This window comes from Paenibacillus selenitireducens, from assembly GCF_002021565.1.
GTDB classification, from domain to species: Bacteria; Bacillota; Bacilli; order Paenibacillales; family Paenibacillaceae; genus Paenibacillus_K; species Paenibacillus_K selenitireducens.
Genome location: NZ_MSZX01000016.1, coordinates 57,672 through 100,987 on the forward strand (window position 1 = coordinate 57,672; position 43,316 = coordinate 100,987).

A 43,316-nucleotide genomic window follows, 5' to 3' on the forward strand; every position below is an offset into this window, starting at 1 on the left:
TCGCATGAGAATGACGAAAAACTTCTGTCCAGCTTCAGAGTTAGGTCCGATTTTCGCGATAAACTCTTCTCCTGCCTTATTTAATGGGCGGTTATGATGATCCACGAAATAATCGGCATAGGCATACAACTTGGCTGTAGCTGAGGTAAGGGATGAGGAGCATTCCAACCAATGATCCCAGGATTTCGTGAAAGCATCTTCGGCAAGGGCGAGAAATAACTGTTCTTTACTCTTGAAATGGTAGTACATACTGCCTTTGCTGCTTCCGGATTGTTGACAGATATCATCAATCGACGTATCTGCATATCCTTTGGCAGCAAATAACTTCATGGCCGTTTCCATAATGTTTATTTTCGTTTGATGTGCATCATAATTTCGTTTCGTCATATAAAATAGCCCCTTCTAATTAAACCGACTATCCGGTTTAATTTATTGTATATCAAGAAGGGTTGTATTTCAATAATTTTCCAATAAAAAATAGGAGAGGCATGGATTTGTGGTGAAAAACAGCGGTTAGGTAGAAAATCGAACTGCGTATGGAGTTATTAAGGCTACAGATTAATCTTGCCGTAGAGCTCATGTCACGATATGCTAGGTATATCTTATGACTACAAATATTAGGGATTGATGACTCGTGACAATCGGTTTTTTTGATTCGGGCATTGGCGGGCTTACAGTACTCGCGGAATCGCTTCGGCGGCTTCCTGCTGAGAACTATCTCTTTATGGCTGATACGCTCCATGTCCCTTATGGAACCAAATCGAAGGAAGATGTGAGGTCGTACATCCTTGAGAGTGTAGAGATGATGATGAAAGAAGGCATCGATGCACTGGTGGTCGCCTGCAACACAGCAACCAGTATTGCGATTCAAGAGCTTAGGTCGATGTATTCCTTGCCGATCATCGGTATGGAGCCTGCGGTGAAACCAGCCGTGGAAATGAATCACGCAACAGGGAAGCGGGTATTGGTATTCGCTACGCCTTTGACCTTGCAACAGCCTAAGTACTATGCGCTCGTATCGCGTGTGGATGAAGAGGGGATTGTAGATTCTCTGCCGCTGCCTGAGCTTGTGAAATATTGTGAATCTCTGCAGTTTGATCGACGGATTCTGGGAGAATATTTCCGTGCGAAGCTGGCAGATTATCATTTGAATGATTATGGTATTGTCGTGCTTGGTTGTACACATTATCCGTATTATAAGGATATTCTCCGTGAGATCTTGCCACCGCATATCCAAATCGTTGACGGCAATGCTGGAACGGTAAGACGGCTTGCTGCTTTGCTGAGCCGGTACGGTATCCCTGTCGGCAAAGGAAGCGGGGATGTACGCTTTATGTGTTCTGGAGGCGATCCTGCCTATCTCGACAAAATGCAGACGGCGCTTGCGCTTCTGCGAGGTATGGATGTGCAAGCAGAAGAGACGCTCAGATCGTGATTACATGAAATCAAAAACATAGGAAAGGCCGAAGCCATTCTCTTCTGCAGAGAGGCTTCGGCCTTTGTTTGGTCTGGCCTTTTTTTACACCTTATTTAATAATCGGTAGACTTTTAGTGCTAATTGAATTTGCAGCAGTTCTTCAGCGTTCTTGAAGTCGGTATTTAGAATCTCTTTGATCTTTTCAACCCGATAGATGAACGTGTTCCGATGAATGAACATCGCCTTCGCTGCTTCACTGACATTATGGTTGTACATGAAATAATTTTCGAGCGTAATCATCAGACTCGTTCCATGGGTATTGTCATGATCGTAAATTTTCCCCAGGCATTTCAGGAAAAAGTCCTCCAGCTCCATCGTCTTAATGTTGGAATCCAGGAAGTGGTACACCGAATAATCCTCAAAATGCGACACTTCTCCTTTTCCGTCAAATTTCTGCATCAACCGAATGGCCTCGTGCGCTTCGGAAAAACTCTTGTGCAAGGAACTGATGTGTTTATACTGTCTTCCGATACCGATATAGAAGGTGGTTTTTTTCAGAGCCGCCGTAAGCTTGTCATGAAGAGCATTCCCGTATGTCTTCGCCTCGCTTACGGAAATCATCGGTTTATATTCATTCTGTCCCACAAGAATGATGACCCTATTGTTCCGATAGAAACAGGTGACTTCTCCGCTGGATTTCCCCGCATATTCATAGACCAAATCCACACATTTCTTCGCCATATTATCTAATTCGTATTTCCGTACGACGATGTCCTCATAGTTCTCTAACTCGATCTGCTCAATGTTAATGACCATACAGTAATACATATAATGCGAGTTCAACCCATGCAAATCACATAAGGTTTGAAGCGTGTCGCTCGATGTAATTTTACCCGTCAGCAAATCATCGAAGAAATCCTGTCGAATCTTCAGTTTGACTTCCTCAATTTCCTTCGCCTTAATACGTTCCAGCGCCATAATGGTCGATGCCTGCTCCAGGACGATGTAGTCGAACTCTGTCAATTCACGGACCGTCTGCCAAACGACGATATAGCCATAAATATAATTCGCTACGGCGACGGGGAGGATTCGACACTTAATTTCGAGCCCTTTCGTATGGAAGATACGCTTGATTGATTTCTTCATTTGACTGATATTTTGCGGCACGCTTTCAATAAATTCTCTCGTAAAAACGGGACGGTTGCGTACTAAATTAAGACAGGATTCGAGCGGAATTTCGTTATTGTCCAGATCTGTATAGTACAGCAAATTCCAGTCTCGATCGAGGAAAACAATAGGATTGTGGATCGTCTCGGACAGTTCCGAAGAAATCCGTTCGATTCCTCCTCCTTCTAAGGCAATTCGGAATAAAATATTGTGCATATCCAGCGTTCTTCGGTTCAACAAATCATAACGTCCTGCCGCTTTTTCATTGATGATCGAGATCACTTTCGACAACGGATAACCGAAGGGGAGCTCTAATAACGGCAGCCCGTATTTATTGGCGTGATCGATCATATTTTGCGGAATTTTATCGAAATAACGTTTCATCTTGATACATAAACCGGAGCAATTGATCTCCGACAGTTCTTTAATAATGTTGTTCTGAAGTGCTGCATTATCTTTGAAAATATAACCCGTCGATAACAGTAATTCGTTAGAGGTAAGCCAGTCGAATGAGTCCGGATTTTCCATAATATTGACGATGGATATGACATTATCCAGCCCTTGCTCGCCCGCCACGACTTTGATGCCATCGATGGATTTCAATTGGAGTAGATCTCTAATGGTTAACATTGTTCGCACTCCTTCGACATAAACTGCAAAAAACGATTATTGTGCAACCTGCACAATGCAGGAGGCTTCTTTTTAGTTCTGGTAACCAATGACCATTCCTGTATTCAGGTCTACAATTAGGCTGTAAACAAAAGCTTGTTAAATATTTCACTTCCTAATTTCTGGTAAGGGGGGTAGCTCGTTGATTCACCGTCAATATAACACAACCCTCAAGGCGTGTATTTATTGATTGTAACAATTTCATGAAACTTATCAAATGTCTGATGGTTTCAAAGCAGGTGTCATGGGACTGCGCTACTAAAACTATGGAGGTAACAACATGTCGGAATTGAACTTCGTTCAACAATTTTTGGAAGCAGCGGGTAAAGGTGAGATCGACACGCTGAAGAAGTGCCTAGAGCAAGGTGTGGACATTAACGCACGCAACAAACAGAAGAGAACAGCTATTTTAGTGGCTGCCATGAACGATCAATTGGATGCGGTTGAATTCCTTGTGCAAGCTGGGGCCAATGTTGATTTGCAGGATGAGACGTGCTTCAATCCGTTCTTGTTCGGTTGTATTAATGGCAAATTAGAGCTTGTCAAAATGATGATAAAAGCGAATGCCAACGTTGAACTGTTGACTCGTTTTGGCGGCGTAGGCATTACCCCGGCAAGTGAAAAGGGACATGTCGAAGTGGTTCGTGAGCTCCTAACGACAACAGATATCAACGTTAACCATACGAATATTTGCGGCTGGACTCCACTTATCGAAGCTATTATTTTGAATGACGGCGGGGAGAAGCAGCAAACGATTATTAAATTGTTAATCGAGCATGGTGCGAACGTTCACATGGTTGATAAATATGGCGTGCCGCCGATTGAGCTGGCAAGAAGCAAAGGATTTACGGAAATCGAGAACATTCTTCTAGCAGCGGGTGCCTAATCATTCGTTCAACATAAACGAAGGTGAAACTGATGATTCAAGCCATTTCTGGTGAGTTGGGTATGATCGAGCGATTGCAGCGTTCGGAGTTCAGCGGGTATGTGCATAGCGTTTTTGATAAGACCATCAACGTGATGTGTCTGGAAAATGGAGAGCTCTATACGTTGGCCTGTCATCGCGTGGATAATGCACCCAACACATTGGTTATTGATGTGAATAGTTTTGGCGAATTGGGAATTAACATGAACGATTCTGTGCAAGTTGCCCATAATCGGATAAATATTGGTTCCAAATTAGTGATTGCGATGGATCATGCGAAGCTGTGGGAAAGCATCGTACCGAGCTATCCCACAGATGTCGAATTATTGAAAAAAAATGTTGCTAAAATGAATAGGCACATGGACATGCATGGCACACGCGGCGGTATGAAAAAGCCGTTGCCATCCCATCGGATGTTTGAAGAGGCAGTATCCAGCATGCTCCTTGAACGATCGGAAATGCTCCTTACAGCATTACTACGACATGAGATGTCCACAGCATTCGACATGGCTGTTCGACTTGTAGGTTTGGGTCCGGGCTTAACGCCATCGGGTGATGATTTTTTAGTGGGTTTATTTACAATTTTCAACATGCCAAACAGTCCTTGCAGCGAATGGACCGATTTCTCGGCACGCGTCGTGCAGGAGGCTCAAGGCTTAACGAATGAAATTAGCTACATGGCCATGAAGAAAGCATCCCTTGGCCGCGTAAGAGAGTCGATTCTCGGATTGCTTCACGCTCTTATAGCGGGGAGCCAAGAGGAATTGCTGCTCGCATTGGATCGTGTATTGAATATCGGATCTTCATCCGGCACAGATATTGCAACAGGTCTTGTGCGGGGATTGGAGATCAATATACATCGTGGAGGTAAGATATGTCTACCAAAGTTGTCATCAAACAAAGCACGTATTTTGATTCCGTATCGTTGATGTCTTTGTCAACCAAAGCCAACCAGATCGAAGGCGTTGAACAAGCCGTTGTCGCGATGGGCACGGAAATGAATAAAGAAGTTTTGCGTAACGTTGGACTGATTACACCAGAGCTTGAAGAAGCCAAAACAAGTGATTTGATGATCGTCGTCAAGGCTGCTACAGACGAGCTCTGTGAAAGCGCATTCGTAGCGATCGAAGAATTGTTCAAGAAGAAAAGCGCTCCTGCAGGAAGCAGCGAAATCAAGTATGCAACGATCGACTCGGCTGCCAAAAGTATTCCTGAAGCGAACTTGGCTGTCATTTCGGTCAACGGCGCATATGCGGCTCGTGAAGCAAGAAAAGCACTTGAAAATGATCTGCATGTCATGCTATTCAGCGATAATGTAAGCATTGAAGATGAAATTGCATTGAAGCAATTTGCACATGAAAAAGGCCTTCTCCTTATGGGTCCGGATTGCGGTACAGCCATTCTTGGCAATGTTGCCCTATGCTTCGGTAATGCCGTAAGAAAAGGCAGTATCGGTATCGTCGGCGCTTCCGGCACAGGTAGTCAAGAAGTTAGCGTACGTATCCATGACTTCGGCGGCGGTATTACGCAATTGATTGGAACGGGCGGACGCGATTTGAGCGAACAAGTCGGCGGGATCATGATGCTCGACGGAATGAAAGCGCTTGATGAAGACGATGCGACAAAAGTGATCGTATTGATTTCCAAGCCACCGGCAACAAGCGTGGAGAAAAAGGTGCTTGCTCAAATTAAACAATGCAAAAAACCCGTGGTGGTCTACTTCATCGGCGGAACGGAAGAATCCGTGGTTGCAGCAGGCGGACATTTCGCCAAAACATCCAAGGAAGCTGCTCTGAAAGCCGTTGTTCTAGCTGGCGCGGATGAGAGCACGATTAACAAACGCGCATTGAACATTCCGCTCGTGGAAGAAGTTCGTGCCAAATTAACTCCGGAACAAAAGTACATTCGCGGTTTATTCTGCGGCGGTACACTCTGTGATGAAGCGATGTATATCGCCATGGAGAAGTTCGATAACGTATACAGCAACATTCAGAAGAACGCGGACTATCAACTGAAAGACCTTCATGTCAGCCAAGAGCACACATTCCTTGATCTAGGCGATGATGATTTCACGAATGGAAAGCCGCATCCGATGATTGATCCTTCGACTCGTATCGTAAGATTCTTGCAAGAAGCGAAAGATCCATCGGTCGGCGTTATCGTCATGGACTTCATTCTCGGATTTGGATCTCATGAAGATCCGGTAGGCGTGATGCTTCCTGCGATTATCGAAGCGAAGCAATGGGCTGAGAAAGAAGGAAGACATCTAGAAATCTTGGGTTATGTACTCGGAACCGATCTAGACAATCCAAAAATGGAAGACCAAGTCAACAAATTGATGGATGCAGGTGTTACGATCGCAAGCAGCAGTACCAACGCAGGGTTGCTATCCAGAGAATTCGTCGTGAAAGGGGCCTAACCATGAGTAAAATTAATGAACTTTTTAATAGCAAAATCTCAGCGATAAACGTAGGTATCGAGTTCTTCAAAGACGATATCTTGAAGCAGAACGCTACTGCGGCACACTTGGAGTGGAAACCGCCAGGCGGGGGAAAGCCAGAATTGATTGCAGCTCTAGATAAGCTTGAGAATGCTGAGCTTTTGGAGAAAATCGAAGCAGCGAACAAATTAGCTGTAGAGCGTATCGTGAACTCCCAGCCTATTCTTATCGGCTTTGATCAAGCAATCAATTGCGTGCCAGGGATGACGAAGACAACCATCCTTCACTCGGGTCCTCCGATTACTTGGGATCGCATGAATGGTGCCATGAAAGGCGCGGTTACAGGCGCGATTGTATTTGAAGGCTTAGCGAAAGACTTGGAAGAAGCTGCAGCAGTTGCCGCATCGGGTCAAATCACATTTGCTCCGTGTCACGAGCACAACTGCGTAGGCTCCATGGCGGGCGTTACATCCGCTTCGATGTTCATGCACATTGTAGAGAACAAAACGTACGGCAATATCGCTTACACGAACTTAAGTGAGCAAATGTCCAAAATCTTGCGTATGGGTGCAAATGACGAGACGGTTATTGCGCGTCTGAACTGGATGAGAGACGTATTGGGTCCCATGCTTCGCGATGCCATGAAATTGTCGAACGGTATCGATTTGCGCTTAATGCTTGCGCAAGCCCTTCACATGGGGGATGAGTGCCATAACCGTAACAATGCGGGTACAAGCTTGTTAATCCAAGCGTTGACACCATTCATTCTGGAGACGAACTTCACTACGGAACAAAAACGAGAAGTATTCGATTTTGTCGCAAGCAGTGACTACTTCTCCGGCCCAACATGGATGGCTTTGTGTAAATGTGCATTAGATGCAGCGCACGGCATTGAGAACAGTACGATTGTAACAACGATGGCTCGTAACGGTGTGGAGTTCGGTATTCGTGTCAGCGGTATGGCTGGCAACACATGGTTCACAGGCCCTGCGCAAAAGGTTGTAGGACCGATGTTCGCAGGCTACAAACCAGAGGATTCCGGCTTGGATATTGGCGATAGTGCGATTACAGAAACGTATGGTATCGGTGGATTCGCGATGGCAGCCGCTCCGGCGATCGTAGCACTTGTCGGCGGTACCGTGGATGAAGCATTAGGCTTCTCGACCAAAATGAAAGAAATCACAACGACAGAAAACCCAAATGTAACGATTCCATTGTTGAACTTCAGCGGGATCGCGACCGGAATTGATGCAAGAAATGTCATTCAAACGGGAATTCTTCCGGTGATCAATACAGCGATTGCCCACAAAGATGCAGGGATCGGGATGATTGGTGCGGGGATCACGTATCCTCCGATGGAAGCCTTTGAGAAAGCTTTACTTGCTTTAAGTGAAAAGATGAATTAATACCTGCTTGGCAATGCACTCAATTTTTCATCTTAAAGGGAGATAGGTGAATAGATATGGAACAGGTCAACAATCGTAGTATCGAAGAATTCAAGTCGTATGGATATGCAGAGGATATTTTGCCAAAATCCCCTGACAAAAGAGACTGGGGTATCTTCAACTACATTACAGTTTGGATGGGCGCTGTGCATAACCTGATGTCGTATATGACAGTAGCCGGATTTTTTGTATTAGGCTTATCCGTTCCACAAGTATTATGGGCGGTTATGACGGCAGCTATCATCGTATCGATCGGTTATGTGTTGAACGGTTACGCGGGAACGAAATATGGAATCGGCTATTCCATGTTGCTTCGGAGCTCCTTTGGGGTCAAAGGCTCCGTGCTTCCTGCCATATGCCGAGGGCTAATAGCCGGGGTTGTATTCTTCGGAACCAAGACGATTATTGGTGCACAATCCTTTAACGTTATTTTCACGAAGATCTTCCCGAGCTACATGGACATGGTTCCTGGATTTAACTTTATCGGTTTAGATTTTCCGACGATGATCTCCTATATTTTCTTATGGGTGCTTACCGTAGGATTGTTCTTAGGCGGTATGGAAATCCTTAGCTTGTTTAGTAAATGGTCTTCACCGATCATTTATATCTTCATCGTTGGCGCAGCCATTTGGGCGATTAGTGTAGCAGGCGGATTCGGTCCAATCTTTGATTATGTGCCTGCAGAACCGACATCCAGTCCTTTAGTATTTATTGCTTGTGTTAGTGCATTAGTATCGAACTGGGGCGGTCCGGTCGTGAATATTGCGGACCTTACGCAACGTGCGAAAACGGATAAAGCTCCAGCGATTGGTCTACCGATCGGCATGCTCGCATCGTATATTCTATTCGGTATTACAAGTGTAGGGTTGCTCGTAGGTACGCAAATTGCCTTTGGCGTCGAAGGATTTAATATCGTAGCGGCAATTGACCAAATCGGTAACCCATTCATCGTCATTGTGTTGCTCTTAACGTTAAATATTGCGTCAACAAGCTATGTTGTATTCGGCAACTTATTACCATCCGGCTTACAAATGACAGCCTTGTTCCCTAAATTGTTTAATGTCAAAACAGCAGCGATTCTTACAGCAATCATCGGAACAATGATCTTGCCTTGGAAGCTCGTCAACGGTACGCAAGCCTTGTATATGTTCTACAGCTTCATTGGCTCCATGTATGGACCGATTACAGGCATTATGCTAGCAAGCTTCTTCTTAGAGCGTAAGAGAAAGCTGGATTTATCTACGATCTATTTGAAAAAAGGCGATAATGGCGAGTATAAGAGCGGTTATAACGTGGTTGCCTGCGCAGTACTCGTGATCAGCTTCTTCATTACTTTATCCGGCGCGATCTTCAAGGATGTGGCTGTGTTAGCAGCCATCAGCAAATCAGCATTTCTAAGCGGTCTTATTATTTCAGGCGTGCTCTATGCACTCACCTACAGATTGAACAAACAAACCATCGTCCACACGGACGAACCTATTACAACGGTCTAGTTGTAAGGCGTATACCCGTGGATATGCTCACTTCGCGTGGGCGTATCCATACGATTTCATCCTTCTTAGATGTCAAAATAACACATAAAATATCTTATTCATTATGTTAGGTATCTTAGCTTCGAAAATCGGTGCTATATCGGCGATTCCGCCTGCAGCACTTCATCTTAATAGGGTAATAACTTCATACACAAGGTCTAAAAATCACAGGAGGTATTTCATGAGTAAATTAGTTATTGTTGCCATCGGAGGCAACTCGTTGGTTCGAGATAACGGTCGCGATACGATTCAAGATCAATATGAAGCCGTACGCGAGACGGTCGTGAATATTGCGGATATGGTTCAAGAAGGCTATAAAGTCGTCGTAACGCATGGTAACGGCCCACAAGTAGGGTTCGCAATGCAACGTGTTGAGATTGCTAATGAAGTGAGAGGGATGCCCACGATTCCGCTCGTAAATTGTGTTGCAGATACCCAAGGCGGAATCGGCTATCAAATTCAGCAAGCTCTAACGAATGAGTTTGCAAAGCGCGGCATTAAGAAAAAGGTTGCAAGTGTGATCACACAGGTCGAAGTCAGTAAAGATGATCCTAATTTCTTGAATCCTACCAAGCCGGTCGGTTCCTTCTTTACCGTGGAACAAGCGGAAGTGATGAAAACCGAGCATCCAGATTGGATCATGATCGAGGATTCAGGTCGTGGTTACCGCAGAGTCGTTCCTTCCCCAAAACCGATTGATATCGTGGAGAAGGATGCGATTAAATCGTTAATTGATGCGGATTATGTGGTCATTGCTGTTGGCGGCGGCGGTATTCCTGTCGTGAAGACGGGAGATAACACGTATGATGGCATTGATGCCGTGATCGATAAAGACTTCGCAACCAGCTTATTAGCGGAGCAAGTTCAAGCGGAGACATTGATCATTACAACGGGCGTATCCCGCGTATGTATCAACTTCGGCAAGCCGGATCAGAAGGCGCTGGAGAAAATTACTGTCGAAGAAACGAAGCAATACATCGCAGAAAATCATTTTGCACCAGGAAGTATGCTGCCTAAAATCGAAGCGAGTCTGAATTTCCTCGATAACAATGGCTCCCGGGTCATTATTACGAATCCAGAAAGCTTGAAAGATGCCATGAACGAAAAGGCAGGTACGCATATTATCAAGGCTTAATTTACTCATTTTCTTCACCTCAACAGGAGTTGAGGCAGTGTCTAACATTTTCCTTCCTTCACAACAACAAAATCATGGATGCCGGCGAGATCGTTCTTGCCGGTCTTTTTTCATGTCAAGATGTATGGTGAGCCGCTCCTCCTCAAAAAAAGCCCTGAGATCATGACGATCTCAGGGCTTACCTGTTGTGAAGTTCTTATACCACGCCTTGTGCGATCATCGCATCAGCAACGCGGATAAATCCAGCGATATTCGCGCCTACCACCAAGTTACCGGAGTAGCCGTACTCCTCAGCTGCTTTGACACTGTTCTCATAGATGTTCTGCATGATGCTGTGTAATTTCGCATCCACTTCGTCGAATGTCCAAGACAAACGCATACCATTCTGAGCCATTTCTAAGGCTGATACGGCCACGCCGCCTGCGTTAGCTGCTTTGGCTGGTCCGAACAAGACGTTGTTGTTCAAGAACACATCAATGGCTTCTAATGTCGAAGGCATATTCGCACCTTCACTAATCGCTTTTACGCCATTAGCTACCAATGTTTTAGCGGATTCTTCATCGATTTCATTTTGTGTTGCACAAGGTAATGCGATGTCGCAAGGAATCGTCCAGATGCCGTTGCAGCCTTCTGTATATACAGCTTCAGGATGCTCTGTAACGTATTCTTTGATCCGTTTGCGTTCTACCTCTTTCAAGCGTTTCACTGTATCTAAATCAATGCCGTTAGGGTCGTAGATATATCCGTTCGAATCACTGCAAGCTACGACTTTTGCGCCTAATTGATGAGCTTTTTCGATCGCATAGATGGATACATTACCAGAACCAGATACAACCACGGTACTGTCTTTGAAGCTTAAGCCTTTAAAGTTCAACATTTCGTTCGCGAAATACACGCAACCGTATCCTGTTGCTTCTGTTCTTGCTAAGCTGCCGCCGTAGATAATGCCTTTTCCTGTAAGTACGCCTGCTTCATAGCCGCCGCGAATTTTTTTGTATTGTCCGAACATGTAACCAATTTCGCGTGCGCCTACGCCGATATCACCAGCTGGAACGTCTGTATCCGGTCCGATGTATTTAGACAATTCCGTCATGAAGCTTTGTGTAAAGCGCATGATTTCGTTGTCAGATTTGCCTTTAGGGTCAAAGTCCGATCCGCCTTTACCGCCGCCAATAGGTTGTCCAGTTAAGGAGTTCTTGAGGATTTGCTCAAATCCTAGGAACTTGATGATGCTGGCATTTACAGACGGGTGGAAGCGAAGTCCGCCTTTGTAAGGTCCAATCGCGCTATTGAATTGCACGCGGAATCCGCGGTTCACTTGTACTTTACCTTGATCGTCTACCCAAGGCACGCGGAAGGAAACCATGCGTTCCGGTTCGACAAGGCGTTCTAGAATACCGTGTTCTGCGTATTTAGGGTGCTTAGCAAACACAGGAATAAGAGAGTCTAGAATTTCTTTGACGGCTTGATGAAATTCACTTTCATAAGGGTTGCGTTTAATAACTGTTTCGTATACCGATTGTACGTATGCTTTTGCTGCAACTTGGTTTTGTTCTGCGATGACTGTGCTCACTTTGGATAACACTCCTTTTCGAAATTCTTTTCATTTTATGCCTTATTATTTGCACTTTATACTATACAAAGTAAGGCAATTACGCCAATAGAAATTATTTTATGTTCCGATTAATTTACTCTATCTTTTTAAAGCGATAAATAAAAAACCTGATCATCGCGGAGATGATCAGGCCCTATTATGATTTAAAGTAATTCGCGGCGAAGTTCTTCAGCCGATTTCGGTGAAAGATATCCAAGTGGAATATCGAACACGGTTTTCGCACCTGAAATGCCTTCTTTGCTTAGGCGGTAAGCAGCTCTTGCATAGGCTACAAGCACACTTGCTGTGAATTCAGGATTGCTCTCTAAGTTCAGGCCGAATTCGATAATTTGCTTCGTGCCTTCACCTGTTACTCCACTGCGGATAACAAACCCGCCATGCGGCATGCCTTGGTGCTCGGATTGCAGTTGTTCTTCAGAGATGAAGGTAACCGTTGTATCGTAGTCAGCGAAGTAGTTCGGCATCGACACGATCGTCTCGCGGATTTGCTCTTGATCTGCGCCTTCTTCAGCTACAACGTAGCATTCTCTTAAGTGTTTCTCGCGAGTTGTCAATTCTGGTGTTTCACCCGCACGGATTCGGTTAATAACATCTTGCACAGGTACCGTGTATTGTACGCCAGCTTTGACGCCTGGAACGCGACGGATGGCATCAGAATGACCTTGGCTTACGCCTTTGCCCCAGAATGTGTAGTCTTTGCCTTCGGGAAGGATAGACTCTGCGAGAAGTCGATTTAAGGAGAATAAACCCGGATCCCAGCCTGTCGAAATAACGCTTAATGTGCCAGCTTGTTTTGCGGCAGCATCTACCGTATTGAAGAACTCGGGAATTTTCGCATGGGTGTCGAAACTGTCGATCGTATTGAACATGCTTGCGATGACTGGAGTTTGCTCCGGAAGATCCGTTGCGGAACCGCCACAAAGGATCATGACATCGATAATACCTTTGAATTGTTCTGCAGTGGAAATATGTTCGAACCGCACACCGTCCACGTTGGATGCCAATTGATCCGGTTGTCTTCTTGTAAAGATTGCGACCAACTCGATGTCGGGGTTTTGAGCGATTGCTTTTTGAACGCCTTTACCTAGGTTTCCATAACCAACAATACCTACTTTAATCAAGAAAAGTCCTCCTTTGTGCATGTGAAAATCTAGAATACGTATGTCTATATCAAGTATATAGAAATATCACATAAAATGTAAACTCTCTATCGACAAAAAGAACCCCCGGCAGTCACCCATAGGGTTCCCGGGAGTTCATGTGTTATTCTACGTCGTCATGGTCTTCATTGGAACCGTTGTTCGATTTAGAATCATCGAATACATCGGAGTTAGTAACTCTTGTAGCACCAACATAGCGTTTGGAATAGTAACTTTCGCCTAAGCTAGAGATTGTAATACCTTTACTGCTGGATGCATGAGCAAATTTATTCTCGCCTACATACACGCCGACATGTGAAATGCCTTTGCCGTTTGTATTAAAGAATACAAGGTCTCCCGTCTGAAGATCTGCTTTAGCAACTTTGGTACCCATTTCGTACTGAGATCCGGATTGATGCGGTAATTTGATGTCGAATTGCTTGAATATGTACATTGTAAAACCGGAGCAATCGAACCCGCTCGTGGATGTCCCACCACTTTGGTATCTTGTGCCAAGCACATCATTGACTTCTTTGTCGAGTTTTGAATCTGAGGCGAAAGCGCTACCAACAGAAACAGCTAATGTGAGCGCAAGCCCGACAATCGTGGAGCTGATTAATTTTTTCAAGCAGTAGTACTCCTTCCAATGCCTACGAGGTTAGCTGAGGGTTCGGTTGAAGGTTCCCTATGATCCCTTACTTGCGAGATCAATTCACCCAAAGATGGTTCCCCCGTTTCCTGGTGCCCAGGAATTCGGCTTCATAAGATTTGTGTGCACCTTATAATGAATTAAATCATTACAAAACTGATTACAAAGTTATTACAAAATCTTAACGATTTTTATTTTATCAGACAATTCTATCTTTGACAAACCTTTTTTAGTTTTTTTCGTCTATTTTCCGCAAAAAAAAGAATAGACCTGAGTTCGACGGGCGAATTCAGGTCTATTCTATGGGCTAAATTAGGGTTACCGCAATTACGATTTCCGTTGCCACAGCTGGTGTTGTGCAGCAATTCCCCATACTTTTGCGGTCGAGCGGACGAGATGGTAAGTCTGGTGAAGAATAATAGCAAAAAGCCCCGTCCAAATCCAAGCAATCGTCGTAAATATGAGACTAATGATAAGTAACAGGCTGAGTAGTACGAGCGTAATGCCCAAGATGATCGGTAAATAACGTACGGAAAGTAACAATCCTGCGAAAATTCCTTTTTTGCTAATATGACCGAATTGCATATAGATGAAAAATTGATGAATGATCCATGAAAAGATGAGCCAGCCACATAAGTAAGGAAGAACAGTGAACAGTAGTTGTTCAGGATTCGATATGCTCCATAGATCATAGAAGTGAGGCAGCAACCAATAGGCAGGAGCGAAGATAATGATCGTCTCTAACCAATAGAAGAGGAACATAGGCTTCCAAGCGTATTTGATCCCTTTGAAGAACATGATTCCCTTATCATCTTGATGATGCATGGAGTAGAATAACCCGGCATTAATGAAAGGGGAGATCACCATTCGAATGAGGAACAATCCGCCTAGCATCCAGAGATAATAGTTGATCAGATCTGTCTTCATGATCTGGAATTGCCCTTCAATCAAGAACATTTGGAGACTCGTCTCGGTGGGGGTGGGGTCTGGGTAACGTTCTAGAATAGGAATCACGATGGAGTTGATAAACCGATAAAGGAAGAAGCCCCAGATCAATTGATATAAGAATAGAATAATAACGATATAGAAATGCTGTTTGACGACACTCCAACTTTTCTTAATATATTGCATCAACGAATCACCTCACCATCCGAGCGTGTTGAGCATGCTCTCGATCAATTTAGCCATGCTGAAATTTATCCGTGTTTTTACGGCTTCATCAATGTGAGCCTTCATATAATTATTAATGCGTTTATTCTCTAGCACCATCGTGTTATTCGGATCGATCATGACCCATTCGAGTGGTGTCTTGTGGGTTAATGTATACTGGATGGTCGTAGATGCCCCGTCCCATATTCGTTTGACCGTTGTGCCGTCTTTAAATTGGAATACGACCGGTACCTCAGGGTAGTCGCCGCCCTTTTTACGAAGAATGACAACCGATTCATAGGTTTTATTCCCTTCTTGTTGAACGGCTTTCGTCGATATATTCTCCACGGCATAATCCGTCATGAACCCGTTATAGACATATTGATTGAAGAAATCCGTCCAATTCTTCTTCGTAACCTGCTCGACGACGCGCTGGAAATCAGAGGTTGTCGGATGTTTGAAGGACCATTTGCTTGCATAGGTTTTGAGAATTTTCGCCATGGTCTTCGCACCAACTTGTTTCTCCATAGCGATGAGTACCAGCTTGCCACGCGTGTACACATTTTCGGCATATTGCGCAGAGTTCTTATATTTCCACGAAAAGAGGGAGAGCGGTGCCGGGTCCGTCATATAACTGGATTCAATCAGCAGATTCGGCATGACACCATATTCGGCTTCCATGACTTTATCCTCGGCATAGGAGGTGAAGCCTTCATCGAGCCAAGCCTCTTCGAACTCATTGTTCGCGACCATGCCATAGAAATATTGGTGGCCGATCTCATGGACCACGGTGCGTTCTAGGTCATACCCTGGATTGTCATCTTCGGCGCCAAAGGCGGTGACAAGCGTTGGGTACTCCATACCGCCTGCTCCATTGCCGCCTTTTGGCGGTACGACAATAGATAGCGTAGAATAAGGATAGTTGCCAAACCATTCACTATAGTGAGCCAGGGCAACCTTTGCAGCGTGGAAATAACGTTCTTGCAAATCTTTATGCGCCGGATCCAGGTACAACTTAATTTTGACGCCGGGTACGTTCGGTGCGGAGAACGGTTGCTCGGCGTAGATGAAGTCTGGAGAAGCAGACCAGGCGAAATCATGCACATCTTCAGCGTAATATTGATAAGTCTTGTAGCCTTCCTGCTTCGTCATGGCTTTTGTCGGAAAGCCTGTAGCGGCCACCATATACGATTCAGGAACTTGAATGCGCACACTGTAGATCCCAAAGTCGGAATAGAACTCGGAGTTGCCATGGTATTGGTGTAAATTCCAGCCTTCGCTTGTGCGGCCGCGTGTACCGCTGGGTTCATAGACGGAGAGCTTCGGGAACCACTGACCCGCCATGACGAAGTTCCCTGAGACACCCATACGAGCGAATACATCCGGCAAGTTCACGTTGAATTTCATATTTAATGTCACGGACTGGCCGGGCTTGACCGGCTGTGTAAGACGAACCTTCATGAGCGTATGATCATTCGGGTTGCTATCATCAGGCTGTACGTATTGCATGCGTTTGATGAGGGACATTCCCTCGGTCGTTTTTAGTTCCGTGATCTGCATGGATCCGAAGCTGCCGTCGGTCATCACGTCGGAGCGCAGCTTACCGCCGGACTCTTTAATAAATGTAGACTGCTTGGACTCAAAAGCATTGGGGTACAGATGGAAATAGAGCTCGCTCACGATGTTCTTCCCGGGGTTCGTCCATGTCACGGACTGTTCCCCTTGCAACGTCTTCTTGGCGTTCATTTCATCAAGCTTGACGTTAATATGGTACTCGACTACCCGTTTGCTGAGTACTACCGAATCAGGTTTCTCAATGGTCTGCGGTTCTGTGGGCTCGCTAGCGGCTGTAGGGGTGCTCGGGAGTTTCGACATGGTGGAAGAATTGGCGGACTGGCTTAGGTTGTACCATATGGCATACCCGAGCAGACACACGATGAGTGAGATCGTTAGAATACGTTTTGTATAGCGTGGGGTCATACACGTTTACCTCCCGTTGACAAGCATCTACAGCATGTATATGTTTGCAATTTCAATAATATTAGCTAAAATAAAATTAAATCGTTTGGAGGTATGTGACGAATGAGCAATGAAGAGACAACAGGCAAGAAGAAGCTTGCACTTAACGTCGTTAGCAGTAAAAAAGAACATAAAGGCTTTGGAGCAGGCTCCATTGATTTGAATAATGTGTCCCCCGTGATTATCGATCAAGGGGAGGCGTATATTGATATTGGTGCGATGCACGCGAAAAGTAAGGTAGAGAAGGGCATTAAGTTCCTGACCAACAAGGATGAAGTTCCTGAAGGCGGGCGTAAATGCTGGATCGTATGGGTGGCGGTTGACCGCAATGAACAAGGTCCCTTCTATGGCGGCTTGACGGCATGTGAAATGCTCGTGAATCCAGAAGCTCGTCGTGGATGGAAGATTCTTGCGGATCATGTGAACAAGCTAGACTATGCATTGAAACGCCGCATTATGCTAGAAGGTTTAGATGATGCGGAGAAAACGGCACTACGTGAGCTGCTTATGCAGCATAATGCAGAGTGGTGGGAGCGTACAGATGCAAGCGTGAAAGAAGCTTTAGCCTAAAAGATATAAATAAAGAGAGACAGCATTCCGCAGACCCCTATGGGGATCAAGAAGGCTGTCTCTTTTTATTTACGAGGGAATCGTCGCCCACCGCGGTAACCCTGCACGCGCAGCCATATCTGCTGCATCCCCGAACAGGACAACGATTGTGGTTGTGATATGATCGTCCAACGCTTTGGCTGACTGCCACCGCTGTAAGTCAAATGGCACCTCATGGATCATCCCATGCTTATGCAGGAAGGATTCTGACCAACGGAATGGAGCCCACTGCGGAACGATATTCTGCGGATTCTCGGCGACGCGTTTGAATACATCGTTGACTTCAGCTTTGGGAACCGTCTCCCACCAGGTAGACCGGGGCTTATGTCGATGCTGCAGCATATAATCGAATCGGCTCATACCATACAGCACCTGCAAATAGGGAGCATTCATTTCTGTTAAGAACTGTTCTAAGCGAATGAATAGATCTGCTAGCTGATGGCCGATGCGCGACCAGCCTTGCTCGGCCCAGTATCGACCAAAGGCTTGGAAGAAGTCCCACGGCGTTTCGAATAGGAGAGACATACACATTCCCAACGTCTCATCGGCACGGTGTGCATTCCAATATTTTTCGAGGATATCCTCTGTTTGCTTGATACGAATGACATCTTCGAAGGAAAGTACATCATTGCTTAACATTTCATAGGGGGCATGTTCCATATAGGCGTACCCATGCTGCTCCGCGTCGCGCCGTAGACCCGTCCCCCGCAGCAGCTTCAAGAATCCCAGCTGCAGCTCCTCAGGTCGTAACTCGAACACATCATTAAATGTCTTCCGGAAGGAATTGTAGTCCTCTCCAGGGAGCCCTGCGATCAAATCCAAGTGTTGATCAATACAACCCCCTTGCTTCACCAGCTCGACCGTGCGCCGAAGCTTGTTCCAATTCTGTCTTCGCTGCACGATTCGGTTGGTCTCTTCATTCGTGGATTGAACCCCGATTTCGAAGCGGAAGATCCCCTTGGGTGCGTGCTCGTTCAAAAATTCCAGCACCTCGGGGCGCATAATATCGGCTGTAATCTCAAACTGAAAGACGCATCCGTTATGGTGATCGATGAGAAACCGGAAGATATCCAACGCGTATTCCCGGTAAATATTGAATGTGCGGTCCAAGAACTTAATGGTTCGTGCCCCATGATCAATCAGATACTTCAAATCTGCTTTGACCTGCTCCATGTCAAAATAACGAACCCCTACCTCCGTGCTGGAGAGGCAGAACTGACAGTTGAACGGACAGCCACGGCTCGTTTCGAAATACACAATGCGTTGACTTAGCGAGGGCAAATCTTCCTCGAACCGGTAGGGTGAAGGCAGACAGGTTAATTCCGCTTTCGTCGCGGAAGCGGGTTGGATGTTCAGTACATCGGGTTGGCTCCGATTACGCCATGCTATGCCATCGATATCATGAAGCGTGTCATGCCGCTGGAATCGTTCCAGAAGCGTGCGAAATGCAGTCTCACCTTCCCCCATCACAATGACGTCGATACTCCGCTCCCGCCTCATGAAATGTTCGGGGTCAAAGGAGACTTCGGGCCCCCCAAGAATGATATGCACTTGCGGCATGACCTTGCGTAATAAGGATACCGTCTGCAGAGTCTCTTCAATATTCCAGATGTAACAGGAGAAGCCGACAACATCGGGTTTTCTCGCGAATAGGTCTGTGACGATGTGAAGAATAGGATCTTTGACCGTATATTCCGCCATTTCCACAGGAAAGGCATCTTGTGCAGCCGCTTTGAGCAAGCGGAGCGAGAGGGCCGTATGAATAAATTTGGCATTAATTGCAGCAACAACAGTTTTCATGGAAGACTTCCTTTATCGTATGGTTTCGTGCTCTATACCGTATCTGAATTGCATGGATAGGCGCAATAGAGGAAATCACACTGGGAAGCTTCCACCAGAAAACCGCCCGCGTTCTTACGCGAGCGGAGTTTAAGGAAGGATTTATTTACTTATACACATGTGGATAAGCTCTGCTGATTTTGAGTTGTCCACATGGGGATGACGGTTTCGAATTAACCGCCCCACCACCGTTTTACGTCCTCCCACCAAGAGCGGCGCTGCGTCGGATTTTCATTGGTTTCATTTTTGGTCTCTTCCCCTTGATGAACCGTACAAGACACCGTTGGTTCAGTTCCTTTCACAAAGGCCTCTAGACGCTTGTCAGGACAAGCGGTTGTAGCCAATTGCCCCGTATCCGGGTCAATATACACATTCACGACGCCTTCAGGAATGGGGAAGATCTTCGGAGGCACACTGCTTAGTGCCTGCTCGGTATATTGTGCGAATATCGGTGCGGCCTTATGGGCATCTACAGGCGTGATCATCTTTCCTTTGTCGTAGCCTACCCATACAGCGGTTGAAAGTTCAGGCGTGAAGCCGACGAGCCAAGCGTCGGAATCCGTTGTACCCGTCTTCCCTGCCACGGGACGCTTCATCAATGAAGATACGCGATTTCCGGTACCTCCGGTTTCGAACACGCTCTCCATCAAATTCGTGAGCACGTACGTATGTGCAGCATCCGATACTTGCGTGCGCTGAGGGGTAGGCGCATGATACAGCGTATTTCCGTTCGCATCTTTAATTTGGAGGACGGCAGTAGGTTCTACCCGTTCTCCTTGATTACTAATGACGCCATAGGCCGAAGCCATCTCGAACGGACTGACGGGATACGTCCCCAGGGCGAGCGACGGAAGCGGCTGTAAAGGACTGTCGATCCCCATTTTTCGCGCCATTTCGACAACATTCATCGGATCAATTTTCATGATGGTATTGACGGCATAGATATTGTCGGAAGCGGCAATCGCTTTGCGCAGATCAATTTCGCCAAAATATTTGCCTCCGTAATTGCTGGGTTGATACGTCTTCCGGCCATCATCATAATGAAAGAGCGTCGGTTCACTCTTGAAATGGGAGACACTCGTCATCTCATTGGTGGCCAGGGCTGTTAAATACATAATAGGTTTAAAAGCAGAGCCGGGCTGGCGTGTCTTGGCAAATACGCGATTGAATTGATTGGTTCTGTAATTGGTTCCTCCGACCATCGCTTTGACGTAGCCATTGCGCGGGTCTATGGAGATGAGTGCCGTCTGCAGATCGGATTTCGTTGGAATTTGGCTGGCAACGGCTTTCTCCGCTGCTTGCTGAGCGTGCAAGTCCAATGTGGTGTATACCGTAATCCCGCCTTCTGCGAGCAAGGAATCCTCAAAACCTAATTGGTCGACCACTACATTCCGTACATAATCACGGAAGTAGGGAGCAACTTCATGCTCCTGAGGCGCCTCTAACGGTTTGAATTGCAGTAACTGATGGTAGGCAGTATTGGCCTCTGATTGCGTTATATCGCCGCATTCGACCATGTCCTGAAGTACTTTCTTCTGGCGGTCCTTCGCGTTCTTCATATCCCGATAGGGCGAATAGTACTTGGGTCCTTTCGGGACGCCAGCGAGCATCGAGCTTTCCGCTAAGGATAAGTCCTTGGCGTGTTTGCCATAATAGAGTTGTGCAGCAGGCTCGATCCCATAAGCACCGTGGCCGTAATAAATATTATTCAAATAGAGATTGAGGATCTCATCCTTACTGTACTTCATCTCTAATTGGATCGTGTACATGGCTTCTTTGGCTTTACGTGCCCAAGTACGTTCATGTGAAAGGTACAAGTTACGGGCTAACTGCTGCGTTAATGTACTGGCACCTTGTTTCATTTCCATATGCTCGATATTCACAAGTGTGGCCCGCGCCATGCCCTTAATATCGAATCCAATATGGTTATAGAAGTTGCGGTCTTCCACGGCTAATGTTGCGTGAATGAGATCCGCTGAGATGTCGGAAAGTGTAACGCGCTGCCGCTGTATGCCGGATTGAGGCTGGAAATACCCGATGATTCTGCCTTCCATATCGACGAGTTTGGAGGATTGTCCCATCGTGGATACAGGGAGCGATTGGGTGTGCAAATAAAAGAGGAAGCCTCCCGTACCGCATAGAAAGAGCAGGAATAGCAAGCCTATAGCCGAAGCGATTCGCTTCTTTCTAGAGGGCTTCTCAGATTGATTCGATTCAGCAGTGGTCGCTCTTAACTTAGATCTGCTTGCTTGATGTCGCGCCATACCGCTTCATCCTTTCTCGTTCCATTCTGGGTGAAATACACCATATCATTTAGTATGGAAAAAGTTAGAAGTACGTATTCATAGCTGGCGCGAAATATTAAATTTTTGATTATCCTCTTTATTATGTTGCTTTTTTGGTAAGTTTTATTATAATACAACTTGTTAAAAAAACTTGGGAAAGAGCGTGATACGTAATCGTCCCTACACGATTATCTTACAAAAGAAAGAAGGCTAACTACGATGGAATTGTGGTACACGGAGAAGCAAACGGAATCTTATGGCATTACAGCAAAAGTTAAAGAGACGTTTGTAACAGAAAAAACAGATTTTCAAGATTTAGCGATGATTGATACGGAAGAATTCGGACGTATGCTCGTCTTGGACGGCATGGTTATGACAACGATTAAAGATGAGTTCGTCTATCATGAAATGGTAGCGCATCCCGCGTTGTACACCCACCCCAATCCGAAGCATGTACTTGTTGTAGGCGGCGGCGACGGCGGCGTTATTCGTGAAGTATTGAAACATCCGCAAGTGGAGAAAGCTGTTTTGGTTGAGATTGACGGTAAAGTAATTGAGTACTCGAAGAAATATTTGCCGGAGATCGCCGGAGAACTGGACAATCCACGTGTTGAAGTGATCGTTGGTGACGGATTCATGCACATTCACGAGGCAAAAGACAAATATGATGTTGTTATGGTGGACTCGACAGAGCCGGTTGGACCTGCAGCACCATTGTTCGAACGCGGTTTTTATCAAGGGATCTTTGAAGCATTAAAAGAAGACGGTATCTTCGTTGCACAGACAGACAACCCTTGGTTCAAAGCGGATTTGATCCAAAAAGTAAATAAAGACGTCAAAGAAATTTTCCCGATCGTTCGTGTATTTGCAGCGAATGTACCTACGTACCCAAGCGGATTGTGGACATTTACGATGGGCAGCAAGAAGCATGACCCACTCGAAGTAGACGAGACTCAAATTCCGGAAATCAATACAAAATACTACAGCCCACGTCTGCACAAAGCGGCATTTGTATTGCCTAAATTTGTAGAAGACTTGGTGAAATAGGAGGAAGCGAATCCATGCGTTTAGACCAAGCTTACTCCGGGAATGTATTTATTTGCAGTTCGGATGATTATGAGAATTCCAAGGCTGTCATTTACGGCATGCCGATGGACTTCACGGTTAGCTTCCGCCCAGGATCGCGTTTTGGTCCGGCCCGTATCCGTGAGGTGTCGATCGGTCTTGAAGAATACAGCCCTTATTTAGATAAAGATATTACAGACATGACGTATTTCGATGCGGGCGATTTGTTATTGCCTTTCGGTAACCCGGCACGCAGCTTGGACATTATCGGCGAATTCGTAGGCAAGTTGTTAGCTGACGATAAATTCCCGATTGGACTTGGCGGAGAGCATCTTGTATCCTGGCCTATCTTCCAAGAGGTGTTCAAGAAGTACCCAGATTTAGCCATTATTCATTTCGATGCACATGCTGACTTGCGTGAATCGTATGAAGGCGAGCCGTTATCGCACTCCACGCCGCTTCGCAAAGCTGCGGGCCTGATCGGCGGAAAGAATATTTATCAATTCGGTATTCGTTCCGGATCGCGTGAAGAATTCCAATATGCGCGGGAGAACATTAACTTCCATCCGTTCGAAGTATTGGAACCTTTGAAGAAAGTATTGCCAGAACTTGCAGGACGCCCTGTGTACGTTACGATTGATATCGACGTGCTTGATCCATCCGCTGCGCCTGGAACAGGAACTGCGGAAGCAGGCGGAATTACATCCAAGGAATTGCTTGCCGCTGTGCACGCGATTGCAGGATCTGACGTAAATGTCGTAGGCTGCGACTTGGTTGAAGTAGCGCCTGCGTATGATCCGACAGAACAGACGCAGATTGTTGCTGCGAAAGTGATTCGCGAAATGCTGCTTGGATTCGTTAAATAATTCGACAAGGTCAGGAAGTCGTTGGTTGCCAACGATTACCTGACCTTTATTTTTTACACCCTCCTTAAGCATGCTGTATACTAATGTTTGCATCTTAGAGGAGGTTTCATCTTGTTTTTAGCGTTATATACGAATATCGAATCCATGAAAAGGTTTATGCTAACCAATTCAGCGAGCATCGTACTTAACTTCATTTCGCTATTAGCGATTTATGTATTTATATATGGATTTTACTTTCGAAAGTTGTCCCCGTTTTTTCGCAAAGAATATCGATACATTTCACATCTTCAATTTGGCGCAATCGGCGGGATATTAGGAAGTATCACGGTCGTGCTTACAGCCGGCTACACGTTTGGCCATTTTTACAATTTAGAGGCTGTCGCCATGGAATTAAGGACCTATTTTGTGTTTATCGCCTTATGCGGCGGCGGCTGGATTTCGGGTCTTGTCACCTGGGTGTGTATAGCGGCCATGCGTTGGATCGTGGATGGGAGCATCATCTACTTTTTGCAAGTCAATTCCATCGATATGATTGTTATTGTTTTTACCCTAATTGTTCTTCGTATGGATCTTTCCAGAACGTTGAAATGGGTGATTATGACGCTCGGAGCAGCCGTGCTGCAGTCGGGGTTATTTATTTTTAGGGGCATGGCGATCCGCGAAGCAATGATTTATTTTCTTGCGACGATGGTGGTATCTTTTGTCGTGTTTTGCTTCCTATTCTACGTGATACAAGCAGCTCAGATGTTTATTTATTTTAAGGAAAACGCCATGCAGGATTACTTGACCAAGTTGGATAATGTTCGTGCTTTACATGCAAAAATCGTTCATTTGGTCAAGCGGTTGCGGTATCAGGAGGATAAGCAGTACGTTGTCGTGCTGGCGGATATCGATCATTTTAAGCGGGTGAACGATACGTTTGGCCATGCCGCAGGTGACGAGGTTCTGAAGCAATTTGCCGGTCTGCTTGCTCATTATTGTCCGAAAGATGATATTGTCGCGCGAATGGGCGGTGAAGAATTCTGTATGATTCTTTCTGCGAATCTTGCTGAAGGAGAGCGATTAGCGGAAAGATTGCGTGCGGATGTGGAGCACAACCCTTTCATTTTGCCGAGCGGCAGTTCCGTTCAAGTGACGGTATCGTTCGGGTTATCGATAGGTGATCGTGGCAGCGTGCAGAAGGTGAATGATATGTATAACGTGATCGACGAAGCGGATAAGGCGCTGTATATGTCGAAGGCCAAAGGAAGAAATAAGGTGACGGTATACCGGAAGGATGAGACGATGGATGATTAATCTATTTATTTTTTTCACCTGAAGGATACGGAAATCGAGCCGTTATAGGGGGCAACCTTTATGACGGTTTTTTTGGCGAAGTTATCAGGAACTGTTTGAATTCAGAGGACGAACTGGGTATAGTAGTGAAATAGAATGAATGTGACAGGAGCGCTTACGTAATGTCGAAGAAACATCCCGTGCGGGTGCGCCTTGTGAGTCATCAAGATCAAGGGCAGACCGTGCAAGAGTACAGCGGGGAACGTATCGATAAAGGGAGCAGTATCTATATTCGGTATGAAGAGTCTGGAGAAGGCTTACCCCAAGGGACAGACAAGGACAAGACCATAACGACGGTGAAGATCGAACGTGAGATCATCAAGATTATTCGTCATGGTACCGTGCAATCCGAGCAATCTTTTCAATTAGGGCGTCGGTTGCCCGGGTTCTATCGATCCCCTTATGTGAATACGCAATTATCGCAAGAGACGACCCACATGCACATGGATATGCAGGAAGTCGAGGGCATTGTCGAGTGGAGCTACGAGCTATTCGCTTATGACGAGAGCACAGGACAATTCAAGATTAGTTTAACCATACAGGAGGAACAGGAAAATGAGTCAGAATGAGGGTACATTAGATCAATTATACACCGCAGTGAAGGAAGCGATCGGGGATGCGGTAGTTGTTGCAGGATTGGTGACTAGAGAAGAACTTCCTGCATTTGTTATCGAGGTGCCGAAGGATAAGGCGCATGGCGACTTGGCAACGAATGCAGCGATGCAGCTGACGAAGATTGCGAAGAAGAACCCGCGACTAATCGCAGAAGCGATTATTGCAAATTTAGACAAGAGTAAAGCGTCGATTGAAAGTGCAGAAATTGCCGGACCGGGCTTTATTAACTTTCGCCTGAACAAAAGCTACTTGTACAACGTCATTGAGGAAGTCGCGGCCAAAGGAGCGGACTATGGACGTGTGCCGGCCAGATTAGGCCAGAAGGTTCAAGTCGAGTTCGTGAGTGCAAACCCAACAGGCAGCTTGCATCTTGGACATGCGCGTGGTGCGGCGGTGGGTGATGCCTTATGTAACGTGCTTGATTTCGCGGGTTACGACGTGACACGTGAGTATTATATTAATGATGCAGGGAACCAAGTGGTGAACCTATGCAAATCCATCGAAGTGCGTTATAAGCAAGAACTAGGTGTCGATGCGGAGATGCCTGAAGATGGATACTTCGGGGAAGATATTCGCGGATTCGCGAAAGAATTGGTTGCCGAGAAAGGCAACAGCTTGCTTTCCCTATCCGATGAGGAGCGTACGAAGTTCTTCCGTACGTATGGGCTTGAGAAAGAATTGGACAAAATTAAGCGCGATCTAGGACGCTTTAACGTGAAATTTGACGAATGGTTTAGTGAGACATCCCTCTACGAAACGGGTGCTGTTGTCGAATCGTTGGACGAACTTAAAGCAAGAGGCCAAGTATTCGAAGATGGCGGAGCAACTTGGCTGCGTACAACACCATATGGCGATGACAAGGATCGCGTATTGGTGAAGAACGACGGCACGTACACCTATTTAACGCCGGATATTGCGTATCACCGTAACAAATATGCGCGTGGCTATGACCAAATGATTAACATTTGGGGAGCGGATCACCACGGGTATATTCCACGGATGAAGGCAGCGATGGAAGCGTTAGGGAATGATCCGGCGAAGTTAACGGTGCTCATCGCACAGATGGTTAGCTTGTTCCAGAACGGTGAGAAAGTGAAAATGTCCAAACGTACGGGTAAAGCCGTAACGATGGAAGATCTAATGGACGAAGTGGGCGTGGATGCGATTCGTTATTTCTTCACGATGCGTTCGATGGACTCGCATCTTGATTTTGATATGGATTTAGCGATTTCCACATCCAATGAGAATCCTGTGTTCTATGTGCAATATGCGCATGCGCGTATTTGCAGTATTTTCCGTCAAGCGGAGGAACAGAACGTAGAGGTGCTTCCGTTATCACAAGTCGATTTAAGCAAGCTGACCACGGAGCATGAATACGATTTGCTGCGCAAGATCGGGGAGCTTCCTGAAGAAATTGCTGTTGCGGCACAAGGATATGCACCGCACCGCTTGATTCGATATGTCTATGAAATTGCTTCGCTTTTCCATAGCTATTACAGAGCAGAGCGCGTCATTGTTGACGACGCGCAAGTGACGCAAGCGCGACTCGCCTTGCTCGGCGCGCTGCGCACGACCATCGCCAACGTGCTGCGCCTCGTTGGCGTGTCCGCGCCAGATCGCATGTAGCCACATGCGATCCATGGCGCGGGCTTCGCGCACGGCCTCGTAGGCCGCGTGCGCGCACAGCCACAGAACAGCCCCACCGCGAGCCTTTGGCATGCGGTGGGGCTGTTCTAGTCTACGCTTTCGCCTCGCGCAGCAGGCGCAGCGCATCGACCTCGCCGGGCGCCTTGCTGTGCAGACGGCGCCCGCGGATGGTCGAGGCGGATCGTCGCAGCAGCGACTTTATCTCGCCAGGCGTTAAGGTGGGGTTCTGCGCAAGCAGCAAGGCGATCGCGCCACTGACATGGGATGTCGCCATTGAAGTACCGCTCATCTCGTTGTAATTGCCGCGGAGCCACGAGGAGACGATTTTATCGCCAGGCGCATAGATATCAATAAAGCTCCCGCGGTTGCTGAATTTTGCGACACGGCGCTGCCGATTGGTTGCGCCAACCGAAATCGTCTGCGGGTACCGCGCAGGGTAATCAATCGATTTTCGCTTCGCATCATTGCCAGAAGAGGCAACGATAACGATGCCTGCGTTGTAAGCATTCATAACCGCATTTAATAAGGACTTGCTGCTCGATTTCATGCCAAAGCTCATGTTTATGATATTCATTCGATTACGAACACACCAATCAATGCCAAGAATAATATCGGATACATAAGCAGATCCGTTATGGTCAAAAGCCTTAACAGGGTGTATTAATGCACGCGGAGCGACACCTATAATTCCTTTCATTTGGTTGGCAGCGGCAATCGTACCTGCGATATGGGTGCCATGTCCGTTGTCATCATGTGGTAACATGTTGCGGTTCAGCAGGTTAATGCCGCGCATGAGAGAATGCCGAAGATCCGGGTGTCTGTAATCGACGCCGGTATCGATGACACCGATCTTAATCCGGTGTCCTGTGGTCGTTGCCCACGTTTGCGGGGCTCGAATTTGCTGGACTCCCCAGGGAATGCCGTGATCCCATTGCACACTGGTTTTATGAAGCGTCCCATGGACCTTCATACGTGTATCTTCCTCAAAGAAGATATCGTTCTTGAATTTATTCAGCTTTCCCTCCGGGATGGCAGGGCAGATCATCGCATGAATAATTCGGGACGGCTGGACTGCGCTCAGCATGGTAAGGGACGATTTCAACTTCATAAAGTGCGACATACACTTGCGGTAGTCGCGGGAATGGGCGAAGCGTATGATTTGTTTCTTGTGGGAGCCGTCTCCCCGTGCAATTTCGTCATTCAGCAGTTGTAAAAAGGTTGAGTAGTCCAATCTGGAGTCCCCTCCTGACTAACCATGTTGAGGTATAGTATGTTTGGCTCGAAAAGAGGGACTGGGTAACATGCCTTTTTTATAAGAATTAGGCCTTCTATCGTGTCAAAGTTGCGTGGGGGACATAGTATGAAGGGAGAGCCTAAGAGGGTTCTTTATGAGTACAAGGCGTTTGGAGAGCAATCTTCAAGCCGGATACAGTCGCGCGAAGGGTGATCCCCTTCGCATTTTCTTGTAGGGAGCTGTTCTTAGCTCAACTTCTGCACATACATATGGAAAATGTATTTTTCTTCTGTTCTTTGCCTTACGCCAAAACAATCAAGCTTAGTCGCCTAAGCTTTTTGTCTTTCATCGTTTCTGTCCAAAAGGGTCTTCAATTTTGAGCTTTTCCCTTCCCATGGCGTGTCTAGCTTCTAGCTTTTTTAGTCAAGCTTGCATTTTTAAGTTAAATAGGTTTTACTTATGTTTGATATGGATATGTTAGAAAAAGAATGTTGCTGTGAACATTGTGAGAGAGGAAGTGTCCTTCAATGAGCACCCCGTTTCAATTAAAAATTGATCCTGAGAAAGTGCACGAGATCCCGATGGTCGACCTCGCGTTTGAAATCCTAAGAGCGGCGAATAACCCATTTTATTACCGGGACCTTATGAATGAAGTAGCTAAATTAAGAGGTCTATCTGATGAAGACATCAAAGAAGTCATCGCTCAGCTTTACACAGAAATTAATATTGACGGTCGTTTTGCATGCGTCGGTACGAATCTGTGGGGCTTGAAACGTTGGTACCCAATTGAACGTTCAGAAGATCCAGTATCCAATGCCAAACGCCCTCGCATCATCAACGATGAAGACGATGATTTGATGGATGATGATGAGTTGTTTGCAGAAGAGGAAGAAGAAACTTATGCTTCAGACGATGAAGATTTCGATCACATGGATGAAGACAGTGAAGAAATCTACACCGATGAAGAAGAAGAAGCTGAAGTTGAAGATGAGTCACTGATCGATGATGAAGAGCTGGCGGATGAAGAAGAATCGGATGAAGACAGCGAAGAAGATGAGTTTGACGATTTAGAAGACGATGACAATAAATAAGAAAACCCTCAGCCATTCGAAGATGAGCGACCTACAAGTTTTGCTTGCAAAACTCGCTTCGAAAGCAAGGTGGTTTTTATCGCCAAATAGAATTTTTAAGTTTCGATTCATCGAAGCTTAAAAATTCTATTGAGGCAACAAAAGTCATACTCGCAATAAGTTCTAAGACTCCGCTGTGAATTGACGGGGGATGTCACTTGACAGCGGACTTGGGACAGAGTAAACTATTTTCTGGGCTTAAGATTTATTTAGCAATATATAACCTTTTCATAAAAAAAGTGCCCCGTGGCTACGGGAGTCACTTTTTTGTTTTTTTTATCAAGTTTTTTGGTGAAATGGGTAACGCTAAGAGGAACGAACTTGGCATTATGCATCATTTTTGGCGTGGGCAGGCGATGCTTAGAAATCGCGTTGTTTTAAATGTTTAGGAGGGTATGGATTGTGACAAAATATATTTTCGTGACGGGCGGAGTAGTATCTTCTTTAGGTAAAGGGATCACAGCAGCATCGCTTGGAAGATTGTTGAAGAACCGTGGGTTAAAAGTAACGATTCAAAAATTTGACCCTTACATTAACGTAGACCCAGGGACCATGAGTCCTTATCAACACGGTGAAGTGTTCGTAACCGATGATGGTGCGGAAACGGATTTGGATTTAGGACACTATGAACGTTTTATTGATATTAACTTATCCAAAGCAAGCAATGTAACGACGGGTAAAGTGTATTCATCCGTTATTTCGAAAGAGCGCCGCGGTGAATACCTAGGCGGAACGGTACAAGTTATTCCACATATTACGAATGAAATCAAAGAACGTGTATTCCGTGCAGGGAAAGAAGCGGGATCCGACGTTGTTATTACAGAAATCGGCGGTACAGTCGGGGATATCGAGAGCTTGCCATTCTTGGAAGCCATTCGCCAAATTAAGAGCGATATCGGCCGTGAGAATGTGATGTATATCCATTGTACGTTGATTCCATATATTAAAGCCGCGGGCGAAGTGAAAACAAAACCGACACAACACAGTGTTAAAGAACTTCGCAGTATCGGTATTCAACCAAATGTCATCGTATGCCGTACGGAGTATGAGCTTACCGAAGACATGAAACGCAAAATCGCATTGTTCTGCGACATTGATGCGAATGCCGTTGTCGAGTGCCGTGATGCGGAGACATTGTATGAAGTACCTTTGAACTTGCAAGCTGAAGGTTTGGATGAAATTGTTGTGAACCATTTGAAGCTAACAACAACACCTCCGGACATGACGGATTGGGTGAAGCTTGTAGATCGTGTGAAGAAGCTTCAACATTCGGTTGAAATTGCAATCGTAGGTAAATATGTTGCATTGCATGATGCTTATTTGAGTATTGTTGAGTCTTTATCCCATGCTGGATTTGATTCGAATTCTGATGTGAAAGTACGTTGGGTGAACGCAGAAGAATTAACGGAAAGCAATGTAGATGAATACTTAAGCGGCGTACAAGGAATCTTGGTTCCAGGCGGTTTTGGCGATCGCGGGATCGAAGGCAAGATTTCGGCAATCAGCTATGCGCGCGAACGCAAAATTCCGTTCTTCGGTATTTGCTTAGGCATGCAAGTTGCTGTTATCGATGTAGCTCGTAACCTGGCAGGTCTAAAAGGCGCGAACAGCTCCGAGATCAATCCAACAACAGACTACCCTGTTATTGATTTGTTGCCAGAACAAAAAGATATCGAAGATATGGGCGGTACGATGCGCCTAGGTCTATATCCTTGTAAATTGCAACCGGGTACGCTTGCGATGGAATGCTACGATGATGAGCTTGTCTATGAGAGACACCGTCACCGGTACGAATTCAACAACGAATACCGTGAAGTGATTGAACGCGCAGGTCTTGTGATTTCAGGTACTTCGCCAGACGGCCGTTTGGTTGAGATCGTGGAATTACCGGATCACCCGTGGTTCTTAGCGGTACAATTCCATCCGGAATTCATCTCGCGTCCGAACCGTCCGCAACCGTTATTCCGTGAGTTCGTGAAAGCTGCGTTGCAACATAGCCGTTAATAACCTTTTTGTTTTTTTCCAAGATCAGGAGGAATTTGAGATTCCTTCCCGAATATAGTACGGATACGAAGTGAGCAAAAGGCAGCACCTTTGATCCATATATATTCGCCTGTTTACTTATGGGAGGGGATCGCTTGGAGAAGAAAAAAGTATTAATTGTTGATGATCAGAATGGAATTCGCGTATTACTGATGGAGGTATTTGGCAGCGAAGGCTACCAGACCTTTCAGGCAGCGAACGGAAAGCTCGCGCTCGAGATTGTACGCAAGGAACAACCGGACATGGTATTGCTCGATATGAAGATACCAGGGATGGATGGTCTAGAGATTCTGAAGCATATCAAGCAAATTGATCCAGCGCTGCGAGTCATCATGATGACGGCTTATGGCGAATTGGACATGATTAAGGAAGCGACAGATCTTGGAGCACTCATGCACTTCACCAAACCGTTTGATATTGACGAGATCCGTATCGCCGTAAACATGCAATTGCGCGATGGAATACACGCCTAACAGGACCTGATTCAGGTCCTGTTTTACTTTGTGGCGGTATTCATCTAATCGCGGTCGCTCATCTTCGAAAGGCTTCGCTATAGGTTTTCTCATTTTGTGAGGAGCTTGTTTACTATTTGTTCCGATGTTGTGGTATAATACTCGGGTAATGAAAGTAATTGAAAACAAATAATTCGGATCCGACGACAAAGCTTAAGTTTTCTAGCTCTGTTCTAGGTTTTCACGTATTGAAATATGCATTGAAATAGATAACTTGGGAAAGCACCGCCTCGTCGGTGTCTTTCCCTTTATATAAGCTATTATTTAGTTGTCTATTACTTAACTGCATACATAGGAGGACTTTCTAACTCTATGGAAAAGTTAATGATTTGCGGTGGCCGTCCGCTGCGTGGTACGGTGCAAATAAGCGGTGCGAAGAACAGCGCTGTGGCACTCATTCCAGCGGCCATCTTAGCCGAGACCGAAGTAGTACTTGATAATTTACCATTAATTAGCGACGTAGCGACGTATGCGGAAATTCTAGAAGGACTGGGTGCAACGGTTACGCTGGCGGGAAGTCAGATTCGTGTAGACCCATCGCAGTTGAAATCCATTCCGATGCCGAATGGACCCGTTAAGAAATTAAGAGCTTCTTATTATTTAATGGGTGCAATGTTAGGACGTTTTGGTGAAGCGACAATCGGTATGCCGGGAGGATGTAACTTCGAACCCCGCCCGATTGATCAGCATATTAAAGGTTTTGAAGCATTGGGTGCTACGGTAACCAATGATCATGGTTCGATTCATATTTATGCCAAAGAACTTCGCGGAGCGAAAATTTATTTGGATGTCGCTAGCGTTGGAGCAACCATTAATATTATGCTTGCAGCCTCACGGGCTAAGGGCTCAACTATTATTGAAAATGCGGCCAAAGAGCCTGAAATTATAGATGTAGCAACGTTACTTAACGCCATGGGCGCTAAAATAAAAGGCGCGGGGACAGAAACCATTCGAATTGAAGGTGTCGACCGTATGCGAGGATGCCGTCATTCGATCATTCCAGACCGCATTCAAGCCGGAACGTATATGATTATTGCAGCAGCAACGCGTGGAGACGTGCTGATTGATAATGTGATCCCAAAACATTTGGAGGCATTGACTGCGAAATTGCAGGAGATGGGCGTTCAGATTGAGGAGATGGATGAGTCTATCCGAGTCATAGGTCAACCGGAGTACACGAGTGTAGATGTGAAGGCGCTGGTCTATCCTGGATTTGCAACAGATCTACAATCTCCGATGACCACCTTGCTTACACAGGCTAAAGGCGTAAGCATTATGTCAGACTATGTGTATAGCAATCGTTTCAAGAACGTTCCTGAATTGCTTCGTATGGGTGCGAAGATTCGTGTTGAGGGGCGCTCGGCGATTATTGAAGGAACGAAGTTAAATGCGGCCAAAGTAAAAGCAACGGATTTACGCGCTGGTGCTTCCCTTGTGATTGCTGCATTAACAGTTGACGATGGAATTACGGAAATTACGGGTGTGGAATATATTGACCGCGGCTATGATAATCTCGTACAGAATCTACGGGATCTAGGCGCAGACGTATGGCGCGAGACGCTTGTAGCAGCTGAATAAACGGCTATCTTTTCGGGCATACTGGTCGAATAGTTATTTTAGAATCTATTAAGGACCCTTCTTGGGTCCACCCATATTTTTTAGATTTATATTTGGAATAGGTGGTTGAATGAATGGATCTTCAAATTGCTGATTTAGAAGAAATGAAGCTAACCGAATTATACAAATTAGCGAAGCAATACCAAATTGCTTATTATGGTCAGATGAAGAAGAAAGAGCTTATTTTTGCAATCCTTCGAGCACAAGCCGAAAAGGGTGGACTTATGTTCATGCAAGGCGTGCTTGAAATTTTGCCGGAAGGCTTTGGGTTTCTTCGTCCTATTAACTATTTGCCGAGTGCAGAAGATATATACATTTCAGCTTCGCAGATCCGCAAGTTCGACTTGCGAACGGGTGATTTAGTCTCGGGGAAATGCAGGCCTCCAAAAGAAAATGAGCGATATTTCGGATTGTTGCAAGTCAATGCAGTCAATGGCGAGAACCCGGACACCGCGGCAGAACGACTCCATTTTCCAGCGTTAACCCCTCTTTATCCGCAAGAAAAGGTAGTTCTTGAATCCTCCCCAACGCATCTTTCGACCAGAATCATGGATATCTTGGCACCTGTAGGACTTGGACAGCGCGGTTTAATCGTAGCTCCCCCTAAAGTAGGTAAAACCCTTCTTCTCAAAGAAATTGCCAATAGTATATCAACCAATTATCCCGAAATTGAACTGTTTGTTCTATTAATTGATGAACGTCCAGAAGAAGTTACGGATATGCAGCGTTCGGTGAAAGGCGAAGTGGTCGCTTCAACATTTGATGAGCTTCCTGAAAATCATATTAAAGTATCAGAACTTGTCCTAGAGCGTGCTTTGCGTCTTGTTGAGCATAAGAAAAATGTGGTTATTTTGATGGATAGTATTACGCGTCTTGCTCGTGCCTACAACTTGGTGGTACCACCATCCGGTCGTACATTGAGCGGGGGTATTGATCCAGCGGCATTCCACCGTCCGAAGCGTTTCTTCGGGTCAGCTCGTAATGTGGAAGAAGGCGGAAGCTTGACCATTATTGCTACAGCTCTTGTGGAGACGGGTTCGCGTATGGATGATATCATTTATGAAGAATTTAAAAGTACAGGGAATATGGAGCTTCATTTGGATCGCAAATTGGCGGAAAGACGGATTTTCCCTGCCATCGATATTCGACGTTCAGGTACACGCCGTGAGGAAATGCTCATGACCAAAGATGCCTTGGATAAAGTATGGGCGATTCGTAAAAATATGAATGAATCCATGGAATTTGTAGATAATTTCTTGAAGAAAATTGGTAAAACAAAAACGAACGAAGAATTCTTCGCTACATTGGACTTGAATCAGACAAGTAACAGTTCATCACCTGCACGTCGAACAGCTCGGACAGCTTCCACAGCATCCAACTCGTCGACAACGTCTCAGGTTAGTAGCGGAAGATAATCAAGGTGTCGTTTGAATTGTTTGAATGAGATAGGAGTGCAGCACGATGTATTTGGTGTACGCAGATGAGCAAGGCAATGTTTATGATCATCCAGAGTTGCTGGCTCTTGCACGGAGTGGCGATATGGTTGTCGAAATACTTGAGGATGAACTTATTCCTCTGCCGGATGGAGCTACACTTGTAAGCTTGCCATTCACTAGACCTATTGGTCTGAATCCGGATACGGGCGAGATGGTTGCAATGCGGAATAACGTACATGCGGTAGGGGCATTGTTGCCGCAAGGTTTTACGCGTTTATGTATTCCGAGTTATGTGAAGACGAACAAAGAAGAGAAGCTGCCGTTATTCGGTTATTCCGCTGTGGTGTGGAAAGAGGGCGCCTTCTTCGTTACGGCACACAAAACAGATGATCCTGAACAATGGAATCCGATGAATTGCGACCGACAAGAATTAGAAGTTCAGGTAGATCGATTGACGAAGGCGTTCCCTGACAATCGGTTGTATCAGCATCTGTCTAATTGTGCGCTAGGCTATGAATGCCTGACTTCTTCGAACACATTTTTGAATCGGTGGGAGGGAGCAGTTCCCGTTTCCTTCTCTTGTAATGCAGGATGCTTTGGATGTATCTCGGAGCAACCGGACGATAGTGGCTTCCCGGCGCCGCAGACGCGCATGAACTTCAAGCCAACCGTAGAAGAAGTGTCGCAGGTGATGTTGACGCATTTAACTACACCAGACTCCATCATTAGTTTTGGGCAAGGATGCGAAGGCGAGCCATCCACGCAAGCCAAAATTATTGTCGAAGCGATGCGTCTCGTTCGGCAGCAGACCCAAATGGGTTACATCAATATTAATACGAACGCGGGATTAACGGATCATATTCGCGCCATCGTGGACGCAGGATTGGATCTTATGCGTGTAAGTACGATTAGTGCGTTGGATGATCACTATAATGCTTACTACAAACCGCGTGGTTATACGCTGAAGAACGTGGAGAAATCCTTGAAGTATGCCTCAGACCAAGGTGTCTACACATCCATTAACTACTTGATTTTCCCAGGTGTGACGGATCGGGAAGAAGAAGTCGAGGCTATGGTTGAATTTGCTCGGCGCACGAACTTGAGATTGATTCAAATGCGTAATCTGAACATTGATCCAGAGAGTTATTTGGAGTTAATCCCTAAGGCGCAAGGGGAAATTCTCGGCATGAAGCAAATGATTGAGATTTTCCAAGCGGAGCTTCCGGATGTTGTCATTGGTTCATACACACATGTTCCTCCTGTGCAATATCGCCGTAAACAGGTCCTTAGCTAACCCGTTTTTTTCATATTGCAGTGCCTGACCCAACATGCTATAATGCATCTATTGTGTCATTATAACTCTGGGTTCGCAAAGAGCTCAGGGCGGAAAGAGGTGAATTCGATGAAACAAGCGATTCAACCGAACTATCACATCACCACAGTTACTTGCGCATGCGGTAATACGTTCGAAACAGGATCCGTGAAGGAAAACCTTCGCGTTGAGATCTGCTCCAACTGTCACCCGCACTTTACAGGTAAGCAAAAATTTGTGGATGCTGGTGGTCGTGTCGATAAATTCAAAAAGAAATACGGCATCTAATCTGCAACTTTTTAAGAGAATCTCCCTGGCTCGGTACCCGAGTTCAGGGAGTTTTTATTTTGTTTTATTGCTAAATATTCTCAAAGGTTGCGCTTTGCAATGAGATAAGCTATACTTAGCCTTACCGTGCTAGATGGGGAGGCAGCGGTGCCCTGTAACTCGCAATCCGCTACAGCGAGGTTGAATCCCTGTTCGAGGTCTTGTCGATGTGAGGTTTGGTCTTTACATGCGACGTTGACGGTCGGGTCTTCCGCAATGGATGCTTATGAATCTGGTCAGGTCCGGAAGGGAGCAGCCATAAGTAAGATGTTCTATGTGCCGGAGGGTAGCCTGGCCCGAGTCGTTCTGTAAGGGTGCCACTCGGATCGCAATGATCGGAAACAGGTGCACGGTACTTACCGTAAATAACGAAACACCATGGCAACATACGTTGCAGATGGTGTTTTTTTGTTTTTGCTTTTTACAAAAGAAGGAAAATCAAGGTTAAAAATCGAATATATTTTATCAAGTTATCAAGTTACGGGGTGAATGGGATGAATGAGTTCTTTACACCGGGTATTGACTTTACTAGGGAAACCTATAATTACTACGTAGAAAGACTCCCTCATATGTTTGCACTCCTTGTTGATTTGAACGGCGTCATACATCGTTGTAACACTGCTTTTACCAAAGTTCTTGGATTTGTTCAGGAAGACGTTCTCGGTCAACCTATTCACGCTTTTTGTGTGGAGTCCTATTCCATGGAAGAGATGATGATACGGTATCAGGAACGCCTTCAGGAGGATCGAATATTTAAGATTCATATCGAGACGAAGATGGGAGACGTTATTCAGGCAGAAACAACGGTCTGCTCCCTTCGTGTTGAAGGAACGCCCATGTATTCCATTATGATGTGTCATACCCGTAATATGCGAGAGCTTAGCTTATTGCAGCAATTTTCAGGCACGTTTATTCGCGATGTGAATCTGGGTGTTATTATTATGGACCGACAATTCAACCTTGTCGATATTAGTGATATGGCCTGTAATATCTTGGGTATTCAGAGTGAAGATGTGATGAACAAGCCGATGCACGATATTTTCAAGGGGATGCCGTTGGAGCATCAGTTGGTGCAGCGAGCCATTCTAGACGGGGTGATCGTTCGTAATCACGCGATGTCTTGGATGAACAATCAAGAGCGTTATGAGCTTCTCATGGATTCGAACGTCTTGCGTGATGAAGAAGGAGATATTGTTGGCGCATACGTTATTTTTAAAGATGTATCCAATCTTAGATCTCTTGAAGAGCAAGTGAATCGTAGTGACCGCCTCGCGATGATCGGACAAATTGCCGCAGGAACTGCCCATGAAATCCGAAATCCACTAACCTCCATCAAAGGTTTTCTTCAAGTATTCAGGAAGACTTTGCAGGATAAGGGGATGGATAAGGAGCAGGGTTATACGGAGATTATGCTGACAGAGCTGAATCGCATTAATGATCTCGTAAGTGAGTTTCTGTTGCTTAGTAAACCGAAGCATGTTTCATTTGACGTCATTGATGTATATACGATTATTAACGAAATGCTTCCGATCATCAGCAATGAAGCGATTCTGCATGACGTGAATGTTGTCTTTGAAGACACACAGTCGGCATGGCCTAACATTGTGGCTGATCGGGAATTATTGAAGCAAGTATTTCTGAACATATGTAAAAATGGTATTGAAGCGATGGTAGACGGCGGGACATTGACGATTTCGGTAAAAATAGATAGATCTCAGCGTATTTGTATTGAGATTCGGGATACAGGTCCTGGCATTCCCTCCTTTATGATTGATAAAATATTCGATCCTTTTTTTACGACCAAGCAGGAGGGGACAGGGCTAGGGCTCTCGATTTGTCAGCGTATTATCCATGATATCGGTGGTGTAATTCGTGTTGCCTCCAAGGGATTTGGAACGACGTTCACCGTCGCGATTCCTTATCATGGCGAGGTGTTGCCGCGCCTTGTGGAACCAAAGACTCAAAAAGGTGCCCTTTCCTAGGAAGAGGGCTATTTTTTTGAACTACTCATTGTAGTATAATGGACTCAGCCTGCGCCGACGCGTGTCGTTGGTAATGGATCTGCTGGCTTGGTATGATCCAAGCTGGCGCGAAAGCATCTGTTGTTCATAGGTTATTCTATCCGTTCAAGCTGCAAGAATGTTTCGAAGAATTCGAAACTTGTATTTAGGATGTGGTAAAATAGCTTATGTAAAGCGACATGTTGAAAGAGGTAACTGCGATGGCTCATATAGCGTTATACCGTGCTTGGCGACCGCAGTCGTTCCAAGACATGGTAGGACAGAAACACATTATTCAGACACTGCAAAACGCTTTGCGTGAACAGCGGTTTTCACATGCTTATTTGTTTAGTGGACCTCGAGGAACGGGGAAGACCAGTACAGCAAAGATTCTAGCGAAAGCTGTTAACTGCGAGCATGGACCTGCGATAGAACCCTGTAATGAGTGTGATGCATGTATTCGAATTACAGCGGGATCCGTGATGGATGTTGTGGAGATTGATGCAGCTTCCAATCGTGGTGTCGAGGAAATCCGTGATCTACGAGAGAAAGTTAAATATGCACCTACAGAAGTGCGCACCAAAGTTTATATTATTGATGAAGTTCACATGTTAACAACAGAAGCATTTAATGCCCTGTTAAAGACGTTGGAGGAACCTCCAGCGCATGTCATGTTCATCCTAGCGACGACAGAACCGCATCGTTTGCCGGCGACGATTTTATCGCGTTGTCAGCGATTTGATTTCCGTCGTGTCTCCCTACAGGAACAAGTAGAGCATTTGCAGAAGATTTGTGAGCGTGAGGAAGTCTCAGCCGAAGAAGATGCGCTATCGTATATTGCTCGTCTATCTGACGGTGGTATGCGTGATGCATTAAGCTTACTTGATCAGGTAGCGTCATTCACGGATGATCGGATTACGTATAAGCAAGTCATGGACATCACGGGTGGAATCCCATCGGACCAGTTCGCTGAGATGGCGGAGGCGATTCGCCGAAATGATGTTGCTTATATCATGACAGCCATTGAAGGATTCATACAGGATGGTAAGAGTGCAGATAAATGCGTTGAGAACTTAATTTATTATTTCCGCGATTTGTTAATGATTAAGATGGTACCTCATGCCGAAGGAATGACGGAGCGAGTGATGGATCCCGATGCATTCCGTGCAACAGCGGAGCCCTTCGCTGCTGAACAACTGTTCCGTATGATCGATACGCTGAATCATTATCAAGTGGAAATGAAATATGCTACAAATCCGCAGACATTATTTGAAGTAGCGATGTTAAAGATATGTACAATGCATCATACGGGGTCATCCCAAGATGCGCAGTCTGTATCGGCAGCATTGGCTCCCCATCAGTCAGCGGATGCGGGGCAAATCAAACAACTTCAACAACAAATAACAGCGTTGGAAAAGCGGGTAGAACATTTGCTTCAATCGGGTGTAGCTGCTGGCTCAGGGAAGGAAGGTTCATCTTCCGGACGAGCAGGTGCTTCGAACCGTGGGGGAGTAAGTTCTTCAAATCGTACGTCAATCGTTGCCAAAATTCCACCGCATATGGATCGGTATGTTACTGAGAAGGATAGTCCTTCATTTGTACAGATTCGTTCGCAATGGGGACGGGTGCTGCAGCGTGTCAAAGAAGAGAAGGTTACCATTCATGCATGGTTTATGGATGGCGAGCCGATATCCGCGACAGATGATGCGGTGTTGGTTGGGTTTAAGAACACCATCCACCGCGATACGACAGAGAGACCAGCGAATCGTCAAGTCATTGAAAGTGTAATGAATGAGGTGCTGGGCAAGCCGCTTAAGTTGGTTACGATGATGTTGAAGGATTGGAGCGCTACCGTCTCGAATCAAGTAGAGACGGCCGGAGAATTGCAGTTGGTTCCGGAAGATGGAGACAGCGCTCTGTCTGAGCAAGGTAAGTCTTCTTCTGAACCTTGGGTTGATCAAGCCATTGAGATGTTTGGAGAAGATCTTGTCGTGATTAAGGATGAATAACGAAGTAAGACCACTATACTAATACAAAGGGGATTACCACAATGAACAATATGAACAATATGATGAAACAAGTGAAGAAAATGCAGGAGCAAATGCTTAAAGCTCAAGAAGAATTGGGAACAAAAGTGATCCAAGGTACATCAGGTGGCGGCGCGATCACGGTCGAAGTAAATGGACATAAGAAAATTTTGAACATTATTATTAAGCCTGAAGTTGTAGATCCAGATGATATCGAAATGTTACAAGACCTTGTAATGACTGCAGTTAACGATGCGCTGACGAAAGCAGAAGACATGGCAAATGATGATATGGGCAAATTCACTGGCGGTATGAAAATCCCAGGCTTGTTCTAATGTATTATCCCGAACCGATTGCCAAACTGATTGATGCCTTTACGCATCTGCCGGGCATTGGTCCGAAGACGGCTGCAAGGCTTGCTTTTCATACGTTGCGAATGAAGGAAGATGATGTGATCGACTTTGCTAAAGCTTTAGTCAATGTCAAACGCAATCTTCACTATTGTTCTGTATGTTGTAATATTACCGATGTGGATCCTTGCCGCATTTGTCAGGATAAGTCGCGGGATGCCTCTTCGATTTGTGTCGTTCAGGAGTCGCGTGATTTGGTTGCCATGGAGCGTACCAAAGAATTTCAAGGCTACTATCATGTGCTTCATGGGGCGATTTCACCTATGGAGGGAATCGGTCCTGACGAAATAAAAGTAGCTGAGTTGCTCAAGCGGCTTAGCGATGAACGTGTACAGGAAATGATTCTTGCGACGAATCCGAATATCGAAGGGGAGGCGACAGCGATGTATTTATCTCGACTGGTCAAACCTTTCGGAATACGCGTAACGCGTATCGCTCATGGATTGCCTGTGGGCGGAGATTTGGAGTATGCGGATGAAGTTACCCTTTCCAAAGCGCTAGAAGGTCGTAGAGAAATCAATTGAATGTTATCGAATGATGAGAAAAGCTCTGTTACAGAGCTTTTTTTGTTTTTCGGTTCTAAGTTTGTCCTTCCGTTGATATGTATGGATAGACGATGTTCTCGGAACAGAGATGTGATGAGATGACTTCGTATCTATGCGGGAGGGATAGCTATGGTTTGGTGGAAATGGTGGAATCGTCGTACACGGGAACAACAGGAGCAAGTGGTATCGGAGAAAATGATGCTGTATAGAGAGATTTGTGCTGCCAAAAATGATTGGGAGAATGCGCATGCGTTATTTCAGGAGGCTGTTGAGGCGGACGAGGTTGATTATGCCATCTATATGTTAGAAGCGACGGAGAAGAGGTATGACATGCTGTTGAAACGGGCGAAGCGCACCAATCTGAGCGTTCTCACATTGAGTGCGTAGAGGAGGGAAGCCTTAATGAAGATCGTTCTAGCGATTATACTTGCCGTTTCTTTATTGTTACTGCTGTACACGGTGCTGAAGTATCGGTTAACTTGGAGATGGCTGCGTGTTTTTTCGGTACAAGTTATCGTTGCCGCGGTTGCCATTTATGCGATAAATTACAGTGGATTTTTCTCAGGATTACATATTCCGCTCAATCCGACAACGATGGCTACAGCAGTATTATTAGGGGTTCCAGGTGTCGTATTAATGGTGTGTTTAAAATTAACTTTGATTTAGTGTTGACAACCGCCTTGATTCTATGATAAATTAATTCTCGCCGCTTCTGATTGAAGTGCCTGAATGAAGAAGTGCTTACGAGCACGACAAAAAACTTCAAAAAAAGTGCTTGACTAAATGAACGGCAATGTGGTATATTATAAAAGTCGCCGCTGAGACAAACGACGACAAAAGATGAGGGTTTTCGATAGAAAACTTTCACGAGAATTGATCTTTGAAAACTGAACAACGAGTGAATTAAAGCATTAAATAAAGAACATTTATGTTCTTGTCAGTTTCAAAATGAGCAAGTCAAACACTTTAATGGAGAGTTTGATCCTGGCTCAGGACGAACGCTGGCGGCGTGCCTAATACATGCAAGTCGAGCGGAGTTATTCCTTCGGGGATAACTTAGCGGCGGACGGGTGAGTAACACGTAGGCAACCTGCCTGTAAGACTGGGATAACTACCGGAAACGGTAGCTAAGACCGGATACACGATTTGATCGCATGATCG

Annotated in this window: 36 protein-coding genes, 1 rRNA gene, 1 other RNA gene and 1 riboswitch (1 of these 39 only partly in view); of the genes, 28 read left to right on the plus strand and 10 right to left on the minus strand. The window is 45.6% G+C overall.

Features of this window, described 5'->3' with window-relative positions; all coding sequences use genetic code 11:
* Window positions 1–387: the 5' portion of a TetR/AcrR family transcriptional regulator gene (locus BVG16_RS28290; RefSeq protein WP_078502554.1), read on the minus strand. The gene continues 213 nt to the left of window position 1, outside the view; the window shows 387 of its 600 coding nt (coding positions 1–387); its start codon is at window positions 385–387; the stop codon falls past the left edge of the window.
* Window positions 388–634: 247 nt separating this feature from the next.
* Here BVG16_RS28290 and murI point away from each other — a divergent pair, with 247 nt between their 5' ends.
* Window positions 635–1,435 carry a glutamate racemase gene (murI, locus tag BVG16_RS28295; protein WP_078502555.1) on the plus strand — a complete coding sequence of 267 codons (801 nt, stop codon included), beginning with the start codon at window positions 635–637 and terminating at the stop codon, window positions 1,433–1,435.
* A gap of 84 nt (window positions 1,436–1,519) precedes the next feature.
* Here the strand turns inward: murI and BVG16_RS28300 are convergent, their stop codons facing one another.
* A complete protein-coding gene (locus tag BVG16_RS28300; protein WP_078502556.1) occupies window positions 1,520–3,214 on the minus strand; it encodes a PucR family transcriptional regulator in 1,695 nt (564 codons plus the stop codon).
* A gap of 319 nt (window positions 3,215–3,533) precedes the next feature.
* On the opposite strand from BVG16_RS28300, the gene BVG16_RS28305 reads away from it, so the two are divergent.
* The 6 genes from BVG16_RS28305 (at window position 3,534) to arcC (ending at window position 10,730) form a co-directional block, all read left to right on the plus strand.
* On the plus strand, window positions 3,534–4,139 hold the full coding sequence (locus BVG16_RS28305; RefSeq protein WP_078502557.1) for an ankyrin repeat domain-containing protein: 606 nt from the start codon (window positions 3,534–3,536) through the stop codon (window positions 4,137–4,139).
* A 32-nt stretch (window positions 4,140–4,171) separates the two neighbouring features.
* The gene (locus tag BVG16_RS28310) at window positions 4,172–5,107 is read left to right on the plus strand and encodes a DUF2877 domain-containing protein (RefSeq protein WP_078502592.1); all 936 of its coding nucleotides are present in this window, start codon (window positions 4,172–4,174) and stop codon (window positions 5,105–5,107) included.
* The gene (gene fdrA, locus BVG16_RS28315; protein ID WP_078502558.1) at window positions 5,053–6,597 is read left to right on the plus strand and encodes an acyl-CoA synthetase FdrA; all 1,545 of its coding nucleotides are present in this window, start codon (window positions 5,053–5,055) and stop codon (window positions 6,595–6,597) included. Before BVG16_RS28310 ends, fdrA begins: the two co-directional genes overlap by 55 nt.
* A gap of 2 nt (window positions 6,598–6,599) precedes the next feature.
* Window positions 6,600–8,024, plus strand: a complete 1,425-nt coding sequence (locus BVG16_RS28320) for a YlbE family protein (RefSeq protein WP_078502559.1) — start codon at window positions 6,600–6,602, stop codon at window positions 8,022–8,024.
* A 56-nt stretch (window positions 8,025–8,080) separates the two neighbouring features.
* Window positions 8,081–9,556 (plus strand): cytosine permease, encoded by a 1,476-nt coding sequence (locus tag BVG16_RS28325; RefSeq protein ID WP_078502560.1) that lies wholly within the window; start codon window positions 8,081–8,083, stop codon window positions 9,554–9,556.
* Between the two features lie 220 nt (window positions 9,557–9,776).
* Window positions 9,777–10,730 carry a carbamate kinase gene (arcC, locus tag BVG16_RS28330; protein WP_078502561.1) on the plus strand — a complete coding sequence of 318 codons (954 nt, stop codon included), beginning with the start codon at window positions 9,777–9,779 and terminating at the stop codon, window positions 10,728–10,730.
* Window positions 10,731–10,926: 196 nt separating this feature from the next.
* Here arcC and gdhA read toward each other — a convergent pair whose 3' ends face one another.
* The 5 genes from gdhA to BVG16_RS28355 form a co-directional block, all read right to left on the minus strand.
* Entirely contained in the window at window positions 10,927–12,303 is a 1,377-nt protein-coding gene (gene gdhA / locus BVG16_RS28335; protein WP_078502562.1) for an NADP-specific glutamate dehydrogenase, read from the minus strand.
* Between the two features lie 185 nt (window positions 12,304–12,488).
* Window positions 12,489–13,466 carry a diaminopimelate dehydrogenase gene (locus BVG16_RS28340; RefSeq protein WP_408635392.1) on the minus strand — a complete coding sequence of 326 codons (978 nt, stop codon included), beginning with the start codon at window positions 13,464–13,466 and terminating at the stop codon, window positions 12,489–12,491.
* Window positions 13,467–13,608: 142 nt separating this feature from the next.
* Window positions 13,609–14,112: a C40 family peptidase gene (locus tag BVG16_RS28345; RefSeq protein ID WP_078502564.1), complete on the minus strand. Its 504-nt coding sequence runs from the start codon at window positions 14,110–14,112 to the stop codon at window positions 13,609–13,611.
* A 4-nt stretch (window positions 14,113–14,116) separates the two neighbouring features.
* Window positions 14,117–14,253, minus strand: a riboswitch (cyclic di-AMP (ydaO/yuaA leader).
* A 207-nt stretch (window positions 14,254–14,460) separates the two neighbouring features.
* On the minus strand, window positions 14,461–15,264 hold the full coding sequence (locus tag BVG16_RS28350) for a hypothetical protein (RefSeq protein WP_078502565.1): 804 nt from the start codon (window positions 15,262–15,264) through the stop codon (window positions 14,461–14,463).
* A 12-nt stretch (window positions 15,265–15,276) separates the two neighbouring features.
* Window positions 15,277–17,262: a M1 family metallopeptidase gene (locus BVG16_RS28355; RefSeq protein WP_078502566.1), complete on the minus strand. Its 1,986-nt coding sequence runs from the start codon at window positions 17,260–17,262 to the stop codon at window positions 15,277–15,279.
* A gap of 102 nt (window positions 17,263–17,364) precedes the next feature.
* On the opposite strand from BVG16_RS28355, the gene BVG16_RS28360 reads away from it, so the two are divergent.
* Window positions 17,365–17,871: a YwhD family protein gene (locus tag BVG16_RS28360; RefSeq protein ID WP_078502567.1), complete on the plus strand. Its 507-nt coding sequence runs from the start codon at window positions 17,365–17,367 to the stop codon at window positions 17,869–17,871.
* A gap of 69 nt (window positions 17,872–17,940) precedes the next feature.
* Here BVG16_RS28360 and BVG16_RS28365 read toward each other — a convergent pair whose 3' ends face one another.
* Both BVG16_RS28365 and BVG16_RS28370 read right to left on the minus strand, forming a co-directional pair.
* Entirely contained in the window at window positions 17,941–19,710 is a 1,770-nt protein-coding gene (locus tag BVG16_RS28365) for a B12-binding domain-containing radical SAM protein (protein WP_078502568.1), read from the minus strand.
* Between the two features lie 212 nt (window positions 19,711–19,922).
* Window positions 19,923–22,013, minus strand: coding sequence for a transglycosylase domain-containing protein (locus BVG16_RS28370; protein WP_078502569.1), 2,091 nt, complete (start codon window positions 22,011–22,013; stop codon window positions 19,923–19,925).
* A 240-nt stretch (window positions 22,014–22,253) separates the two neighbouring features.
* On the opposite strand from BVG16_RS28370, the gene speE reads away from it, so the two are divergent.
* From speE to argS, 5 genes are all read left to right on the plus strand, one after another.
* Window positions 22,254–23,081 carry a polyamine aminopropyltransferase gene (gene speE, locus BVG16_RS28375; protein WP_078502570.1) on the plus strand — a complete coding sequence of 276 codons (828 nt, stop codon included), beginning with the start codon at window positions 22,254–22,256 and terminating at the stop codon, window positions 23,079–23,081.
* A 14-nt stretch (window positions 23,082–23,095) separates the two neighbouring features.
* Window positions 23,096–23,965 carry an agmatinase gene (speB, locus tag BVG16_RS28380; protein ID WP_078502571.1) on the plus strand — a complete coding sequence of 290 codons (870 nt, stop codon included), beginning with the start codon at window positions 23,096–23,098 and terminating at the stop codon, window positions 23,963–23,965.
* 111 nt (window positions 23,966–24,076) lie between these two features.
* Window positions 24,077–25,261 carry a GGDEF domain-containing protein gene (locus BVG16_RS28385; RefSeq protein ID WP_078502572.1) on the plus strand — a complete coding sequence of 395 codons (1,185 nt, stop codon included), beginning with the start codon at window positions 24,077–24,079 and terminating at the stop codon, window positions 25,259–25,261.
* A 161-nt stretch (window positions 25,262–25,422) separates the two neighbouring features.
* A complete protein-coding gene (locus tag BVG16_RS28390) occupies window positions 25,423–25,869 on the plus strand; it encodes a DUF1934 domain-containing protein (RefSeq protein ID WP_078502573.1) in 447 nt (148 codons plus the stop codon).
* Entirely contained in the window at window positions 25,856–27,541 is a 1,686-nt protein-coding gene (gene argS, locus BVG16_RS28395; RefSeq protein WP_078502574.1) for an arginine--tRNA ligase, read from the plus strand. The genes BVG16_RS28390 and argS overlap by 14 nt, the downstream gene beginning before the upstream one ends.
* Before the next feature lie 112 nt (window positions 27,542–27,653).
* Here the strand turns inward: argS and BVG16_RS28400 are convergent, their stop codons facing one another.
* Window positions 27,654–28,793 carry a S8 family peptidase gene (locus BVG16_RS28400; protein ID WP_144027522.1) on the minus strand — a complete coding sequence of 380 codons (1,140 nt, stop codon included), beginning with the start codon at window positions 28,791–28,793 and terminating at the stop codon, window positions 27,654–27,656.
* Window positions 28,794–29,323: 530 nt separating this feature from the next.
* On the opposite strand from BVG16_RS28400, the gene rpoE reads away from it, so the two are divergent.
* The 15 genes from rpoE to BVG16_RS28480 all read left to right on the plus strand — a co-directional run.
* Complete coding sequence (gene rpoE / locus BVG16_RS28405; RefSeq protein WP_078502575.1) at window positions 29,324–29,887, plus strand: DNA-directed RNA polymerase subunit delta; 564 nt, start codon at window positions 29,324–29,326, stop codon at window positions 29,885–29,887.
* A 441-nt stretch (window positions 29,888–30,328) separates the two neighbouring features.
* Complete coding sequence (locus BVG16_RS28415; protein WP_078502577.1) at window positions 30,329–31,930, plus strand: CTP synthase; 1,602 nt, start codon at window positions 30,329–30,331, stop codon at window positions 31,928–31,930.
* Window positions 31,931–32,064: 134 nt separating this feature from the next.
* Complete coding sequence (locus tag BVG16_RS28420; RefSeq protein ID WP_078502578.1) at window positions 32,065–32,442, plus strand: response regulator; 378 nt, start codon at window positions 32,065–32,067, stop codon at window positions 32,440–32,442.
* A gap of 351 nt (window positions 32,443–32,793) precedes the next feature.
* A complete protein-coding gene (locus BVG16_RS28425) occupies window positions 32,794–34,059 on the plus strand; it encodes a UDP-N-acetylglucosamine 1-carboxyvinyltransferase (protein WP_078502579.1) in 1,266 nt (421 codons plus the stop codon).
* 113 nt (window positions 34,060–34,172) lie between these two features.
* A complete protein-coding gene (gene rho, locus BVG16_RS28430) occupies window positions 34,173–35,513 on the plus strand; it encodes a transcription termination factor Rho (protein ID WP_078502580.1) in 1,341 nt (446 codons plus the stop codon).
* Between the two features lie 46 nt (window positions 35,514–35,559).
* Entirely contained in the window at window positions 35,560–36,828 is a 1,269-nt protein-coding gene (locus BVG16_RS28435) for a radical SAM protein (protein ID WP_078502581.1), read from the plus strand.
* Between the two features lie 108 nt (window positions 36,829–36,936).
* Window positions 36,937–37,134, plus strand: coding sequence for a 50S ribosomal protein L31 (gene rpmE, locus BVG16_RS28440; RefSeq protein WP_078502582.1), 198 nt, complete (start codon window positions 36,937–36,939; stop codon window positions 37,132–37,134).
* A 124-nt stretch (window positions 37,135–37,258) separates the two neighbouring features.
* Window positions 37,259–37,526: signal recognition particle sRNA large type (gene ffs, locus BVG16_RS28445), an RNA gene on the plus strand.
* 141 nt (window positions 37,527–37,667) lie between these two features.
* Window positions 37,668–39,155 (plus strand): ATP-binding protein, encoded by a 1,488-nt coding sequence (locus BVG16_RS28450; protein ID WP_078502583.1) that lies wholly within the window; start codon window positions 37,668–37,670, stop codon window positions 39,153–39,155.
* A gap of 239 nt (window positions 39,156–39,394) precedes the next feature.
* Complete coding sequence (gene dnaX / locus BVG16_RS28455; RefSeq protein WP_078502584.1) at window positions 39,395–41,182, plus strand: DNA polymerase III subunit gamma/tau; 1,788 nt, start codon at window positions 39,395–39,397, stop codon at window positions 41,180–41,182.
* A 41-nt stretch (window positions 41,183–41,223) separates the two neighbouring features.
* Window positions 41,224–41,535, plus strand: coding sequence for a YbaB/EbfC family nucleoid-associated protein (locus BVG16_RS28460; RefSeq protein WP_078502585.1), 312 nt, complete (start codon window positions 41,224–41,226; stop codon window positions 41,533–41,535).
* Entirely contained in the window at window positions 41,535–42,134 is a 600-nt protein-coding gene (gene recR, locus BVG16_RS28465) for a recombination mediator RecR (RefSeq protein ID WP_078502586.1), read from the plus strand. The genes BVG16_RS28460 and recR overlap by 1 nt, the downstream gene beginning before the upstream one ends.
* 150 nt (window positions 42,135–42,284) lie before the next feature.
* Window positions 42,285–42,542: a DUF2508 family protein gene (locus tag BVG16_RS28470; RefSeq protein WP_078502587.1), complete on the plus strand. Its 258-nt coding sequence runs from the start codon at window positions 42,285–42,287 to the stop codon at window positions 42,540–42,542.
* A 15-nt stretch (window positions 42,543–42,557) separates the two neighbouring features.
* Window positions 42,558–42,821 (plus strand): pro-sigmaK processing inhibitor BofA family protein, encoded by a 264-nt coding sequence (locus tag BVG16_RS28475; protein ID WP_078502588.1) that lies wholly within the window; start codon window positions 42,558–42,560, stop codon window positions 42,819–42,821.
* A 300-nt stretch (window positions 42,822–43,121) separates the two neighbouring features.
* Window positions 43,122–43,316 (plus strand): 16S ribosomal RNA (locus tag BVG16_RS28480); the annotation flags it as partial.

What these genes read in the sequence shown, in the direction of transcription:
- BVG16_RS28390 (WP_078502573.1), top strand. Translation starts at nt 25,423, where the DNA reads ATGTCGAAGAAACATCCCGTGCGGGTGCGCCTTGTGAGTCATCAAGAT.
- BVG16_RS28305 (WP_078502557.1), top strand. Translation starts at nt 3,534, where the DNA reads ATGTCGGAATTGAACTTCGTTCAACAATTTTTGGAAGCAGCGGGTAAA.
- BVG16_RS28320 (WP_078502559.1), top strand. Translation starts at nt 6,600, where the DNA reads ATGAGTAAAATTAATGAACTTTTTAATAGCAAAATCTCAGCGATAAAC.
- BVG16_RS28325 (WP_078502560.1), top strand. Translation starts at nt 8,081, where the DNA reads ATGGAACAGGTCAACAATCGTAGTATCGAAGAATTCAAGTCGTATGGA.
- BVG16_RS28355 (WP_078502566.1), bottom strand. Translation starts at nt 17,262, where the DNA reads ATGACCCCACGCTATACAAAACGTATTCTAACGATCTCACTCATCGTG.
- BVG16_RS28365 (WP_078502568.1), bottom strand. Translation starts at nt 19,710, where the DNA reads ATGAAAACTGTTGTTGCTGCAATTAATGCCAAATTTATTCATACGGCC.
- BVG16_RS28450 (WP_078502583.1), top strand. Translation starts at nt 37,668, where the DNA reads ATGAATGAGTTCTTTACACCGGGTATTGACTTTACTAGGGAAACCTAT.
- BVG16_RS28470 (WP_078502587.1), top strand. Translation starts at nt 42,285, where the DNA reads ATGGTTTGGTGGAAATGGTGGAATCGTCGTACACGGGAACAACAGGAG.
- fdrA (WP_078502558.1), top strand. Translation starts at nt 5,053, where the DNA reads ATGTCTACCAAAGTTGTCATCAAACAAAGCACGTATTTTGATTCCGTA.
- BVG16_RS28360 (WP_078502567.1), top strand. Translation starts at nt 17,365, where the DNA reads ATGAGCAATGAAGAGACAACAGGCAAGAAGAAGCTTGCACTTAACGTC.
- argS (WP_078502574.1), top strand. Translation starts at nt 25,856, where the DNA reads ATGAGTCAGAATGAGGGTACATTAGATCAATTATACACCGCAGTGAAG.
- arcC (WP_078502561.1), top strand. Translation starts at nt 9,777, where the DNA reads ATGAGTAAATTAGTTATTGTTGCCATCGGAGGCAACTCGTTGGTTCGA.
- speE (WP_078502570.1), top strand. Translation starts at nt 22,254, where the DNA reads ATGGAATTGTGGTACACGGAGAAGCAAACGGAATCTTATGGCATTACA.
- dnaX (WP_078502584.1), top strand. Translation starts at nt 39,395, where the DNA reads ATGGCTCATATAGCGTTATACCGTGCTTGGCGACCGCAGTCGTTCCAA.
- BVG16_RS28435 (WP_078502581.1), top strand. Translation starts at nt 35,560, where the DNA reads ATGTATTTGGTGTACGCAGATGAGCAAGGCAATGTTTATGATCATCCA.
- BVG16_RS28350 (WP_078502565.1), bottom strand. Translation starts at nt 15,264, where the DNA reads ATGCAATATATTAAGAAAAGTTGGAGTGTCGTCAAACAGCATTTCTAT.
- BVG16_RS28300 (WP_078502556.1), bottom strand. Translation starts at nt 3,214, where the DNA reads ATGTTAACCATTAGAGATCTACTCCAATTGAAATCCATCGATGGCATC.
- rpmE (WP_078502582.1), top strand. Translation starts at nt 36,937, where the DNA reads ATGAAACAAGCGATTCAACCGAACTATCACATCACCACAGTTACTTGC.
- BVG16_RS28370 (WP_078502569.1), bottom strand. Translation starts at nt 22,013, where the DNA reads ATGGCGCGACATCAAGCAAGCAGATCTAAGTTAAGAGCGACCACTGCT.
- BVG16_RS28460 (WP_078502585.1), top strand. Translation starts at nt 41,224, where the DNA reads ATGAACAATATGAACAATATGATGAAACAAGTGAAGAAAATGCAGGAG.
- rho (WP_078502580.1), top strand. Translation starts at nt 34,173, where the DNA reads ATGGATCTTCAAATTGCTGATTTAGAAGAAATGAAGCTAACCGAATTA.
- speB (WP_078502571.1), top strand. Translation starts at nt 23,096, where the DNA reads ATGCGTTTAGACCAAGCTTACTCCGGGAATGTATTTATTTGCAGTTCG.
- rpoE (WP_078502575.1), top strand. Translation starts at nt 29,324, where the DNA reads ATGAGCACCCCGTTTCAATTAAAAATTGATCCTGAGAAAGTGCACGAG.
- BVG16_RS28425 (WP_078502579.1), top strand. Translation starts at nt 32,794, where the DNA reads ATGGAAAAGTTAATGATTTGCGGTGGCCGTCCGCTGCGTGGTACGGTG.
- BVG16_RS28475 (WP_078502588.1), top strand. Translation starts at nt 42,558, where the DNA reads ATGAAGATCGTTCTAGCGATTATACTTGCCGTTTCTTTATTGTTACTG.
- recR (WP_078502586.1), top strand. Translation starts at nt 41,535, where the DNA reads ATGTATTATCCCGAACCGATTGCCAAACTGATTGATGCCTTTACGCAT.
- BVG16_RS28310 (WP_078502592.1), top strand. Translation starts at nt 4,172, where the DNA reads ATGATTCAAGCCATTTCTGGTGAGTTGGGTATGATCGAGCGATTGCAG.